This is a genomic window from Limnohabitans sp. MMS-10A-178, assembly GCF_003063375.1.
GTDB lineage: Bacteria > Pseudomonadota > Gammaproteobacteria > Burkholderiales > Burkholderiaceae_C > Limnohabitans_A.
This window is the reverse complement of record NZ_NERY01000004.1, coordinates 1-55354: the sequence shown is the minus strand read 5'-3', so window position 1 is coordinate 55354 and position 55354 is coordinate 1. Positions and strand designations below refer to the sequence as shown.

Genomic DNA, 55354 nt, shown 5'->3' with positions numbered 1-55354 from the left:
CGCACATAAGCCAATCCTTCAATTTGAATGTGGCAGGATCTTATGCTTCTTATAATGAAATTAGTTTAAATTTTATTCACTTAAATGAATTTAAATTTCATAAATTATTAAATTTGAATTATTATTTCTTTAATCTAATTTATTTGAAATTAATCGCATCACCATGACCAGTCCATCTCCAATTTCAGCTGACTATCTAGACGCCACCGACCTCAAGTTGCTGGCCCTTTTGCAAGCCGATGCCAGCCTCAACAACGTAGCCTTGGCCGAAAAGTTGCACATTTCCGCGCCCACCTGCCTGCGCAGAACCAAGCGCTTGCAACAAGAAGGCTGGATTGAAAAGCAAGTGGCCATTTTGTCGGCCAACAAATTGGGACAGTACTTGGGCCACGGCCTCTCCGCTTTGATTGAAGTCAGCCTCGACAAACAGGGCGAAGAATGGCTACAAGCATTCGAAACACGTGCTGTGCAAGAGCCCGCGGTTCAGCAATGCTGGCGTGTCTCACCCGGGCCCGACTTTGTGCTGGTGGTGCAAACGGCAGACATGCCGGCCTATTTGGCGCTCACCCAAAAATTGCTCACACAAGATGCCAATGTGCGAAACGTCAAAGCATTCTTCAGCCTCAAGCGCGCCAAGTTTGGCACTGAACTCAGCTTGCCAAGTGCTTGAAGTTCAATGGCCAGCTGTTATTTGGCCTTAGGAGTTTTTTGGGGCCTTTGCCAATTGGCAATGCTGGTTTGCCTGCCGCGCGCCACACTCAATGCGCCAGGCTCGGTGCTTTTTGAAATGGCCGAGCCCCCGCCCACTGTGCCGCCCGCACCAATGGTGACAGGGGCAATGAGCACGCAGTTGCTGCCAATGTGCACATCGTTTTCAATCACGGTGCGGTGTTTGTTGGCACCGTCGTAGTTGGCCGTGATGCTGCCGGCGCCGTAGTTCACGCGCTCGCCCACCGTGGCATCGCCCAAGTAAGCCAAATGATTGGCTTTGGCGCCTTTGGCCATGGTGGAATTTTTAACTTCCACAAAATTGCCAATGTGCACTTCAGCGGCCAAATCTGCACCGGGCCTCAGCCGCGCAAAGGGACCAATCAAAGAGCCCTCGCCCACCATGACACCTAGCTTTTCACCATCGATGTGCGTGAAGGCGTGAATCACGGCACCCGCGGCTATGCGCGCATTGGCAATGACGCAGTTGGGGCCAATGCGCACACCTTCGCCCAAATGAACTTGGCCTTCAAACACACAGTTCACATCAATTTCGACATCGGCTTCGCAGTGCAATTCACCGCGCACATCCAAGCGCGCTGGGTCGGCAAGGCGCACGCCTTGCAGCATCAATTCGTTGGCATTTTTGAGCTGATAAGCGCGCTCTAACTGAGCCAGTTGTTGGGGGCTGTTAACGCCCGTCACTTGCAATTCGTCTTGAATGCGATGCGCCACCACCTTCACGCCATCGGCCACAGCCCACTTAACCACATCGGTGAGGTAGTACTCACCTTGGGCATTGTTGTTGTCTAGTTTGGCCAGCCAGGTTTTGAGTTGCTTGGCGGGCACGGCCATGATGCCGCTGTACACCTCTCGAATTTGGAGTTGCTCTGGGCTGGCATCTTTTTGCTCCACGATGGCCAGCACGTGATCGCCTTGCGCATTGCGCACAATGCGGCCATAGCCTGTGGGGTTGGGCATGTCGAGGGTGAGCAAAGCCAAACGATCGGTAGTCGCTGCGCCTTCGCGCACGCACGCGATCAAAGCCTTGAGCGTGTCGGTTTGGGTAAGGGGCACATCGCCAGACAACACCACCACCAAACCGTCGTCGACCAGTTCAGGCACCGTTTGTTGCACGGCGTGGCCAGTGCCCAATTGGGGTTCTTGCCGCACAAATTTGATGGCCAAATCACCCGATGTTTTGGCTACGGCAGCTTCAACTTCTGCTGCGCCGTGGCCCGTGATCACCACCGCAGAACGGGCTTTCAGTTGGGCCGCTGTGCCCAGCACATGGCCTAACAAAGGTTTTCCTGCCAAACGTTGCAAAACCTTGGGCAGGCGGCTTTTCATTCGAGTACCCTTACCAGCGGCCATGACAACCACGTCCAGCGGCCGTTCGAGCGAAAATGTGGATTGATTAACTGAGGTTTCCTGCATGTCGAAATTATCCTATGGGTACCGAATTATCGCGGCTTCTGTGGTGGCCGTGTCGATGAGCGTCATTTTCACGGGATGCAGTGCCGTTCGCTTAGGCTACAACAAGCTACCCGATATCGCCTCTTGGTGGTTAGACAGTTACATTGACTTCAGCGATGCCCAAGGCCCCCAAGCCAAGGCTGCGCTCAACAAACTTCAGGCTTGGCACCGCAAAGAAGAGTTGCCGGCCATTGCCGAATTGCTGGTGCAAGCCCAAGCACTGGCAACTCAAAACATCACTCCTGAACAAGCCTGCAAAATTTGGGAGGGCGCTCAAGTTCGCATTGAAGCGGTCGTTCAGGAAGGCAGTCGTTTGGCAGCACCCGTGGTGTCCCAATTGAGCGCCAAGCAGTTCAAGCATTTAGAAAAAGAGTGGGCCTCTCGCAACGAGGACTGGAAAAAGAAGTGGCTTCAAGGCACGCCCGATGCGCGATTGAAAAAGCGAGTCGATATGGCAGCAGACCGCTTTAGCTCGTTTTATGGCGATTTGAATTCAGAGCAAAGACAAGTTTTGCGGCAACAATTTTCACAGTCCGCTTGGACCCCAGAGTGGGGCTTTCAGCAGCGACTTAAGCGCCAGCAAGATCAGTTGAATGCGCTGCAAGCAATGTCGTCCGAAATGACCAAACCGGCCATGTCAATAGCGCAAGTCGAGACCGCTTTGCAGACACTGATTTTGCAATCGGTCAGGCCCAAAGATGGCACTGAGTTGTCTAAGCAGCTTCAGTTAGAGCAGCAAGCTTGTCAAAATTTAGCGCAACTCCACAACACCATGACCCCAGCCCAACGCTTGAAAGCGCAGCGCAAACTCAAAGACTACGAAACCGATGTGCGCGAACTCATGAAACTTTAATTGGGGGGAAACAAATGGGGTCAGATCAACATTAATTTGGTCAATCAGTGAGAGCTAAAGGCAAGGGGGGCTGAACGATTTCTGGTACTCCAGTATGAGGAAGCCCCCCTTGCCTTTAGCTCTCACTGATTGGAAATTAATGTTGATCTGACCCCATTTGTTTTCAGTCCTGGAGGGCTTTCCACATGTCGATGTCGCGCTCTGCGGTCCAGATGCGGGGGTTTTTGATGCCGGAGGCTTCGTCGTAAGCGCGGGTCACATCAAAGGGCAAGCAGTGTTCGTAGATGAACACATGACCAAACACAGGGTCCATGCTTTTGCGGGTGTGGGCCATGGCGGCTTTCAAATCCATCTTGCCCGCAACAGCTTCTTTGCCTGCATTGAACAATGTTTCCACCCAGCGCTTGGTGTAGTCCAAGGCCTTGTTCACATTGGCTTGGCCCTTCATGGCCTCACCACGGCCTGGCACGATGGCTTCGGCTTTTAAGGCGCGTAAGGCCTCTAAGGTGGCTGGCCACTCTTCGAGTTGCGCATCGCCGGTGTACACACCCGCTTCGTATTCCACCAAATCGCCGGAGAACAAAACTTTTTCTTCTTCCACCCAAGCAATGGTGTCACCGCGCGTGTGGCCATAACCTGGGCTCCAGATTTGGACTTTCACGCCGCCTAAATCGATTACCAATTTGCCAGGCACTTCACCCTTGGTGGCATCACCGCCGCCAATCACCATGGTGGGCCATGTGAGGCCAGGCACTTCTTCAGCACCGCGGAACAAACGAGGAAAGCGCTCCATTTCGCTCTTCATGTCTTGCGCGCCGCGCTCCACGATGAGCTCGTAGGTGCCTTGGCTGGCAATCACTTCTGTGGCGCCCTCAGCCGCATAAGCACTGGCACCCAGAACGCGCACAGCGTGATAGTGCGTGAGCAACACATACTTGATGGGCTTGTCGCTAATGGTTCGAATTTGCTTGATCAAATCACGCGCCATGCTGGGTGTGGCCGTGGCATCGCTCACCATGATGAACTTGTCACCAATGATCACGCCCGAGTTGGGATCACCCTCAGCCGTGTAAGCCCAGCAGTGCTTGCTAAGCTGCTCAAACTTGATGACCTTGTCTGCTAGGTCGGCTTGCGATGCAAATGCTTTGGTAGGTTGGTTCATGTTTCTTCTCCGGTGATAAATTAATTTAATTGGGGTCAGATCAAGATTAATTTGATTGATCAAATTAATCTTGATCTGACCCCAATTAAATTAATTCAAACCCTTCTCCAGAAGGGCAATGACTTCATCCGCGAAGGCCACATACGAGATGGGGCCGCCGGGGCGAAGCCAGGTAAAGGTCCAGTTGATCATACCGAACAACATCATGGTGATGGCGGTTTGATTAGAGGCGTTCAAGCGATTGGGATAGGCACGGCGCAAAGCACGTGTGACGGCGGCCACCACATCGCGTTGGCGATTCAAAATGAGTTCGCGCGGCGAAATTGCGGGCGAACCCAAATGTTCATCGGGTACATCACTCAAAAATTGCGTGTCGTTGAGCAAGGCCACATGGCGCGTGGCCGAACTTTCGTACTCCTGCAAAAACGCGCGAATGAGCTCATGCAATGCAGCACGGTCGTCCAAATTGCGACGCTGGGCAGTAGCGTCGGTTAAGGCAATCAGGGACAACAAACGCTGCGTGTAACGATCCATGAGGTCAAACAAAATGGCCTCTTTGCTATCGTAATAGTGATACAGCCGCGCCTTGGACGTGCCACACGCCGTGGCAATTTCATTCATGCTGGCAGCGGGGTAGCTGCGATCGGCAAAGCACTGCGCCGCAATGTCCAAAATGGCATCGCGCTTGATGTCGTGCGTGGCGGATTTCGGTCTTGCCATAAAACTACTTTAAAAGACGTTAGCCCACGGGCCAAACCGCACCATTGTCATTCAAGATGGCATCTAGCGGCACGTCGTGGGGCTCGGGTTCAAAATCGTCTACATAGGCGTTGGTAAAACCCAGCCCCACTGTGAAGGGCTTGGGCTGCAAAGAGGCCAAAGTGCGATCGTAAAAACCACCGCCATAACCCAAGCGATACCCCCCTGCGGTGTAACCCACGCAAGGTACAAACAACAAAGTAGGCACAATGACTTCGGTGTCCTTGGGTTTGGGAATGCCATATGCATCCTCTTCCATGGGACACCCGGGGTACCACGCATGGAAGGTGAGGGTTTTGTTCACTTTGTCCACCACGGGCAAGCCAATGCGGCGCAATTGCGCCTCCCCTGTGAGCTCGCCATCTTCTTTCCAACGGTGCAGCGCGGGCAAAGGATCAAACTCGCCTTTGATGGGCCAATACGCACCAATGACCAGCTCGGGGCGGCCAAACAACCAAATGCGCATCACGCGCTGAAGGGCATCAATCCGTTGTTGGCGATCTGCCATATTGAGGCGGGCGTTCAACAAGTCTTGGCGAATTTGTTTTTTGGCTTCTGATTTGTCCATAATCGACCTATGCAATTCACACAGATTTTGACATCGCTTGGGGCTTCCGTCCTCATTTTGTCCCTCATGAGCCCTGCCGTGGGCCAAACAAATGCCACAAACAAGGCAGATGAGGTCATTTTGGACATGAATCAGGCCTTTAAAAAGAACGACAAAGGCCAACTGACAAGGCTCCTGCCCAGAGCCAAAGGCCACACCTTAGAACCCTGGGCCGCTTATTGGGAGCTCAGGGTGAGGCTAGACCAAGCCAGTGACTCAGAAATTCAACAATTTTTGTCGCAATACGCTGGCACCTATGCCGAAGACCGTTTGCGCAACGACTGGTTGTTGCAGTTGGGCCGGCAAGGCGAGTGGTCCACCTTCGCACAAGAGTACCCCCGTTTTCGCATGAACGACGATCGAGAGGTGCGCTGCTACGCTTTAGCCAACGAGCCGCTCCTTTCCAAGCCAGAAACACCCGCCGAACTCAAGCGACTTTGGTATGCCTTCAGAGACACCGAAGATGGCTGCACTTACACGGCAGACAAACTGCACGACCTGAAAAGAATTGACTCCTTGGATGTCTGGCGCAAAGCCCGCTTGGCCATGGACAGCAACCGTCCCCGTGTAGCCCAACTGGCCCTCAACATTGAATCGAGTGAGATGGGCAAACAGGCCATCTTGATTCATGCCGAACCCCAAAAATATTTGGACAAGCACATTTTGGCCATTACCAAAAGGCGCAAAGAACTCGCGGTCTTGGCCCTCATTCGCGTGGCCAATGCCGACCCCGACAAGGCCGCACAGCTGATCGAAAAAAAATGGGGTCTGATGCTCACCAAAGAAGAGCACAACTGGGTTTGGGCAGTCATTGGCAAACAAGCTGCGCAAAAACTCCAAGACAACGCACACAGCTACTTCAACAAAGTTTCACGCAACCAAGACTTGAACGACGACTTGCTCATTTGGAAAACGCGTGCTGCTTTGAGAAACGGTGATTGGAAAGCGGTGATCTCTGCCGTCGATGCCATGGACAACGCCAAGCAAGACCCTACCTGGATTTATTGGAAAGCCAGAGGTCAGTTGGCTGCCAGCGCGGGCACCACGTCCGCCGCCACAGACCCAGTGCGCACAGAAGCCACCGCAGCGCTTCAAAGCATTGCGGGCGTCAAAGGCTTCTACGAACAACTGGCCATGGAAGAACTTGGCCAAGCCATTACAGTACCCGCCAAACCAGCAGCTCTAACGCAGCCAGAAAAGACAGCGGCCGCCCAAAACGCAGGCCTTCAACGCGCCCTAACGGCTTTGAGCTTAGGCCTCAGATCAGAAGGCAACAGGGAGTGGAACTACACCACCAACCTGCACACCCCGGGCGGCATGAGTGAGCGCGAGTTGTTGGCCGCTGCAGACTTCGCTTGCAGCAAGCAAGTGTGGGACCGCTGCATCAACACCAGCGACCGCACCAAAACACAAATTGATTTTGACCAACGGTTTCCCATGCCCCTCAAAGAAACCGTGCTTCGAAAATCAAAGGATGTGCAACTCGATCCTGCTTATGTTTACGGTTTGATCAGGCAAGAAAGCCGCTTCATCATGGACGCCAGATCGGTGGTGGGCGCATCAGGCTTGATGCAGGTCATGCCAGCCACCGCCAAATGGACAGCCAAGAAAATTGGCCTGACAAATTTCCAGCCCCAACAAATCAACGATCAAGAAATTAATGTGGCCATCGGCACCGGCTACCTCAAGTTGGTTCTCGATGAGTTTGACGGCTCGATGCCCTTGGCCGCAGCCGCCTACAACGCTGGCCCCAGCCGATCACGCAACTGGCGCAAAGGACCCGTTTTGGAAGCCGCTATTTGGGCCGAAAACATTCCCTTCACCGAAACCCGCGACTACGTGAAAAAGGTTTTGTCCAACACCACCAATTACGCCGCCATCATCACTGGGCAGCCTCAATCTTTGAAGGCCAGACTAGGCACTGTAGGACCTCGCAATGCGCAGGCCCGTGAGGAAAATACAGATCTTCCTTAAAAAATAAATGGGGTCAAATAAATGGGGTCAGATCAACATTAATTTACTTAGCGCATAGGCCTCTTTGAGTCACAGAAAATTAATGTTGATCTGACCCCATTTATTTGACCCCATTTATTTTTTCAAGCCAACAGTTTGTCTAAATTGCCAGTGATTTTTTCTTCGATTTTGTCTTTGAAAGACGCCATCAAAAAACCGAGCTCGAGCTTCATGGTAAGTTGAGTCGCAGTCACTTCTAAATAGCCCGAAGCGCCAGCGCGTTCGAAGTTCAGGCGGTCTTGCAACTCACCCTGTTCATTGGTTTCGTTGGCCACATACGTGCAGTCCATGCCCCAATCGTCTTGCGCTTCTTGTTGCCACTTTGCGGCAATGGTTCGGGCTTTTTCCATGCCCAAGGTGTGCGCGCGTTGAATCAAAATTTCGGCCATTTTGTTTAAGCTTTCTGGAGGAGTGCCACTTCAACTTGGCAATCGTAAAACACAGGTGCTCGACCTAAATCGGTGAGCAACTGACTGGTGACTTCATTCACGTTGGTGCCATTCAAGCCCATTTTGCGCCACCAAATGCCCAGGCCATTGACCACGCCGGGTCTGGCGCGCACACTCACATCGGCTTTGCAGTGGTATTCGCCGCGGTCGTTGAACACCTTGACGGTATCTCCCGTAGAAATTCCACGCGCTGCAGCATCTATCAAACTGATTTCCACCAAAGGCTCTTTTTCGATGGCGCGCAAACTTTCCACATTGACAAAAGTGGAGTTCAAAAAATTTCGCGCAGGCGGCGAAATCATGGCCAAGGGATAGCGATCGCCTGCAGCTGGCACTTCATAATTTGGAATGTGATTTGGCAAGGGGTCTAGGCCCTGCGCTGCCAAACGCTCGCTCACAAATTCGCAACGACCCGACGGCGTCGGAAAGGCGCCTTGCGCAAAGGGTGCATCGGGCACATTCAAAGCCACAAAACCATGTGCCAACAACGCTTCAAAATCAATTTCTGAGCCTACGGCTGTGCGGCACAGGCTTAGGTCGTCTTCACTGAAACAAGGCTCGTTAAAACCCATGGCCTTGGCCAGCAGTCTAAAAATTTCGCTGTTCGATTTGGCCTCGCCCACGGGCTCAATGGCGGGTCGGTTGAGCAACACATCGGTGTGGCCATAACTGCCCTGCACATCCCAGTGTTCCATCTGTGTGGTGGCTGGCAACACGTAGTCGGCATAGTCGGCCGTATCGGTTTGAAAATGCTCCATGACCACCGTGAACAAGTCTTCGCGCGCAAAACCTTTTGCCACCATGCTCGACTGCGGCGCCACGGCCAATGGGTTGCTGTTGTAGACCAACAGAGCCTTCACTTGCGGGCCCCAAGTTGCGTTGCCCGGGTTGTTCAAGTCATTGCCAATGGTCGACATGTTCAACATGCGAGGACGGCGCGCGCCCAATAAATCGGGGCGATGCAAATCTTGTTTGTTCACTTTGAAATTGCTCGAACTGCTGAGCAACAAGCCGCCGGCTCGGTCGCGCCAAGCACCGGTTAAAGCGGGCAAGCACGCAATGGCGCGCACGGCATTGGCGCCGCCTTTCACACGTTGCATGCCATAGTTCAAACGAATGGCGGCTTTAGGCGTGGTGCCCCAGTCTTTGGCCAAGGCGCGAATTTGTTCTGCCTCAATGCCACACACTTCTGCGGCCCGCTCCAAGGTCCAGGTCATGGCACGTTCGCGCAATGCATCCCAGCCCAATGTGTATTGCTCAATGTAGTCGGCATCGAGCCAATTGTTGACCACCAACTCGCGCATGATGGCCAGGGCCAAGGCAGCATCGGTGCCCGGTTTGATGGGCAGGTGCACATGGCATTTTTCAGCGGTTTCGCTGTGGCGGGGGTCGATGCAAATCAGCTTGGCGCCCTGGCGCTTGGCTTCTTGGGCACGCCGCCAAAAGTGCACATTGCTGGAAATCGAGTTGCTGCCCCAAATCACAATCAAATTGGACTCCGAGAAGAACTCAGTCTGCATGCCAAACTTGCCGCCCAGCGTGTAAACCAGGCCCTCACCTCCGGCAGACGCACAAATGGTGCGGTCTAGCAAAGAGGCGCCCAGTTTGTGGAAAAACCGCGATGCCATGGCCTCCCCCTGAACCCAGCCCATGGTGCCAGCATAGCTGTAGGGCAAGATGGCCTCGGCTTGGTCGGCCGCCACCACTTTGAGTTTGGCTGCAATGTCGGCAATGGCCTCTTCCCAAGTTACGCGCACAAATTGCCCTGAGCCCTTGGGGCCGGAGCGTTTCAAGGGAAACATAAGGCGCTCGGGGCTGTAAGTTCGCTCGGTGTAGCGCGACACTTTGGTGCACAACACCCCTTGGGTGTGCTTGTGATCGGGGTTGCCCTGCACCTTCACGGCGCGGCCGTTTTCCACCGTGGTGAGCAAGGCACAGGTATCGGGGCAGTCGTGCGGACACAAACCACGCACCACGGCATTTTTTTCAAACACAGTATTTGTCATGGCTTCATTCTAAGAGGGACAATTTAAGAGGGACATTTTTGGGGATAACCCTAAAGCCAAATGTCCCCCAAGTGCAAAAGGGGTGTAGCGCAATGGCACGAGTCTCGCTAGACTGTTGTTATGAAAATCATCGACTCCATCCTCACAGACGCGGCCAGCATTGCGGCCATTCGCAAAGACATCCATGCGCACCCCGAGCTGTGCTTCAAAGAAGTTCGCACCGCCGATGTGGTGGCCAAGCAGCTCACAGACTGGGGCATCCCCATTCACCGCGGCATGGGCACCACCGGTGTCGTTGGCATTGTGCACGGCCGAGATGGCGGCGCATGCGGCCGAGGAATAGGCCTCAGAGCCGATATTGACGCCTTGCCCATGCAAGAGTTCAACACCTTTGCGCATGCCAGCAAGCACGCCGGCAAGATGCACGCTTGCGGCCACGATGGCCACACCGCCATGCTTTTGGCGGCTGCCAAGCACTTCTCCAAAAACCGCGACTTCGATGGCACCGTGTACCTCATTTTCCAACCTGCCGAAGAAGGCGGTGGTGGTGCGCGTGAAATGATCAAAGACGGCATGTTTGAAAAATTCCCCATGCAGGCCGTGTTTGGCATGCACAACTGGCCAGGCGCCCAGGTGGGCACCTTTGCTGTCAGCCCTGGCCCTGTTATGGCGTCCAGCAACGAATTTAAAATTACCATTCGCGGCAAAGGCAGCCATGCAGCGCTGCCCCACAATGGCGTCGACCCTGTGCCCGTGGCTTGCCAACTGGTTCAGGCTTTCCAAACCATCATCACCCGCAACAAAAAACCAGTCGATGCTGGCGTTATTTCGGTCACCATGATCAACGCAGGCGAAGCCACCAACGTGGTGCCCGACTTCTGCGTCATTCAAGGCACTGTGCGCACGTTCAGCATTGAAGTGCTCGACCTCATTGAGTCGCGCATGAAGCAAATTACAGAAAACCTGTGTGCGGCTTTCGATGCCAAGCCCGAGTTCCATTTCAACCGCAACTACCCACCTACCATCAACAGCGCAGCCGAGGCCAACTTTGCCCGCAAAGTGATGGAAGGCATTGTGGGCAAAGACAATGTGATGACGCAAGAGCCCACCATGGGCGCTGAAGACTTCTCGTTCATGTTGCAAGCCAAACCCGGCGCTTATTGCTTCATTGCCAATGGCGATGGCTCGCACCGCGAAATGGGTCATGGCGCAGGCCCTTGCATGTTGCACAACCCCAGCTACGACTTCAACGACGACCTCATTCCCTTGGGCGGCACCTATTGGGTTGAGTTGGCCACACAATGGCTGGCCAACCCCACGCAAATATAATTTTGCAGCGCGCAGTTTTGTAGCCGTATGAAGCCCTTTGGGGCTTTATTCGGCGCGATGGCGATGCTCAAGTTTTAGCCATTCAAGGATTGTCATGACTCTTTCAACAAAACGCGTATTGATTCTGGGCGGCACTGGTTTTGTGGGCCGGCATGTGTGTGAAAAGCTTCACCGTATCGGCTGCAACATCACTGTCATCACGCGGCGCGCCAAGCAAGCCAGCGCCATCCAAAGTTTGCCGCATGTTACGGTGCTTGAGGGCGATGTGTACAACCCATCATTCCTCACCCATCAGATGGCGCAACATGATGTGGTGATTAACCTCATTGCCATTTTGCATGGCTCTGAAGCGGCCTTTGAAATGGCCCATGTGCAGTTGGCGCAAATCATCGCCAAAGCCTGTCAGGCCAGTGGTGCACGCCGTCTCATTCACATCAGTGCTTTGGGCGCCAGCCTCAACGGGCCATCGCACTACCAACGCAGCAAAGCGCGCGGCGAGGAGGTTCTCAAGCAAGCAGGGCTTGAACTCACTGTGCTTCAGCCCAGCGTCATTTTTGGAACCGAAGACAAATTTTTAAACCTGTTTGCCAAGCTGCAACAACTGACCCCCGTGGTGCCTTTGGCGGGCGCCAGCACACGCTTCCAAGCGGTGTGGGTGGAGGATGTGGCCAGCGCCGTTGCGCATTGTGTGTTGCATGCAGACACCGCTGGCAAAACCTATGAGCTTTGTGGGCCAGAAGTTTTCACGCTGCAGCAATTGGTTCAAAAGTCTGGCCAGTGGGCTGGCATCAGACAAGGCAAAGGCCGTTGGGTATTTGGCATTCCGCGCACCCTTGCTTGGGTTCAAGCATTTCTCATGGAGTTGGCGCCAGGTCAGCCCCTCATGAGCCGCGACAATCTCGACTCCATGAAGGTAGATAACGTGGCCTCGGGTCAAGCGCTGGGCTTGCAAGACTTGGGTATTCAAGCGGCAGCGGTGAGCAGCATTGCGCCCACCTACTTGGGGCAACAAGATCCTTGTACTAAACTGAACGCATTGCGCGCCAAAGGACGTTGATGAAGCTCTACATTGCCAACAAAAATTATTCTTCTTGGTCAATGCGCCCTTGGGTCATGCTCAAGCAAGCGGGCATTGATTTTGAAGAAGTCATGGTGCGCTTTGATGGGTTTGATGCGCAGTCTAGGTTCAAGCAAACCTTGAAAGACATCAACCCTGTGGGCAAAGTGCCCGTGTTGGTTGATGGCGACCTGGCCGTCTGGGACACACTGTCTATTGCTGAGTACGCTGCCGAAAAATTTCCCGACAAACAACTCTGGCCTGCCAAAGTGGCCGACCGCGCCAGAGCCCGCAGCATCTGCGCCGAAATGCACAGCGGCTTTGCCGGCATTCGAAGCGCTTGCCCCATGAACATTGATGCCTATCTCCCTGAGATTGGTGCACTTGCGCTGCGCGACAAAGAGGCCGTGCGCCAAGATTTAAAGCGCATCGACAGTTTGTTTTCTTCGCTGCTTCAAGCCCACAAGGGCCCCATGCTCTTTGGCGAGTTCAGCATTCCCGATGCTTACTTTGCGCCCGTGGTCATGCGCATCAAAACCTATGCCTTGCCCGTCTCCAAAGAGACGCAGGCCTACATCGATCGTTTGTGCGCCATGCCTGGTGTCAAGGCTTGGATTGACGACGCTTTGGCAGAAAATGACTTCATTGATTTTGAAGAACCCTTTCGCACTAAGCCTTGAATGCCTAGCTTGCAAATCTTCAGCGTTGGCGGTGCCATACGCGACGCCCTTTTAAACCAATCGGTCAAAGACAAAGACTGGGTGGTGGTTGGGGGCACGCCAGAAGAAATGTCCAAGCGGGGCTACACCACAGTAGGCAAAGACTTTCCCGTTTTTTTGCATCCCTCATCGCGCGAAGAATATGCGCTGGCCCGCACCGAACGCAAAACTGCGCCAGGCTACAAAGGCTTTACGGTGCATGCCTCGCCCGAAGTGACTCTTGAAGAAGACTTGGCAAGGCGTGACCTCACCATCAACGCCATGGCCTTGCCAGAACAGTACACCCAGGCATTCTTTGAAGCCTCTGAAGCAGAGATTGGCCAGCTCTTTGAACATCACGCCATCGACCCCTATCAAGGTCTGCAAGATCTGAAAAACAAAACACTGCGGCACGTTACAAGCGCCTTTCGCGAAGACCCTGTGCGCATCTTGCGCGTGGCTCGCTTTGCGGCTCGTTTTCCAGATTTTCAAGTGGCCCCAGAAACCATGCAGCTCATGCAAGACATGGTGCAAGCAGGCGAAGTTGAACACTTGGTGCCCGAGCGTGTTTGGCAAGAATTGGCCAAAGGTCTCATGACACCCAAGCCCTCGCGCATGTTTGAAGTGCTCAAAGAGTGTGGCGCTTTGAAGGTTTTATTGCCAGAAGTTCAGCGACTTTGGGGCGTGCCACAACGCGCTGAATACCATCCAGAAATAGACACGGGTATTCACCTCATGATGGTGCTAGACATGAGCGCCAAGCTCAATGCCTCGCTGCCCGTGCGCGTAGCTTGCCTCATGCACGACTTGGGCAAAGGCACCACAACCAAAGAGGAGTGGCCGCGGCACATTGCCCACGAACAACGCAGTGTCAAATTGCTTCTGCAAGTGTGTGAGCGACTTCGCATTCCCGTTGAATGCAAAGAGTTGTCTGAGGTGGTGGCGCGTGAACATGGCAACATTCACCGCAGCCAAGATTTGAATCCTGCAGCCCTCTTGCGCTTGTTGGAAAGGTGCGACGCCATTCGAAAACCTGAGCGCATGACCGACATTTTGCTGGCTTGTGAGTGCGATGCAAGGGGTCGAAAGGGATTTGAGAATCAGGCCTATGAGCCAAGCACCAAGTTGCAAGAAGTTCTGAAGGCAGCTTTGTCTGTGGCCACTGCTGGCATTGCCGAGCAGGCGCAAAAACAGGGCCTCTCGGGCCCTGCTGTTGGCGAAAAAATACATGAAGCCAGAGTGGCGGCCATTGCCTTGATGAAGACCTAAAGCCTAGGGACTAGGGACTAGGGCTTAGTTTAGGGCTTAGGCGCACCACAGTGCGGCACCTACCCTTAACGTGAAGGGGTGCGAGGCGTGCGAGGCGCTGCCGGTGGGCGGCCTGCCAAGTGACGGAAGCTGATACGGCCTTTGGTGAGGTCGTAGGGTGACAACTCAAGGGTGACGCGGTCGCCCGCCAAAATGCGAATGTGATTCTTGCGCATCTTGCCTGCTGAGTAAGCGATCAACTGGTGCCCGTTGTCCAAGGTCACACGAAAACGTGTGTCAGGTAAAACCTCGTTCACAACGCCCATCTGTTCGATCAAATCTTCTTTCGCCATTTTTTCCTTTCAAGTTCTCAGGGTGGCTTAGTGGGCCTGCGTGGTTGAACGCACCCAATCTAAACCTTGTGCCAGCGCGAAGCTGGCTGCAGCATCGCGGGTGGCGAAGTCGTTGGTAAAACACATCACCCTGTCGGTACTGGCACTGCCACGCCCGCTGGCCACCGACACCTGCGCCGCAAAGCGGCCACAGGGCAATGCACGCGGACAAGCGGCAATGCGGTATTTTCCCACGGTGACGGGGTTATTTTCAAAAGTAATCGTATGAATCATCTAATAAGCTAAAAAATTGGTGTGTACAGAGCAACACATTGGATACGAGCCAGCGCTGGTGCGCGCTTGCAATTGGATCCAAATGGCCAGGTTCTGAACACTGAAAAAGGGGGAAGCGTGAAATCAAACCCACCCGTATTTGGGGGTGCGCCGCTCTTCTGTAAGGGAATAAATTTGAAAATTTAGGAAAAATTCTCAAAAATTCAGACAACTTGCAGGAACTGCGCTTGTTGTGACCGCCCATAATTTAGTTTAAGCGTTTGGTCACAAGCCCGAACTGTAACACAAATGTTTTAAAAGAAGCCTTTTATTTACAACAACTTGGTCAACAGGCTCAACACAAAACTCAGCAACAAGGTGCTGGTGAAGGGGATGTACCACTCTCTGCCAAAAAGTTTGAAGTGAAAGTCGCCAGGCAATTTACCCAAGCCCATTTTTTCCATCCACGGCCTCACCCAGCTGATCAACAACAGCGCCAAAAAAACCACAATGAGCCAGCGCATCATAAACAAAGGCCTTAAAGCTTGTGGCTGCGGTCGCCCGCGGCAAAACCTTGGGCTTGCCAAAGCGTGGGCGTGGGCATGGCCGTTTGCGTGTACATGTGCGTAGCAAATCCAATCACCTTGAACAGCTCACCCATTTCGTGCTCGCTGATGAGTTTCATGGCCTGCGCCCGCTCGGCCAAGGGAGAATCGGCCATTCTTTCGGCCAAACCCAAGTTCAATAAAAAGCGGGATTGGCTGGTGTAGCCCAAAACCTGCAAGCCTGCGTCTTGGCCGGCCAGAGCAATGCCCGTGAAATTCACATGCGCGGTAATGTCCTTCAAGCCCACGGCCTCTAGCGGGTTGGGGTCGGCCTTGTGCGCCTGATGGCACATCACGGTGCCCATGTGCCGCTCTGGATGAAAATACTCCGACTCTGGAAAGCCGTAATCCAGAAAGAACGCTGCGCCGCCCTTCTCGCTGGCCAACATGCGCTCTGCCAAGCTGGCGACAAAGGCCTCTGCTTGCGGCTGAATTTCGGTCAAATAATCGTGTTCACCTGCTGGCTCCATAGGGGGGCGAAGCGCGGTCGGTCGATCTTGCCAAGCCAAACCTGCTGCGTTGTCAGAATGCACCACACCCCTTTCGTGCCACTGGCCTTGAATGCGGTGGAGCAACTTCACAGGCATGGCATCGAGCACTTCATTGCCCACCACCACGCCCTGCAAGCTGTCGGGCCATTGGTTCAACCACTGAACTAGATGCCCCCATTCGGCCAATTTGGCTTGCTGCCTGGCCTTCAAGGTGCTGGACAAGTCCATGATGTTGTAGCGCTTCAGGGGGCACCCCAAGCGCTTGAGTTCACTCAGCAACTGGTGCGCCAAAGCACCACTGCCTGCGCCAAATTCCCACACTTCGTCGGTGCCGGTGGCACTCAAAGCTTCTGCCACTTGCTGGGCCAAGGTGGCCCCAAACAAGGCCGACAACTCGGGTGCCGTCACAAAATCGCTGCCCGACTGGGGCATGCTGCCAAACTTGGGCTGCTGATTGGCGTAATAGCCCAAACCGGGTTCATACAGGGCCAGCGCCATGAACTGATCAAACGGCAACCAGCCTTCGGCCGCCAAAATGGCCTTGTGCACCCGCGCCAACATGGCGGTCGTTAAACTATGTGGTTCTGTCATCACCCCCAGATTGTCTCCGAATGTCGGCTCCTCTTTCTTCTGCCCCCCGCACGGCCCTGGTCACAGGTGCCGGCAAGCGCTTGGGCCGTGAAATTGCTTTGGGCTTGGCCAAAGCGGGATGGCGTGTAGCGGTGCACTACCGAAGCTCTGAATCGGAGGCGCTTCAAACGGCCCAAGATTGTTTGGCACTGAATGCAGCCAATCAATCAATAGACCCGCATCACTTTATTTTTCAAGCCGATTTGGCCGATGAAGTGGCCACGCGCCAACTGTTGCCGCGCGTGGTGCAGCAATTGGGTCAAGTCGATGCGGTGGTCAACAGCGCCGCTTTGTTTGAACACGACGATGTGCAAACCTTTAGCTACGCCAACATGGCCGCGCATTGGGCCAGCAACACAGGTGCGGCCATTGTGTTGGCGCAGGCACTGCATCAACATTGCCAGGCCAGTGGTGCGCAATCCGCCGAATCGGTGGTGATCAACATGCTCGATCAAAAGTTGTGGAACCCCAACCCCGATTTTTTGAGTTACACATTGTCCAAAGCCGCTTTGGAGTCAGCCAATACATTGCTGGCTCAAGCATTGGCCCCCTTGGTTCGGGTGGTGGGCGTCGCGCCTGGCCTCACTCTCACTAGCCACATGTTGGACGACGACAAATTTAAACAACTCCACAAGCTCAGCCCCTTGGGCCGCTCCTCATCGGTTGAGGATGTGGTGAGCACTGTGGTGTTTGCCATGCACAACCGCGCCATCACAGGCACCACTTTGTTGGTCGATGGCGGACAGCACTTGATGAAATTCGAGCGCGATTTTTCTTTGATGTGAGAGCCATGACCGCCACGCCTAATCCCACAGCGGCCACCTCTGGCATGCAAACACTCACGCTCACTGGCTTGCGCTTTGATGCCAACTTAGGCATTTTGGAGCACGAGAAAACTGCGCCGCAACCCATTCAAGTGGATGCCGAACTCAATTTGGGCCCACAACCTTTGCTGCCTCGCGATGACGACATCAGCAATGTGCTTGACTATCGCAAGGTGCGCAAAATCATCATCGATGAATGCACTGCCGAGCACGTCAATTTGCTCGAAAGCCTCATTGGCAAACTGTCTCACCGCCTCATGCAACTGCATGGCGTCAAAGGTGTTCGCGTGAAGATTGCCAAGTTAGAAATTTTTGAAGACTGCGAAGTTGCCATTCGCATGGAAACAGGACAATGGTGAAACCATGAATGCACCCACCCACAATGCTTGGTTAGAAAGCGTGGCCGATGAAGCCGAAGATCAGGCCGCCCAGAAAGCCAAGGCCGTCAAAATTGAACGTGAAGTGCACAAGTTAGAAAAGCGCTTGTGCCGCCAGGTGGGTCAGGCCATCAGCGAATTCAATATGATTGAAGAAGGCGACCGCATCATGGTCTGCATGTCGGGTGGCAAAGACAGTTACGGCATGCTCGACATTTTGCTCAAAATGAAACAGCGTGCGCCTGTTGATTTCGAGTTAATCGCGGTCAACTTGGACCAAAAGCAGCCGGGCTTTCCTGCCGAAATTTTGCCCACCTATTTGAAAAACATGGGCATCCCGTTTCACATTGAAACACAAGACACCTACTCCATCGTGAAGGACAAAATTCCCGAAGGCAAAACCATGTGCAGTTTGTGCAGTCGTTTGCGCCGAGGTATTTTGTACAAAGTGGCGGGCCAACTCAAATGCAACAAATTGGCGCTGGGTCATCACCGCGATGACATGCTGCAAACGTTTTTCCTGAATATGTTTTTTGGTGGCAAGCTCAAAGGCATGCCGCCCAAACTCTTAAGCGACAACGGCGAATTCATGGTCATTCGACCCTTGGCCCATGTGGCCGAAGCCGACCTGTCGCGCTGGGCCGAGCACCGCCAGTTCCCCATCATTCCATGCACTTTGTGCGGCAGCCAACAAAACCTGCAGCGCGTGCAAATTGGCAACATGATTCGCGAATGGCAAAAGAAATTTCCAGGCCGCATTGAAAACATGTTTTCAGCTTTGCAAAATGTGGTGCCCTCGCATTTAATGGATGCCAACTTGCACGATTTTAAAAATCTCAAAATCACAGGTTTGCCAAGCGATGAAGGCGACAAAGCATTTGACGAAGAGAGTTTTGAAGCGCCCAATGTGATGGCCAGCTTGCAAGGTGTGCAAGTGGTCCAACTTTAATTCTGACCATAGCCTTTTTGTTCAACCTCAAAATGAAAGTGCAAACCATGTCACGTCATTTCAAGTTATGGACGCTCTGCCTTGCCACATTGTGCGTGGCATTTCTCTCTGGCTGCAGCACAGTTCGCGTCATAGAAAGTCAGGTTCAAACCAATGCGCAGTGGCTACCGCAAAATCCTGCGCCCGCCAAAGCTCAATTTAGACTGGAGCGACTGCCCGCCGACGTCAACAACATGCAAGCCGGATGGGCCGAAAATGAACTTGTGACTGCGCTAGCCCCCTTGGGTTGGACCCGCAACGACGTTGATGCGCAGTACAGCGTTTGGATTGGTGTGCGCACTGCCGAATTCATCACTGACACTTGGGGTCGTCCTGTGCGGGGGCCATGGATCAATCATGTGTACATTCGCGGAGGCACCGGTTATCGCCCGCGAGGTGTTAGTACTGGTGTTGGTTGGTCTTTGATGACACCGGTCTACCCTGGCATGCGGCATGGCTTTCCGCCTACTGTGAGCTATGCCCAAGAAGTGAGCATCATCATTCGCGATCTCTCCACCAGCCAAGTGGTGTACCAAACCAAGGCCACACACGATGGACCTTGGTCCGATCATGCCAATATTTTGCGCACCATGATTTCTGCAGCGCTGCAGGGATTCCCCAGTCCCAGCACCGTCAAAAGGCGCGTTGACATTCCCATTTCTAGATAAATGCAAGCAACCCGTATTCTGGCCATTCGACATGGCGAAACCGCTTGGAACGTAGACACTCGCATTCAAGGCCACCTCGACATCCCCCTCAACGCCAAAGGAATGTGGCAAGCCGAACAACTGGCCAAAACCTTGGCTGCGCAAGATCCCTTGCATGCGGTGTACTCCAGCGACCTTCAGCGAGCACACCAAACAGCCACAGCGGTGGCAGTTCAGCAAGGCCTTGAAGCCATCAGCCACCCTGGTCTGCGCGAGCGCTGCTTTGGCGCGTTTGAAGGCAAAACCTTTGCCGAAATTGAACAAGACTTGCCTGAAGATTCTATGAAGTGGCGCAAACGCGATCCGCATTGGGCACCGCCCAATGGCGGTGAATCGTTGGTCATGCTTGAACAACGCATTCGTCAAACATTGAACGAGTTGGCAGCCAAGCACATGGGCCAGCACATTGCATTGTTTGCACACGGCGGCGTAATGGACATCTTGTACCGCATTGCCACGCAGCAAGATTTGCAAGCGCCGCGTACATGGTCACTCACCAACACCGCCATCAACCGTTTGTTGTGGACACCCGAGAGCGTCACCTTGGTGGGCTGGGCAGACACGTCGCATTTGGGCGAAGAGTCTCGCGACGAATACTGAAGCGCTGCGGTTCAGCTTGGTTATTCGTGTGTCAAAGTTTTAGGCGGTGTGACGCCCAAATGACGATAAGCTGCCAAGGTTGCGGTTCTACCGCGGGGCGTGCGTTGCAAGAAACCCTGCTGAATAAGGTAAGGCTCAATCACATCTTCAATGGTGTCGCGCTCTTCGCCTATGCTGGCCGCAATGTTGTCTAGCCCCACTGGGCCACCATCAAAACGGTGAATGACAGCTTCCAATAATTTGCGGTCCATCAGGTCAAAGCCTTCGGGGTCGACATCAAGCATGGCCAACGCGCGTTTGGCAATGTCGTGCGTGATGTGGCCCACGCCTTTGACGTCGGCGTAGTCGCGTACACGTCTGAGCAATCGGTTGGCAATGCGCGGTGTACCGCGTGAGCGCTTGGCAATTTCTTGGCCGCCCTCTGCATCCATGGGCGCTTTGAGCAAGCTGGCACTGCGCGTGACGATGCGCGCCAATTCTTCAGGGGTGTAAAACTCTAAGCGCGACACAATGCCAAAGCGGTCGCGCAGTGGGTTAGTGAGCATGCCCGCGCGCGTGGTGGCGCCCACCAAAGTGAAGGGCTGCAAATCGAGCTTGATGCTGCGCGCCGCGGGGCCTTCACCAATCATGATGTCAATTTGGTAGTCCTCTAATGCGGGGTACAAAATTTCTTCCACCACGGGCGACAAGCGGTGAATTTCGTCGATGAACAAAACATCGTTCTTTTCCAAATTGGTAAGCAGTGCTGCCAAGTCCTTGGGTTTTTCAAGCACGGGGCCACTGGTTTGACGCAGGTTGACGCCCAGCTCTGCCGCAATGATGTGGCTCAAGGTTGTCTTGCCCAAACCCGGTGGGCCAAACAGCAGCACGTGGTCTAAAGGTTCACCGCGCATTTTGGCCGCGCCAATGAAAATTTCGAGTTGCTCGCGCACCTTGGCTTGGCCCACATAGTCGTCTAGCAACTTGGGGCGCAAGGCGCGCTCAATGGCCTCTTCCTGAGGTGTCTCGGGTTTGGCATCCACCATGCGCGCGGGTGGTGGGGTTCCAAAGTCGTCGGTTTGAATGCTCATGTTGTCAGTTTATTTGGCCAAGGCCTTGAGTGCCATTTTGATGCCATCGCTTACGCCCACATCGGGGGGCAAAGATTTCAAGGCCAAAGCGGCTTCCTTGTCACTGTAGCCCAAAGCCACCAGCGCTTGCAAAATATCGTTGGCGTGATCGTGCGATGCACTGCCCGTGATCACCAAATCTGCGCCCAACTTGCCCTTGAGCTCCAGCAGCAAACGCTCGGCAGTTTTTTTGCCAATGCCCGGCACCTTGACCAAACGGCCGGCTTCTTGTTGGGTAATGGCCTGCGCCAAATCGGCCACGCCCATGCCCGACAGCACACTCAAAGCGGTGCGTGGGCCCACGCCAGAAATTTTGATCAATTGCCTGAAGGCAGCGCGCTCTTCTGCCGTGGCAAAGCCATACAGCAGCTGCGCGTCTTCTCGAACCACAAAATGCGTGAGCAGTTTCACTTTTTCGCCCAAGGCGGGCAGGTTGTAAAAGGTGCTCATGGGCACACTCACCTCATAGCCCACGCCATGACAATCCACCAGCACTTCGGGTGGGTTTTTGTCGATCAAAGTGCCTGTTAATTGACCAATCATGGCGTGCCGTTCTTCTTCATCAGATAAGTGCCTATCATTAGGGGGTACGAGGAGATTATCAGCTTGATTGTCAGACACAACTTCACGCCGCACAACAATACCCGCATGACGCATCTTTGCGGCCCTATGGACGCCCATTTGCGCACCATTGAGGCGGGGCTGCAGGTCAAAATTGCCCATCGGCACGAACAGTTCAAAATTGACGGCCCCAAGGCACGGGCTAATCAAGCCCTGGAATTGCTGCAGGCGCTGTATGAAATGGCCGACCGGCCCATCAAAGAAGATTCCCTGCAGCTCATGATGACCGGCGACCCCGAAGTAGCAAACAATCCCGACGCCGCCACTCTTTTAACGCGCCGTGCCGATCTGAAAGCACGCACCCCCGTACAGACCTTGTACATCGACAACATGGCCACGCACGACATTACCTTTGGCATTGGGCCCGCTGGTACGGGCAAAACTTATTTGGCGGTGGCCAGTGCGGTGGATGCTTTGGAGCGCGCTAGCGTGCAGCGCATTGTTTTAACCCGTCCTGCGGTAGAAGCTGGCGAGCGATTGGGCTTTTTGCCGGGCGATTTGTCGCAAAAGGTCGACCCCTATTTGCGTCCTCTGTACGACGCACTTTACGACCTCATGGGCTATGACAAAGTGCAAAAAGCCTTTGAGCGCAACGCCATTGAAATTGCGCCTTTGGCTTTCATGCGCGGACGTACTTTGAACAACGCCTTTGTCATTTTGGACGAAGCCCAAAACACCACGCCAGAGCAAATGAAAATGTTCCTCACGCGCATTGGCTTTGGCGCCAAGGCGGTGGTCACGGGGGATGTGAGTCAAATCGATTTGCCCAAAGGGCAGCTCAGTGGTTTGATTGATGCTGAGAGGGTGTTAAGGCGCGTGAAGGGCATTGCTATGACGCGCTTTAGCAGTGCAGACGTGGTGCGCCATCCTTTGGTAGCGCGCATTGTGGATGCTTATGATGCGCAACGGACTACGGTGCGCAGTCGATCGATTGATGCTTGAGATTCACGCATAAATCTTATGGCACTTCCTACGCTTAACCTGTCTTTGCAATTTGGACATATTGCGCAAGCTGCGCGCCATCGCACCGCCTTGCCTCGTCACAAAGTAGCCCGTTGGATTCGACACAGCTTGGCCGCTGATGGCGAAATCACGGTGCGCATTGTGGACGCCGAAGAAGGCCAACGTTTGAATCGTGAGTTTCGCAAGAAAGATTACGCCACCAACGTGCTCACGTTTGATTACATGCAATCGCCTGTGGTAATGGCTGACTTGGTGTTGTGTGCACCGGTGGTGGCGCAAGAGGCGCGTGACCAGGGCAAAACTCTGCAGGCGCACTATGCGCATTTGCTGGTGCATGGCACGTTGCATGCGCAAGGCTGGGATCATGAAACCAGTGAGGCCGATGCCGAGGCCATGGAGGCGCATGAAATTGAGATCATGCAAAGGCTTGGGTTTAAGAACCCGTATTGATTTGAGGCTTCAATGCATTTGCTGGCTTGAACATCTCCAAGCTAGCGCTTATTCGTTTTCAATACCAGATGCATCTTCAAGCAATCGCACCTTGACAGACTTGCCCTTGACCTTACCACGCGAAAGCTTAGCTACAGCTTCACGCGCAATGTCGCGCGCTACGGCCACATAAGTAGAGTATTCATTCACATTGATCTTGCCCACTTGCTCACGCGTGTAACCAGCATCGCCCGTGAGTGCGCCCAACACATCACCCGCACGAATTTTTTCTTTTCGGCCACCCACAATTTGCAAGGTGGCCATGGCGGGCACCAGCATGTCTTTGCCTGCAGGCGTCAAAGTGCTCAGCTCTTGCCAGCTCGACTCACGCCCTTGTAACACTTCAATCTTGCCCACATAACCCATCTCATCCATGCTGGCCAAACTCACGGCCAAACCTTCAGCATCGGCGCGGCCTGTGCGGCCAATGCGGTGTATGTGCACCTCAGCATCGGGCGTGACATCGACGTTGATCACCGCCTCAAGTTGCGCCACATCCAAACCGCGCGCCGCCACATCCGTGGCCACCAACACGGAGCAACTTCTGTTGGCAAATTGAATGAGCACTTGATCGCGTTCGCGTTGCTCTAACTCTCCATACAGCGCCAGCGCGCTAAAACCTTGCGCTTGCAATACCGCTACCAAATCGCGGCACTGCACTTTGGTATTGCAAAAGGCCAGCGTAGAAGTGGGCCTGAAATGATTGAGCACCATCGACACTGCATGCAGTCTCTCAGACTCTTTCACCTGCACAAAAATCTGTTTAATCTTGTTAGCGCTGTGCTGTGTTTCCACTTTCACAGTTTGCGGATCCTTCATGAACTGCGTGGCCAACTTGGCAATGCCTTCAGGATAGGTAGCCGAGAACAACAAGGTTTGTCTGTTGGGCGGGCACTGTCTGGCTACGGTGGCAATGTCGTCAAAGAAGCCCATGTCGAGCATGCGATCGGCTTCGTCAAGCACCAAAGTTTTAAGGCCTTTGAGTTTCAAAGAACCACGCTCTAAATGATCCATGATGCGACCCGGTGTGCCCACAACCACATGGGCGCCATGTTCCAAACTGAGCACTTGGCCGCGAAGCGCTACACCGCCACAAAGCGTGACCACTTTGACATTGCCCACAGCGCGCGCCAGGCGCCGAATCTCTTGACTCACTTGATCAGCCAACTCGCGAGTGGGGCACAAAATCATGGCCTGCACCGCAAAGTCTGCGGGCAGAATTTTTTCCACAAGCGGAATACCAAACGCAGCCGTCTTACCACTGCCCGTACTGGCCTGCGCAATCAAGTCTTTGCCCGCCAAAGTGACTGGCAAACTGGCCGCCTGAATGGCAGTCATTTGCAAATAGCCCAACTGCGCCAAATTGCCCAACATCGAAGCCGACAAACTCAGCTTCGAAAAATCATTTTTGTTTTCGTTCATGCGTCGATTATGCGTGTGTGTGAGTTTTGGGAAAAAACAATTGGGGTCAAACAATTGGGGTCAGATCAACATTAATTTGGTCTTTGACCAAATTAATGTTGATCTGACCCCAATTGTTTTGCTCTCTCCGGAGAGAGAAAAAACCTGACCCAATTACATTTGAATTGGAATGGTCACAGGGCCATCGTTGATCAAGTGCACCTTCATATCGGCGGCAAACTGGCCGGTTTGCACAATGGGGTGGGCCTCGCGGGCTTGGGCTACGAAGTAGTCGTAAAGGCGTTGGCCATCTGCGGGCGATGCGGCGCGGGTAAAGCTGGGGCGATTGCCGCCGCTTACATCGGCGGCCAAAGTGAACTGGCTCACCACCAACAAACCACCTTGCAAACCTTGGCCATCCAAATCTTGCAATGAGCGATTCATCTTGCCGTTTTCGTCACTGAAAATGCGCAACTTCAAAAGCTTGCTCAGCATCTTGTCAGCATTGGCCACCGTGTCGCCTTGTTCTGCACACAAGAGCAACAACAAACCCTTTTGTATTTGTCCAATCACTTGGCCATCTACTACCACTCGTGCTTCAAGCACACGTTGCGCTACACCAATCACAGCAAATCTCTTTCAGAATCAAAGTGAGCTTCTACGTCAGAAGGCAACAACTGGATGGAAGCACGCAAACCAGGCACCGCACTCATGAGGGCCTGCTCCACACTGGTTCGCAGCGCCGCCGCGCGGCCCAAGGTCCATGAAGCGGGCATGTGCATGTGCAAATCGACAAACAGACGTTGCCCCGCTTGGCGTGTATTGATGTGGTCAAAGCGAATGATCGACACCTCATCGCGCTGATATGCAAACCCCGCCAATGTTTCATTGATTTTGGCAATGGTCTCTGGCTCTACGGCCTCGTCCATCAATCCTTGTGACGAACGCCAAATGAGGTGCACGCCTTCTTTCAAAATATTCAGCGCCACCGCAATGGCCACCACCGCGTCTAACCACAACCACCCAGTGAGGCTGACCAAGCCAATGCCAATGACCACCCCCACCGAGGTCCACACATCGGTCACCAAATGCTTGGCATCGGCCTCCAAAGCAATAGAGCGGTGCGCCTTGGCCGCACCAAACATCACCCAAGCCAACACGCCATTCAAAACAGAACTGATGACCGACAAAGCCAAACCCAAGCCCACTTGCTCGATGGGCTGCGGATCAAAAATACGATGGCTGGCCGCCCAGATAATGCCAACGGCCGCCACAATGATCAAAATGCCTTCAAAGCCAGACGAAAAATATTCTGCTTTGTGATGACCGTAAGGGTGTTCTGCATCGGCCGGCTGCGCGGCCACCGTGACCATCACCAAGCCAAAAACCGCACTGGCCAAATTGACCAAAGACTCCATGGCGTCTGACAACAAACCCACAGAATCTGTGATCCACCAAGCCAAAGTTTTGAGGGTAATGGTCAAAATGGCCACCACCACCGACGCCCACATGAGGGTGCGCGGAGACCAAGCGGGTAATTTTGAAATCATGGCTTCAGGTTAACGCACAAGCACCACTTTGGCCACGCGCCAAGTCAAATGAACAGCGTTAAGCCGCCAAATGCACACGCGCAAATTTGCGCTTGCCCACCTGAACCACATACGTGCCGGCTTCCAATTTCAGGCCCTTGTCGCTCACCACCGACGAGTCGACACGCACACCGCCGCCATCAATCAATCGATTGGCTTCAGAACCCGAAGGCGCCAGCCCGGCCATTTTGAGTAAGTTGCCAATGCCCAAAGGTGCACCGCTCAAACTCACTTCAGGAATTTCATCGGGCACTCCGCCCTTGCTGCGGTTGATAAAGTCTTGCTCAGCAGCCTCTGCAGCGGCAGCGCCATGGAAGCGCGAGGTAATTTCCTTGGCCAACGCCACTTTGGCCTCTTTAGGATTCAAACCGTCAGAAACCTGTTTCTTCAAAGCCTCAATGTCGGCCATCGACTTGAAAGACAACAAGGTGTACCAACGCCACATGAGCACATCAGAGATAGACAGCACCTTGGCAAACATGGTGTTGGGCTCTTCACTGATACCGATGTAATTGTTTTTTGACTTGGACATTTTGTCCACGCCATCTAGGCCTTCCAACAAAGGCATGGTCAAAATACATTGCGGCTCTTGGCCATATTCGGCCTGCAAATGGCGGCCCATGAGCAAGTTGAATTTTTGATCGGTGCCGCCCAACTCCAGGTCGGACTTCAAAGCCACCGAGTCGTAGCCCTGCATGAGCGGGTACAAAAACTCGTGCACGCTAATCGGTGTGCCCGCCTTAAAGCGATCGTGAAAATCGTTGCGCTCCATCATGCGTGCCACGGTGTACTTGGCCGCCAACTGAATCATGCCCATGGCACCCAGCGGCAAACTCCACTCGCTGTTGTACCTGATTTCGGTTTTGGCGGGGTCGAGCACCAAGCTGGCTTGGCGGTAATAGGTTTCGGCATTGGCCTTGATTTGTTCCGGCGTTAAGGGCGGGCGTGTGGAGTTGCGGCCCGAAGGATCGCCAATGAGGCTGGTGAAGTCGCCAATCAAAAAGATCACTTGGTGACCCAGGTTTTGCAACTGGCGCATTTTGTTCAACACCACCGTATGGCCCACATGGATGTCGGGGGCGGTGGGGTCCAAGCCCAATTTGATGCGCAAAGGCACGCCCGTGGCTTCCGATTTGGCCAGTTTTTTCACCCAATCTTCCTGCGGAATCAGCTCTTCACAGCCACGCAAAGTGACTGCCAATGCTTCTTTGACAGCATCTGTCACGGGATATTGGGTGGAAACGGGTGAATTCATAAGGGTTTTCCAGTGTACGCCAGCTCTCTAAGGCGTTAGAATGGCGGTAATTGTTTGCCCCATTTTAAGGGCTTACCTTGCTATTGTTTTTTTTCGGACTGCATGAATTTCATCAACCAGTTTTTGACACGCGCCAAACCCCACAGCCTCGCGCTGTTGGCCATGGCCAAAGTCCACAGCCAAACGCTGCGGGATTTTGTTGCGCGTCATCCCAAACACGTTACCACCGTCTTGGCAGCTGTGCTGCTGGGCGGCGGCGGTGGCGCGTTTGCGGTTGCCAATCTGGGACCCGATGCCTCCAATCTGCCAGTTAGCACCTTGGTTGAACCCCTGCAAACGCCCAACCTTGAAGCCCAAGTGGCCGCCTTAGAGCAGCAAACACTCAAACTCTATCGCAACGACATCACACGCGGCTCCGATACAGCCGAGAGCTTGCTCAGGCGTTTAGGCTTGGTCGACTCTGCTGCGGCCAACTACATTCGGAAAACACCCGAAGTACGTCAAGCTTTGCTCAACCGCTCTGGCCGCAATGTGTCGGTCGAAGCCAACGAACAGCAACAACTGCTCACCCTCACCACGCGTTGGCTCAAAAGCGACAGCGACAGCCAGTTTCAGCGCATGGTGATCACGCGCAATGCCAACAACCAGTTTAGCGTTCGCACCGACACCGCACCTCTCACAGCCAGCGTTCGCATGGCGGGTGGCACTGTGGCCTCTTCCTTGTATGCGGCGTCCGACGAAGCCCGCCTGCCCGACACCGTCACACGCCAATTGGCCGATGTGTTCTCAGGCCAAATTGACTTCCACCGTGCCTTGCGCAAAGGCGCTGTGTTCTCTGTGGTTTACGAAACGCTAGAAGCCGAAGGCGAACCCCTGCGCACAGGCCGCTTGCTCAGCGCTGAAATTACCAACGACAAAAAAACCTATGACGCTGTGTGGTTCCAAGAGCCCGGACAAAAAGGCGCTTACTACACCATGGGTGGCGATAGCCTGCGCCGCGCCTTCTTGGCCTCTCCAGTGCCTTACTCTAGGCGCACCAGCGGTTTTGGCATGCGCTTGCACCCCATTTTGCACACCCAACGCGCGCACACCGGTGTTGACTACGCGGCCCCCACTGGCACCCCAGTGATGTCCGTAGCCGATGGCGTGGTTACAGAAAGCAGCTACCAAGGCGCCTATGGCAACATGGTTGTAATTCAACACAATGCCAGCCAAAGCACCGTGTATGCACACCTTAGCCGCATGAATGTGCGCAAAGGACAAACCATCAAGCAAGGCGACAACATTGGCGCTGTGGGCTCAACAGGCATGTCTACTGGCCCTCACTTGCACTTCGAGTTTCGCATCAATGGCCGCCACGTCGATCCGCTCACCTTGGCGCAGCAAGGCTCTGCCGAGCCCATTTCTGAAGCCAAGCGCCCACAGTTCAACCAACGCGCTCAATACGCTCGTTCACAGTTAATGGCTGCGGCGCAAATGCGCCAAGGCAACGTCCAATAATTTTCAGCGTTGGCAGGGGCCAGGTTGACCTCCTCCTCTGCGCCCAACTCCCCACCGCTCACACCGGCGACTAAAGCTCACTTGCAATACTTCATTGGCTTGATGTCTGGCACCTCGCTCGATGGTGTAGATGGTGTTTTGCTTCAAAACTCGTCTCCTTCTTTGTTGTCCAACACGCGCCAACTGAAAGTGTTGCAACATGTCTTTCAACCATTTGACCCTGAATTTCGCGCAGAACTTCTGAGTTTGAATACACCTGGCAACAACGAGTTGCATCGCGCCGCATTGGCTGGCAATCACTTGGCAAGAAGCTACGCGCAAGTGGTTCATGCCTTGCTCAAAGCCAGTGGCATGCAAGCCAATGACATTCAAGCCATTGGCGCACATGGCCAAACTGTGCGTCATCGCCCGCTTGAGTTTGATGCCGACCCTGCCACAGGCCAATCCGCAGTAGGCTACACCCTGCAACTCAACAACCCTGCTTTGTTGGCTGAGCTCACTGGCATTGATGTGGTGGCCGAATTTCGCACACGCGATTTGGCGGCAGGTGGACAAGGCGCACCCTTGGTGCCGGCCTTCCATGCAGAAATTTTTGGCAAGCCTGCGCACACCGTGGCCGTAGTCAACATTGGCGGCATTTCCAACATCAGTATTTTGCGAAATGCCTTAACTCCAAACGCAGAAATCATTGGCTTCGATTGCGGCCCTGGCAATGCGCTCATGGACCACTGGATTCATGTGCATCAAGGCAAAGATTACGATGCCAACGGCGATTGGGCTGCGCAAGGCCAAGTCATTCCTTCGCTCTTGCAAAGCTTGTTGACCGAAGCATTCCTTCATCAATCGCCGCCCAAAAGCACAGGCCGCGATTTGTTCAACCCCACTTGGTTGCAACAACATTTGCGCTCTAGCTTTCAAGCTGTCGATCTGCAAGCTGTCGATATACAAGCCACGCTGTGCGAGTTCACTGCTATGGCCATTGCTCAAGATTTAAAACGCCATGCGCCTGAAGCAACTCAATTGTGGGTGTGTGGAGGTGGTGCACTCAACGCGCAACTCATGTCGCGCTTGCAAGCGCATGCGCCAGGTGTGCAAGTGGCTTCTACTGATGCACACGGCTTGCCGCCTTTGCAAGTAGAAGCAGCAGCCTTTGCATGGCTTGCCGCCAAAGCCATGAAGCGAGAAACGGGCAGCCTAGAAAGCGTAACGGGCGCTCGAGGCGCCCGTGTGTTGGGGGCTATCTATCCCAGATAGCCCAGCTTCAATCTGAATGGATCAGGCTGAAAAAGATGAGCCGCAGCCACAAGTGCTGGTGGCGTTGGGGTTCTTGATCACAAACTGCGCGCCTTGCAGGTCTTCTTTGTAATCAATTTCGGCGCCAATGAGGTACTGGTAGCTCATGGCATCGATGAGCAATGACACGCCATGTTTGGTCATGGTGGTGTCGTCTTCGTTCACGATTTCGTCAAACGTGAAGCCGTACTGGAAGCCTGAGCAACCACCACCTTGCACAAACACGCGCAGTTTCAAATCTGGGTTGCCTTCTTCGGCAATGAGGTCGGCCACTTTGGCGGCGGCACTGTCGGTGAAGACAATGGGTTCGGGCATTTCTGTTTGGACTGTTTCGGCTAAGGCGCTCATGATTTTCTCCGTCTGCTAGGTGAGTAGTATAGTGGATCAGTCAAGAATTAAGTTTGAATAACTGCCTTGATAAAAGGGGCTTACGGGCACAGACGAAAAAAAACCGCCCTGAACAAACAGTGCGGTTTTCTTGTAACAGTCTGAATGCGATTAACGCTTAGAGAACTGCTTACGGCGACGAGCAGAGTGCAAGCCAACCTTTTTACGTTCAACTTCGCGGGCGTCACGAGTGACAAAACCAGCTTGGCTGAGCACGGGCTTCAAAGAAGCATCATAGTCAATCAGGGCACGAGTAATGCCGTGACGGGCTGCACCAGCTTGACCAGATTCGCCGCCACCGTGCACATTGATTTGAATGTCGAAAGTCTCGACATTGTTTGTCAAAAACAGGGGTTGCTTAGCGATCATGATCGAAGTTTCGCGGCCGAAGTAGGCTTGGATGTCCTTGCCATTGACCGTGATCTTGCCAGAGCCTTTTTTCAGAAACACGCGGGCGACGCTAGATTTGCGACGGCCGGTGCCATTGTTCCATTCACCAATCATTCTCAAGGCTCCTTAAATTTCCAGCACTTTAGGCTGTTGGGCGGTGTGGGGGTGCTCAGCGCCACCGTACACCTTGAGTTTTTTGATCATGGCGTAGCCCAGAGGACCTTTGGGCAACATGCCCTTAACGGCCTTCTCGAGCGCGCGTCCAGGGTGCTTGGACTGCATGTCGCGGAAGTTAGTGGCTGTGATGCCGCCTGGGTAACCAGAATGGCGGTAGTACACCTTGTCCAAAGACTTGGTGCCAGTCACTTTGAGTTGTGCTGCGTTGACGACGACAATGAAGTCGCCAGTATCGACGTGAGGCGTATAAATGGCCTTGTGTTTGCCGCGCAAACGGAGAGCAACTTCGCTGGCTACTCGTCCGAGGACCTTGTCGGTCGCGTCAATCACAAACCACTCGTGCGTCACGTCAGCGGGTTTTGCGCTGAACGTTTTGGTCATGAGTTTTCTCTTTAAAAGAAGGTTTGTTGGATCCTTTTCCACGGTCGGTGTTCCTCTTTTGGGAACCTCTTAGGTGGGGTTGGCATGTTGCCCTCCGCCGCGGGATCACTAATGCGCTGCGAAGCCCTCGATTCTAAACGACAAAATTGTTGTTTTGCAAGGGTTTTTTGGCAATAAACGGGGCTCAGGCGTTACCATCTAGCCATGTTCAGTTACAGACACGCCTTCCACGCCGGCAACCACGCCGATGTCATCAAGCACCTCACCTTGATTGCCACCTTGCAGCACCTGCAGCAAAAAGAGGGCGGTATCACCATCATCGACACCCATGCGGGTGCGGGTCTTTACAGGTTGGATGGCGACTATTCCGAAACCGGCGGCGAAGCGCAAGACGGCATTTTCAAACTGCTCAGCCAACTTGACGAAGCCGCTTCGAAAAAAGACGCCAAGCCTATTCCGGAGGCTCTTCAGGCTTATCTGGACATGATTGCCAGCTTCAACCCCAACGGCCAAGCCAAGTTCTACCCTGGCTCGCCATTCATCCTTCACGCCATGCTGCGCAAAGACGCGCGCGACAAATTGCGGCTGTTTGAATTGCATCCCACCGACAGCAAAGCCTTGGCATCCAACGTGGCGCAACTCGACGCAGGTCGCAGCATCATGATTGCCCGTGAAGATGGTTTTGAGTCGCTCAAAAAGATGTTGCCCCCGCCGCCTTCGGCCACAGGCTCCAAGCGCGCCATGGTGCTCATGGATCCAAGCTATGAAATTAAAAGCGATTACGGGAAAGTGGCCGCTAACATACAAGACTGCCTGAAGCGTTTTGCCACGGGCACTTACTTGGTTTGGTACCCCATCATTCCTAGGCCCGAGGCACACGATTTGCCCAAACGCTTGCGTACTTTGAGCAATCAATCCCAAAAACCTTGGATCAACCTCACCTTGTCCATTGGCCGCAATACCGACGGCAGCTCGGCCGGCTTGTCAGCCAGCGGTATGTTTGTGGTCAATGCGCCTTTTACCCTCAAGGACAAATTGCGCGAGGCGATGGAAGTGGTGGGGCCGGCATTGGCCAGAGGCACGGGGCACAGTTGGGCGGTTGAGCACAGTTGAAGCATTTTCAGCATTGCTAGCAAAACCCCTAAAACTTTGAAGATCAATTAACCGACCGACCGGTCGGGTAATTGATATACTCCGCTTCAAACACGCTTAAAAAGCGAGGAGAAGCCCATGTACACGCAATCCTTCAATGTGCCGGATGCACCCGACACAAACAACTCGGCCAATACAGCTGCACTCAAATCGGTGCCCAAAGCTTTGTCAGAAGCGGATGTGGCTTTGCAAACGCAGTTCGATGCGCGCATCGATGCCGATGGCAAAGTGGAGCCACGCGATTGGATGCCCGATGCTTATCGCAAAACATTGGTGCGCCAAATTAGCCAACACGCACACAGCGAAATTGTGGGCATGTTGCCCGAAGGCAATTGGATCAGCCGTGCGCCTAGCCTCAAGCGCAAAGCCATTTTGATTGCCAAGGTGCAAGACGAAGCCGGCCATGGTTTGTATTTGTACAGCGCAGCCGAAACGCTGGGCACCAGCCGCGATCAAATGCTCGATGCATTGCACACCGGCAAAGCCAAGTACAGCTCTATCTTCAACTACCCCACACTCACTTGGGCCGATGTGGGCGTCATTGGCTGGCTGGTCGATGGCGCGGCCATCATGAATCAAATTCCTTTGTGCCGTTGCTCTTATGGCCCTTATGCACGCGCCATGATTCGCGTTTGCAAAGAAGAAAGTTTCCATCAGCGCCAAGGCTTCGAAGCATTGCTGGTCATGATGCAAGGCACTGCCGAACAAAAAGCCATGGTGCAAGACGCAGTCAATCGTTGGTGGTGGAAATGCTTGGCCATGTTTGGACCACCCGATGCCGATAGCCCTAACAGCGTGCAAGGCATGCGCTGGGGCATCAAGCGCATTAGCAACGATGACCTGCGCCAAAAGTTTGTGGACGCCACCGTACCGCAAGCCAAAATTTTGGGAGTCACTTTGCCCGACCCCGATTTGAAGTGGAACGAAGAACGCCAACACCACGATTACGGCCAAATTGATTGGGACGAATTTTGGGCCACGGTCAATGGCAACGGTCCTTGCAACAAAGAACGTTTGGGCGCTCGCGTCAAAGCTTGGAACGATGGTCAATGGGTGCGCGATGCTGCTTTGGCGCACGCCAAAAAACAAGCTGAGAAACAAGCTCAAAAGAATTTGAAGGAGGCTGCATGAGCGCAGATCAAAAACCTACTGCATCGAATGCTGCAGCCAACTCCTCCTCACCCGCACTCAAAGAGTGGCCCTTGTGGGAAGTGTTTGTGCGCAGTAAGCAAGGCCTTGAGCACAAGCACTGCGGCAGTTTGCACGCATCCGATTCACAACACGCTTTGCAAATGGCACGCGATGTTTACACGCGTCGCCAAGAAGGCGTGAGCATTTGGGTGGTGCAATCTTCTTCCATTGCGGCCAGTGAGCCCAACGACAAATCGGAGTTCTTCGAGCCTTCCAGCGACAAGGTTTATCGCCATCCCACCTTCTACGAAATTCCTAATGAAGTGGGGCACATGTAATGTCAGCCGCGCAAGCAACAGTGAATCACACATTGCCAATAGACTATCTGCTTCACTTGGCCGACAACGCTTTGGTGTTGGGCCAACGCAATGCCGAATGGTCTGGCCATGGCCCTATTTTGGAAGAAGACATTGCGCTGTCTAACAACAGCTTGGACTTGGTGGGTCAAGCACGTTTGCTGTACCAAGAAGCGGCTGCACAAATTGGCAACGGCGCCACAGAAGACACACTGGCTTTTTTCCGCGATGTGCCTGACTTTAAAAACTACACACTGCTAGAGTTGCCAAACCATCCTCCGCTTGCTGGCACATCGGCCAGCGACAGAGACTTTGCCACCACCTTGGTTCGCAACTTTTTGTACAGCTCGCTCATGGTGTTGGTGTGGGACAAACTGCAGCATGCACCGCACGCACAACTGGCTGCCATTGCTGCCAAGTCGCTCAAAGAAGTTCGTTACCACTTGCGCCATTCACGCGATTGGTTGTTGCGCATGGGCGATGGCACTGCAGAATCGCATGCACGTGCACAAGCGGCGGTTAATCATCTCATGCCTTATACGCAAGAGTTTTGGACCCACAGCGCATACGAAGCAGAAGCTGCGCGCATCACAAAGCTCGACATGGCCAGTTTGCAAAACGACTGGAATCAAATTGTGAACGATGCATTGTTAGAAGCCACTCTCAAGCGTCCAGCAGATGGCGGCTTTGTGCCCACAGGCAAACACAGTGTTCACTCCGAGCATTTGGGTTTTATGTTGGCCGAAATGCAAAGCTTGCCGCGTGCGCATCCCAACGCCACTTGGTAAATCAAATGCAAGTGCTATCCGCAGTTGATCAGGCGTGGCAATTATTAGAGTCGCTAACCGACCCCGAAATTCCTGTGGTCACACTGCGCGAATTGGGTATCTTGCGCGATGTGCGCAGTGTGCTTGCGCAAGATGGCAGTGAACAATTGGAAGTGGTCATCACGCCCACCTACAGCGGCTGCCCTGCCATGGGTCAAATTGAAGATGATGTGCGCAACTTGCTGTATGAATACGGATTGCACGGCCGCGTGGTGACTCAACTGGCACCCGCGTGGACTACCGATTGGATGACGCAAGAGGCCAAAGACAAACTTCGCGCTTATGGCATTGCGCCACCGCACAGCGGGGCAGATCACGATTGCTTAACGCAAGGCAACACCAGCATCGTGCAATTTGCAGCGCGCAGCGCCAGCAATCCTGGCGGTCACGAATTGCTGGCCGTGGCCTGCCCACAATGCGGCTCAGACAACACCACCGAAACATCTCACTTTGGCTCCACCGCCTGCAAAGCGCTTTACCGCTGCCTCGATTGCATGGAGCCGTTTGATTACTTCAAACCTTATTGAAGCAGCGTTGCAAACTGCAAAGAACAACGCACCCAATTAAAAATTTCGCACCATGATCGCTTTCAAATTTCACGACCTTCAAGTTGCCGACATTACCCCTGAAGCAGCTGGTGCAGTGGCTATCACCTTGCAAGTGCCCACCGAATTGCAAAGTGGTTTCAATTTCAAAGCCGGTCAGTTTTTAACTTTGCGCGCCACCATTGATGGCAACGATGTGCGCCGCAGTTATTCCATCAGCTCTTCAGAAAATTCATTCAAAAAAACTGGCACCCTAGAAGTAGGCATTCGTCCCGTACAAGGCGGTGTATTTTCTAATTGGGCCGCAACCAAACTCAAAGTAGGCGACGTCATGCGCGTCATGCCCGCCGATGGTCGCTTCACCGTTCAACGTCCACGCGCCATTCACCGTGTAGGTTTTGCAGCAGGCTCAGGCATCACTCCCATCTTGTCCATATTGGCCACCACCTTAGAGCAGCAACCAAAATCCAAATTCACCTTGGTCTACGGCAACCGCCGCATGGACAGCGTGATGTTCAACGAAGCGTTACAAGATCTCAAAGATCGCTACCCCAACAGACTCACACTCATTCATGTGTTGTCGCGCCAAGCGCAAGAAGTGCCTTTGCTTGAAGGCCGCATTGATGCTGCCAAAGTCAAAGAAATTGTGAGCAGTCTTTTGCCTGCGGCCAGTATGGACGAGGTCTTCATTTGCGGCCCAGATGCCATGATTGAAGCCACAGAAAAAGCATTGATAGAAGTAGGCGTACCTGCGCGCAATATTCGCACTGAGCGATTCACATCGCCCACCCTAGAAGCTTTGCCTGCCAATGAACGCAAACAAGTCGTATTGGGTAACGCGCCAGAATCTAAAGGCGAAGTAGCACTCACCATTTTGCTCGATGGCAAGAAGCATCAAATGCAGATGTCGGTCACTGACAAAATTTTGGATGTAGCGTTGGCTGCAGGCTTGGACTTGCCCTACTCATGCAAAGGCGGCGTGTGCTGTACCTGCCGCGCCAAAGTCATGCAAGGCAGTGTCGAAATGGAAAAGAACTTCACCTTAGAAAAGTGGGAAGCCGAGCAAGGCTTTGTACTCAGCTGCCAAGCCAAGCCCACCAGCAAAGAGGTGGTGATGAGTTTTGATGAGCGCTGATTAAGCCAATCGCTTCAACAACTCCAAAGTGGTCGCACTCTGGTTCATCGTATAAAAGTGCAACGCTGGCACACCCGCATTGCGCAGCTGATCGCACAAATCGGCCACCACATCTAAGCCAAACGCCTTGATAGACGCGGTGTCATCACCATAGCCCTGCAAACGCAAACGAATCCAGCGTGGAATTTCTGCGCCGCATGCATCTGAAAAACGAAGCAGCTGTGTAGAGCTGCCAATAGGCATAATGCCCGGCACCACCGGCACATCGGCACCCAACTTGTGCGCATCGTCCACAAAGCGGAAGTACGCGTCGGAATTGTAAAAATACTGGGTAATGGCCGAGTTGGCGCCAGCCTTCACTTTGGAAACATAGGCCTGCAAATCGGACTCTGCAGACTTGGCCTGCGGATGAATTTCTGGGTATGCCGCCACTTCAATGTGGAAATAGTCGCCTGTTTCTTTGCGAATAAAGGCCACCAAATCGGATGCGTAATGAAACGCGCCGCCCATGCCGTAGCCGCTGGGCAAATCGCCGCGCAAAGCTACCAAGCGCTTCACGCCCATGGCCTTCAATGTGGCCAATTCATTGCGCACAGATTCTTCACTGGCACCAATGCAAGAGAAGTGCGAAGCAGCGTCAACGCCTTCTTTCAAAATCTCGCCCACAGTACCAAAGGTGCCTTCTTGCGTAGAGCCGCCGGCACCATAAGTCACTGAACAAAACTCTGGTGCTTGGGTGTAAAGCTGTTGACGCACAACGCGCAGCTTCTCAGCACCTTCAGGCGTTTTTGGTGGAAAAAATTCAAAGCTAACTGGTAATTTTTTCATCGCTCTCAATGAGCCCGCTTATTCAGCCAACTCAATCAATTTGTTCTGTTTTTTCAGTCTTCTGGAGGCTTCACCGCCTGCACAAAAAACTCACGATTGCCATCGCCACCTTCAATGGCGCTGTCGTACCAACCGGTCACTTTCAAGCCCAACTCTTTGAGTGAAGTGCGAATGCGTTTTTCAATCACGGGGTACATGGCGGGGTCTTTCACCAAACCATTTTTGCCAATGTTCTCGGGCTGCAATTCAAACTGCGGCTTCACCAACATCAACAACACGCCACCCGGCTTCAAGAACGGCACCACCCCATGCAACACCAGCGTCAGTGAGATAAACGACACATCGCCCACCATCACATCAAAGCCAGCTTCAGCATCGGGAATGCGCTCGTCATCGGGCATGAGTTCGCGCGCATTCACACCTTCAATGCAAATCACGCGCGCATCTTCACGCACCCTCGGATGCACTTGGCCATGGCCTACATCAATGCCCACCACTTCGGCGGCACCATTCAAAAGCAAGCACTCGGTAAAACCACCGGTACTCTGCCCCACATCCATACAACGAAGGCCTGAAACCGAAACGCCACTGTCACGCAGTGCACCTTCCAGTTTCAAACCACCTCGCGATACATACTTAGACTCAGAGTCGTCCAGCAACACAATTTCTGCATCGCTGGGCACCTCGTCTTTGTTTTTACCAATCTTGCGCCATTCCACGGAAGACTTCACAGCCTCTAGCACGGCAGTTGGCAAAGCGCCCGGTGGCGTACGCCACTGAACACCTGCCGCAATCAGCCGTTGGGCCTGCGAACGAGACGCGGCCAGGCCGCGCTCTACTAACAATTGGTCAATGCGCAAAATATTGGATCAATAACGGTATGTGTCGAGCTTGTAAGGGCCGTTTTTGTTCACGCCAATGTAAGCCGCTTGCATGTCTGACAACTCAGTCAACATGGCGCCAACCTTCATGAGGTGCAAACGTGCAACCTTCTCGTCCAAGTGCTTGGGCAACACATAGACCTTGCCGTTTTCGTACGCATCGGGGCGTGTGAACAATTCAATTTGCGCAATGGTTTGATTGGCAAAAGAAGTGCTCATCACAAAGCTAGGGTGGCCAGTGCCGCAACCCAAGTTCACCAAGCGGCCTTTGGCCAACATGATAATTTTCTTGCCATCGGGGAACACAATGTGGTCCACCTGGGGCTTGATTTCTTCCCATGTGTACTTCTCAACGGAAGCAATGTCGATCTCGTTGTCGAAGTGACCGATGTTGCAAACGATGGCTTCGTCTTTCATGGCCACCATGTGGTCATGCGTAATAACGTGCTTGTTACCAGTGGCCGTTACAAAAATGTCGGCCTTGTCTGCAGCGTAATCCATGGTCACAATTTTGTAACCTTCCATGGCGGCTTGCAAAGCGTTGATCGGGTCAATTTCTGTTACCCAAACTTGGGCACTCAAAGCGCGCAATGCTTGTGCACTGCCCTTGCCCACGTCACCGTAACCGGCAACCACAGCCACTTTGCCTGCAATCATCACATCGGTAGCGCGCTTGATGCCGTCTACCAAAGACTCGCGGCAGCCGTACAAGTTGTCAAACTTAGACTTGGTCACAGAATCGTTCACGTTGATGGCGCGGAACATCAATTCGCCCTTGGCGCTCATCTCGTTCAAGCGGTGCACGCCAGTGGTGGTTTCTTCGGTCACGCCAATGATTTGGGCGCCCTTGCGGCTGTACCAAGTGCTGTCTTCGGCCAGCTTGGCTTTGATGGCGGCAAACAAGCAAGTCTCTTCCTCAGAGCCTGGGTTTTCCAACAAAGAAGGATCTGTTTCTGCGCGCTTGCCCAAGTGCATCAGAAGCGTTGCGTCGCCGCCGTCGTCCAAAATCATGTTGGGGCCTTCGCCTTCAGTGCCCTTGGCACCGAAGTCAAAAATGCGGTGGGTGTAGTCCCAGTACTCAGTGAGGTTCTCGCCCTTCACCGCAAACACAGGCGTGCCGTTGGCCGCAATGGCTGCCGCAGCGTGGTCTTGTGTAGAGTAAATGTTGCAAGAAGCCCAGCGCACTTGGGCGCCCAAAGCTTGCAGGGTTTCAATCAGCACGGCTGTTTGAATGGTCATGTGCAAAGAGCCAGTTACGCGGGCACCTTTGAGGGGCTGAGCGGCGGCAAATTCTTTGCGGATGGCCATCAAACCGGGCATTTCTGTCTCGGCAATTTTGATTTCTTTGCGACCCCAATCGGCCAGGCCGATATCGGCAATGGCGCAATCGGCGTTAACGGCGGTGTTTAAGCGTGCATTCATGGTGAGCTCCAAATTAAAGTTTGAAACCACATCTCAGAGGGAAAAACTGATAAAAATCAATAGAGCTCAATGAAAAAATAGAGCTCATCCCGCAGAAAAGTGGATGAGCGTCGTTGCAAAGTAGGGTTCCGAGCCTCACGTCCTCGCCACTGAAAGACTCTTGTTGAATCTAGTGGGGGCCGCTGCAACGCTCCTCGGAATTGCGCAAATTATACTAGCGGCTTATCTGGATTCCAACCCAGACACCCAAATTCCCCCTGGAGCCACATTGACTTACGCCCAAGAAACCCGGCGCCGCCGGACGTTTGCCATCATTTCTCACCCTGACGCGGGCAAAACCACGCTCACCGAGAAGCTCTTGCTGTTCTCGGGCGCCATTCAAATTGCCGGCTCCGTCAAGGCCCGCAAAGCCTCGCGCCACGCCACCTCCGACTGGATGGAAATTGAAAAGCAGCGCGGCATTTCGGTGGCCTCCTCCGTCATGCAAATGCTGTACCGCGACCATGTCATCAACCTGCTCGACACCCCCGGCCACAAAGACTTTAGCGAAGACACCTATCGCGTTTTAACAGCCGTAGACTCCGCCCTCATGGTGATTGACGCCGCCAACGGTGTGGAAGCCCAAACCCGCAGGCTCATTGAAGTTTGCCGCCAGCGCGATACACCCATCATCACCTTCGTGAACAAAATGGACCGCGAAGTTCGCGACCCATTGGATATTCTTGACGAAGTAGAACGCGAGCTGGGCATGCCCTGCGTGCCCATGACCTGGCCCGTAGGCCAAGGCAAATTGTTTGGCGGCATCATCAACTTGCGCACCCAAGCCATGACCGTGTTTGAGTCGGGCAGCGAGCGCTTGCCGCAAGACTTCGAAGCCATGCCCCTGTCTGAAGAAGCTGCACTGCACACACGCTTTGGCGCTGAATTTGCTACTGCATTAGAAAGCATGGAACTGGCCACAGGCGCATCACCCTCATTCGACAAAGAAGCCTTCTTAGCAGGCAAACAAACCCCCGTGTTCTTCGGCTCCGGTGTCAACAATTTCGGTGTGATGGAAGTGCTCGACGCATTGGTCGACTTGGCCCCCTCGCCCAAGCCCCGCACCAGCTCACTCATTGTGAACAAGCAGCCGGTGATCAAAGAAGTGCAGCCAGAAGACGCCGCCTTTGCCGGTGTGGTGTTCAAAGTACAAGCCAACATGGACCCCTCGCACCGCGACCGAATAGCGTTTGTGCGCATGGCCTCGGGCAAGTACACCCCCGGCATGAAACTCAAAGTGCAACGCACAGGCAAAGAACTGCGCCCCACCAGCGTGGTGACTTTCTTGAGCCAAAGACGCGAAGCCGTAGACGAAGCCTATGCAGGCGACATCATTGGCTTCACCACCCATGGCGGCGTACAGTTGGGCGACACCATTACCGACGGCGCCAACTTGCTGTTCACCGGCCTGCCCTTCTTTGCGCCCGAGCTGTTCATGACCGTGATCTTGAAGAACCCGCTCAGAACCAAACAACTCCAAGCCGGCCTAGACCAGCTGGGCGAAGAAGGTGCCATTCAGGTGTTCAAACCCGAAGTGGGCGGCCCTATGTTGCTTGGCGCCGTGGGCCAGTTGCAGTTTGAAGTGGTGCAGCACCGCTTGAAGGCTGAATACGATTGCGATGTCAGGCTAGAAGGCTGCCAGTACACTGGCGCGCGTTGGATTACAGCCGATACGCCTGCAGAACTCAGAGAGTTCTTAAACGCGTATCCACAGCGCATGGCTCTGGATGCCGCAGATACATTGGCATACCTTTGCACTTCGCCATATGACGTGCGTTTAGCGCAAGAACGCTTTCCAAAGATTCACTTCCATCCGCTGCGCGAGCATGCGGGATTGGCGTTGGGGTCGGCTGGCTGATAACTCACGTCTACTTGCAAGTTTGAAGTTTGGGTTGACCAATAGCGTATATGTTCATAACATACACACATGCTCAACCTCGATCTCATCGTCGGGTTTGAGTGGGACCATGGCAATGCAGAAAAAAGCGATCAAAAACATGATGTGCTTCCCTCCGAATCAGAGGAAATTTTCTTCAACGACCCGCTCCTACTCAACCACGATGCCAAACACAGCCAATCTGAACCCAGATTCTTGGCTTTAGGCATTACCCATGAAAGGCGCTTGTTGACTGTTGTCTTCACATTGCGTGAAAACAATACCCTCATTCGAATCATTTCTGCCAGAGATCAACATCGAAAAGAAAGGCTTGTTTATGCCAAAGCAAACTAAGCTTCAAAGCAGTATCAAATCCAGCTTGAAGGCTATTCCTAAATTTAAAAGTGAAGCCGCTGAAAGAAAGTTTTGGGAAGATGCGGCCAATGACGCCACTGAGTATTTCGATGCATCAAAAATGCAAGTCGCGAAATTCACCAACCTCAAGCCATCCACCACCAGTATTTCTTTGCGCTTGTCTGACAGCTTATTAGATGGCATCCGACGTCAGGCCAATAAATTGGACGTCCCTTATCAATCCCTCATGAAAGTTTGGCTTACAGAAAAACTAGGCGAAGCCTCCAAGAGAACATAAATTGCAGCCTTTAAGCACTTGGCCCAGCACTGCACGCCAAAAAATCAGAGGCGTCTTCACCGACATTGACGACACCCTCACCACCGAAGGCGCCATCACGCCTGATGCGCTCCAAGCTCTGCACCAGTTAAAAACTGCAGGCCTCATGGTCATCCCCATTACCGGAAGGCCCGTAGGTTGGAGCATGCCATTTGCATCGACTTGGCCAGTCGATGCTCTAGTTGCAGAAAACGGCGCAGTGGCCTTGGTGCACAACGCACAAAACAACCAAGTTAGCAAAATCTACCAACAAGAACAAGCCACACGCACTCACAACTTTGAGCAAATGCAACGCATTGCCCAAAAAGTGCTGCAAGAAATACCGGGCACCGTGATGGCTCAAGACTCAGCAGGACGAGAAACTGACATTGCGTTTGACCACAGCGAGTTTCATCACCTGTCACCTGAAAAAATACAACAAGTGGTAGCGTTGCTAAATCAAGAAGGCATGACCGCCACAGTCAGCAGCATCCACATCAACGCTTGGTTTGGTGATCACAACAAATGGCATGGCGCAAAGTGGATTCTTAAAGAGCTAACAGGAAGAGAATTAGCTCAAGAACTAGATCAATGGGTCTATGTGGGCGACTCAACCAACGACCAAGTGATGTTTGAACATTTCACGCACAGTGTGGGCGTGGCCAATATCAGGCGCTTCGAACACGAGTTAAAACATTTGCCCAAATACATTACCTACCAAGAGCGCGGCGCAGGATTTGCTGAGCTTGCAGATGCTTTGCTATGAATTAAAAAATCACTCCCCCACATCCCCCCCCAAACTCCTCAACACCCCCGCCCACAACGCAGCCCTATAGTGATAAGGCCGCATATCCTGCTGCCCACTGGGTTTGAAGTTGGCCGAGGTTTGCACAATCACAATTTGATTGGCCGGTTGAATTAACATGCTTTGCCCATGAATGCCTTGCAATGCAAAGGTGCGTGTCTTGTTGGGCTGCAGCCAAGTCTGATAGCCATAACCAAAATACGGCGTGGCCACGCGCGGTTTAAAACCTGGGGGCTGCTTAGACACATCGGTGCCATCCAACACATAGTCGCGCGGAATAATTTCTACGCCATCACGCATGCCATCGTTGGCCAGCAACATGCCAAAGCGTCCATAGTCGCGCAAAGACGCATTGAAGCTACCTGCCACACCCTCAGCACCATCGGTGGTAGAGGCATGCCAATGCGCACGGTCTTGCGCGCCCATGGGTTGCCACAACCACTCTTCCGTGAGGGCAGTCACAGACTTACCAGTAGAGCGGCTAAGCACTCTGCCCAAAATTTCTGTTTCGATAGAGGCATAGTGAAAGCGTTGCCCCTGCTCTATATCGCGCGTTGTCTTGCCATTCAAATACTCGCTAATGCGTTGAGGCGCATTGGTATTGCTGGGGTGGTACAGCACTTGCCCCCACACCCAGTTGTCGTCGTCTGGCGTCCAGGTGTACAGCTCTCTAAAAGGCACACCCGACGACATGCGCAGCAAATTGCGAATGGTGGTTTGGCCATACGCCGAGTTGGCAATTTCGGGCCAATAGTCGGAGGCTTTGTCATCCAATGAACGAATATGTCCCTTGCCATGCGCTATGCCCACCAACATGGCCGTGAATGTTTTGGCCATGGAAAACGAACGCATGGGCATGCCGGGTTTGCGGTCGTATTGGTAGCGCTCGGCCACCACTTTGCCTTTGTGAATGATCAGCAAACCTGTGGTTTGCGTGGCATCCATAAAATCGTCTAAGTTTTTAGAAAACAGGCCCCAGCGCCAAGTAATGGGCGGCGGTGCTTCATGATCGGGCAAAGCCCATGGATTTGCCGAAGGCTTCACTGCATACTTAGAGTAAGCAGAAACCGAGGCCGACCAAGCACCCACGCGGCACTCGGGCTTGAGCAACGCTTGTATACAAGGCTTGTACCCTTGCTCTTTGCCCAGAGCCTCAGCATCGGGGCCATCGGCACGCATTTTTAAAACGGGCGATTGAACTTGAAAAGCCGACTGCGCTTGAACTTGTCCAGCTGCATTCAGCAACATGAACCCACTCAAAAGTAAAGGAAGCGAACGCCTCCAAAAAATAAAAGTTTGAATCATTCGGTTTCCACTCCAAAGTAAGGCACAAACTGATTGCTGTCATAGCTTAGTAACTTCATCAACTTTGGATGAATAAATAGCTTTTCTTTACCCGCTGGCTGCTCAACCAGCACACCCAATGCCACCATGTCTTTGAGGTACTTGGAGGCTGCCTGTCGTTTTGCCACACCCTTATTCACCAAGTTTGAAATGCGGCAATATGGCTGCTCAAAAATAACATCCACCAACTCTCGGGTGTAAATTTTTGGCACGCTAAGACGAACAAATTCGGTGGTGTGCTCCGACAAATTTCGAATGGCAGCAATCTTCTGAGTGGTCCAGCGGGAGGTCTCTTCCACCGCTTTCAGCATGAACAAAATCCATGGCTCCCAGGCGCCATCACGCGTGACGTTCAAAAGGAGTTTGTAATAGTCTGACTTGTTGGCAATGATGTGACGGCTAAGGTACAAAATTGGAAGCTGCAATAAATCTTGTTGAATCAAATACAAAATATTGATCACACGGCCGGTACGGCCATTGCCATCCTCAAAAGGATGGATCGCCTCAAATTGGTAATGCCCCACAGCCATTCTCACCAGTGGGTCTACATCATCCTCGTTGTGAATAAAGCGCTCCCAGTTGGCCAACATTTCCCGCAGATTGCTTTCACCCTCTGGTGGCGTGTAAATGACCTCACCTGTTGTGTCGTTGATCAGCTGCGTACCTGGCGTTTTGCGAATATCCAGGTCTACCCCTTTCAGCGTTCGACAAATTTCAACGGCAGTGACCGTACAAAGTGGACGATCCTTCAACGATTGAAAACCTTTGTAAAGTGCAGAGCGATATCGAAGCGCTTCTTTGGTCGCTGGGTCTGCTTGGTGTTCCCACTGCGCATGCTGAAACAGCCTGTCTGTTGTGGTCACAATGTTTTCAATTTCAGAACTGTCTTTTGCCTCCAGCAAAGGTATCGTATTTATCAGCATGGTCTGGTTGGGAATTAAATCTGCAGACTGCTTTAGCTCAGCCAACGCTGCGCGAGCGGTAATGCATGCCTTCAATACTGCTCGAGTTTCGAAGTCAGACGCAGCTGGCAGAAGTGGCAAGGGTGGCAGGCTGTTGTAAGGCTTTTCGGCCTGCCAGGCATCTTGGAAGTGGCTCATGGTTGAATAATTCTCTTTTATCGACACGTTATGATGATATGTCGATTGCGACGACATGTCCACACCACATGTCGATCATTTCAACTTTCATCGACACATCAAGGGCTTTTGTGAAATGACCAAAAAACCATCAGCCGCGCCAGCACCAACCCCACCAATACCCCCACCCCATCCGCCAGCGCATCTTGCCAATCGCCAAACCGATAACCCGTGAAGTACTGCAACACCTCAATCAACACCCCATGCGCAATTAGCAACAAGCCTATGCGCACCTTAGAAACACCAGGATAAGCCAGCACCGCCAACACCGCCAAAGTACCAAACGCAATGGCATGCTGCGCCTTGTCCCACCAGTCAAATACTGGCGGCAAATAAGGCGCAGGGCTTAAAGCCAGCGTATTCACTGCCACGAAGCACAGCCAGAACATGCCCTTGAGCACAGTTGAGAAATTAAACATTCATCCTTACCAGTCAGATTTACAACAATTGAACCACTCCGTCCATTCTGCAACTTTGCTCAAAACCAACTTGATATGATTAGACCCAACATTCATATCAATTTTTGATGCGATTAGACACCCAAAAATGACCCCAAAAATCCTAACCTGTGGCAGGTAGCCATCTTGCGCTACTTCAACCCCGTGGGCGCGCACATTAGCGGCACCATAGGCGAGCACCCCAATGGTATTCCCAACAACCTCATGCCCTTCATCACGCAAGTGGCCGTGGGCAAGCGCGAGTTTTTAAGCATTTTTGGCAACAACTACCCCACGCCCGACGGCACTGGCGTGCGCGACTACATTCATGTGGTGGATTTGGCCCAAGGCCACTTGGCAGCGCTTAACTATCTGAAAACCAAACAGCAAAGCATTACCGTTAATTTAGGCACCGGCAAAGGAGTGAGCGTGAAAGAAATGGCAGACACCTTTGCCAAGGTTAACCACATTCACCTGCCCTACAAGTTTGTAGCCAGACGCGCAGGCGATGTGCCCGAATACTTTGCCGACACCCAACTGGCCGAACAAGAACTAGGCTGGAAAGCCAAGCTAGACGTAGCCAGAATGTGCCAAGACTCTTGGCGCTGGCAATCACAAAACCCCAACGGCTACTAAACCAAGAAAAGAGAAAAAAGCCTAGCAGCAGCCAAAGCTTTTTCTCAGTTACCCCTGTTCAAAGGCAAAGCCGCCGGCATGTAGCTGGTCTCGCGCTGGCTGCGCGGGCTGGTAGCACCAAACAGCGTAAAGTCTCGGTTTAGCTTAGCACCACCATCGCGCGTGAGGGGGTTGTAAAACAAGTTGGCCACATTGCCGCTGCGTGAGGTGGTCATTACGTCAAAAGGTATGCGCAGGTAAAAGCCTTTGTCAAAGCTGCCCTCGCCAAACCTTTGGGCCGATACATTGGTCTTGGTAGCCCAAGCCCCCACCGATACACCGTTGGCAAATGTTTTGCCCACATCCAAGGTTACGCCCAAATCGCCCGCCAAATAGCGGCCAGCGCTTAGTTTGAGGTGGGTGTTTTGCCAGCCAGTGTCTATGTAAGCTGTGGCATGCCCTGTGGTTACACGGTAGCCTGTTTGTTCGCCCGCGTTGCTAAAGCCAAAGAATTGGTTAAAGCTGCGCTGCTGCAAACGGTTAATGTCTACCCCAAAGGCAAAGGGGCTGTGCCACTTGCGGTACATCCACTCGCCCCCCACACCCGCATACATGCTTTCCAAGTAGCCTGCATACACGCTGTAATAGTGGTTGGGAGCCAAATCAGAAAAGTGGGTAATTTGTAAGTTGGGCACATTGAACTTAGACGCCGTCATGTACTCCCGCAAATACGTGCGCACCCTGGGCATGTCACTGGGGGCGGTATATTTAAACTTGCCAAAGTTGTCATACAAATTCAGGCCTAGCGAGCCTGTAATGGCAACGTTGTTGCTAATTCTGAGCTGCATGGGCACCGAAAGGCCCACTCTAAACAACAAGAAACCATCGGGGCCCCCAATGTTTTGTTGCCAACTTGGCACCACACCAAAGCCAAACAAAGCAGGCGTTCGCTCCCACTCAGGCGTGTTGGGTTTATCTTGCTTAAGCTTAAGGCCGGTTCTATTTGAAACAGTTTGATAAGTTTGAACAGGCGGCTCTACAGCCACAATAGCGGGCACCACTTCAGCAGGCGGCACCAGTTGCGTGTTTTGCTTTACCCAAGCTTCGCGGTTAACCACTCGCTGTGTAAGCGGCACACCTTGGTCGTTCAAATTGAGCTCAAAGGTTTGGATATTGGCCGGTGCATCGCGGTGCAGAATGGTCAAAATTCGGTGCAGCCGTTCATTCCAATGAGCGCCCGACAATGCCTCAATGTCTACTTGCATCACGCTGCCATGGAGGGCAATTTTTTGAACCACCCAGCTGCTCATGTACGTAACATCGGCCACCGTGCTCACCCAATCTGGCGCTTGCTGTGGGCGTGTGGTGGCAATTTTGGGCGTGGGGGGGTCAGATACTTTGGGCACGCTAAGGTTGGGCAAAGAAGTGCGCAAAGTAAAGCCCACCATAATGGTGTTGCCACGCTCCAAGCCCAAAGACAAATCTACAGACGGGTTGGGCCTGTACACCACACCAAAGTTAAAGGGAGACGTTTGATTGCGGTTGTTGGCTTGTGGCTCGTTTTGATAGTTGTTGCCATCGTATTCAGCCTTCAGCACCCAGTTGCGCCAAGGGGTGTGGTACTGCACGCCACCAAACAGAGCAGCCGGGCCTCGGAAGAATGATTTGAAAGCGGGGGTGCCGCCCATGCCAAAGTCTGCACTGCGAGTGTTAAAGCTTGAATTAAGTTTAGCCAAGGGGTTGGGCACATTGCCACTAGACCCTAAGTAACCCCAGCCCATGCCCAAGCTGGCATCTAGGTTGCCAAAGCGCTTGTTGGCCACCACATATTCGCTAGAAAACAATCCGGTGCCACCAAAGTCAATCATGCCCAAGGCCACTTGCGGCATGTAGGCCGACTCTTCTAGCAAGCGAAGTTTGAAGTCGATGCTTTTGTCCTTTAATGCCTGCGTGCCCGACAGCTCAAATGGACCATACAAGAGGTTGCTAATGTTTGAATACCTAAAGCCAGCTTCAAGCCAATCGAAGGGCTGAACAAATACATTGGTTCGCTCATACGGGTACACACGACTCATACTGAGTCGTGCATCACCCGCTGGCGACATGCGTGCGCTGGGTGTTTGAAGCAGCCCTACAAAGCCCCAATCGCTGGCAGTGATGGGCAAACTGCGAGAGGTTGCAGTAGAGGTAGAAGTAAAAGAAGCATTTGCAGCTAAAGGCGCGCCAGAATAAGGGGCCAAACCACTGCCTACATTAGCCACCAAACTCTCATAACTTTGAGTGGCTAAAAATTGTGCCAACTGCAAAGACAACTCATTAGAAATTCCACTATTCCGTGAAGGCGCCCACACCAAGGCCCCAGGCGCTATGCCAGCTTGAGCTTCTTGGTTCCACATAGCAATGCCATAGTTAGCCACAGCACCATCTGGTTGAACAACGTACGCGCGATCTGTGCTTTCTAGTTGTGAAGGCACGCATGCTTGAAGATAGTTTCTAACTTGAGCGCCAGCCACATGCGGCACCGTGCACAGCCCACCACTTTGCATGACCACACTCACTGAAGTGGGCCTGTTTGGCATTGCTACTTTGTGGTCAGATTTTAAAACTGGGTCTTGGCTAGGGTGTGCCTGAAGCCAACGCGCATCGGGCTGGGTTAAGCGCACACGGCCAGTTACTGGCAAGGCTTCTACCCATTTGCCTAAGTTGGCCTTGTCTGTTGAAGAAGCCATTGGTATTGCGTTGAGTGCGTCAAGCACTTTGCGCTTGAGCTTAGCTTGTGCTTCGCGCTCACTGGGCACTTGCCACTGCAAGCCTGGTGTGTACAACAAAGCACCAGAAGGTTGGCGAAGCATCCAATCACTCAAGCGCTCGCCATCTGTGTGCGCAAGCTGCAATGTTTGCGCAGTCACGCCATTGCAAGTTAAAAGGCCACACAAGAAAACAGCTAAGAGCACACCAGCTTTATGAGCAAGCAACCTGGTAGCAAATTTATTGAACATTATTTTTAACTATCCAATAAAAATTTACTTAGCCACAGGCCAAGTTTGCCAAGAAAAGCAAAGTTCACTTGAAAAACACTGCTCACCATAAACCACAAAGGTTTGGCCATTCTTGGTACTTAAGCCATAACGCGCAGAAGGCAAGCCATGTGCAGTGCCTTTCACTTTTTCTTCCACCCACTTAAGTTGGTTTGCAGGCAAGCCTACCAAGTTGGCATTGGTAGGTGTGCGCACACCATACAGCTGCACAGTTTCAGAAATACCAAACTGATAGGCGGGCATTTGATCGTAAGTGCGTTTAAATTCAAATGAAGTTGCACTCAAGTTCAAAGCATTCAATTCTGTCCAATTTGGAAAAGGCACGTCATTCACGTTGCGCCAATCAATTTCAAATCCGTTGGTAGACACCACGCGCCCGTTCAAAAGCTTAAGCACCTCACCCTGGCTGCTGTACCAAGTTTCCATAGTGCCTTTGGGAGAATTTTCTGAATAGCCCAACACCATCAGCACAGCACGCTCGCGCAGCGTTACTCTTAAATACTTTAAATTGGGGTTGAGTTTGATGGCGTCAATGTTGCCGCTCTTGCCTTTGCCAAAGGCTTCAGCCATGGTCTGCGTTACGGGTGTTTGAATGCAGCCAGTCAATAAAGCCAACATGCCAATTACTGAACCCACCAATTTAACTAAAAACCAATTCACAAGCAGCCTAATTTTTGCAAAAAAAAACTCGGAGGACAAACCCCCGAGCTAATTAAAGTCTAGCGTTGGTTAAACGCTAAGAGTTGGATTAAATGGTGCCAGTAGTACCTGTGGTACCTGTAGTACCTGTAGTACCTGTAGTACCAGTAGAACCAGTGATGGTTGTACCAGTGGTACCAAAAGCAGTAGCAAGGGCTTGGTAGTTGGTAATGCTTGCGTTAGCTGCAGTTTGTGCAGCAACAGCGGCAGTTTGTGCAGTAGTAAGCGACGCAACGGCACTGGCCACAGAAGCTGAAGGATTGACACTCACAATTTGATCACGAAGTGCCAAAGCCAAGGTAATAGCTTTGAATGAAGCATCGGCAGCAGCCACAGCAGTTTGGGCGGCTTTCAAGCTCAAGGCCAAAAGTTCTGCTTTGGTACAAGAGGTAGCAGCAGCGCAAATGGTACGGCCGCCATTCACAACGCCCACCACGTTTACTTTAGAAGCAACATCAAGGTCAGAGGCTGCTTGAGCTGCTGCTGCTTGAGCAGTGGCGGCGGCGGCGGCGGCTGTGTTGGCAGCGTTGTAGGCAGCCGTAATGGAAGCGGGTGGGCTAGAACCAGCAGCAGCCAACAAAGAAGTAAGCGCAGAAGAAACAGCTGTGTTGGCTGCTGCAGCTTGTGTGGCGGCTGCAGTAGCTGTTGCGGCTGAATTGCCTGCCGCTGGAGGGGGTGTTACACCAGCTGGAGGGGTAACAACAGAAGCAGCACCACTGCTACCGCTGCTGGCAGCTGCAATAAAAGCCACGGCAGCTGTGGCAAAAAACACATTTGAATTAATGCTACCCACAGCAGAGCTGGTAGCAGCGCTAGCACCAGTTTGGGCATGAGCAGACATTTGTGTGGCTGCCAAAATAGATGCTACAAAAATAGCTGAAAGTTTGTTGCTAGACATGGAAACTCCGAGAGGGAATGTTACAAAGATAAAAATTAAAACACAAAAAGCCTAGTTTGAAATGACTTTTTTGTGAATTGTTGGGGTTTTTCATAGCATTTAGAAGTGCATTGCACCCTTAAAGCCAATTTCTAGCGTTTTGTTTTTGGGCTCGTACAGTGGGGTTAGGCCCCCGACCTCAGATTGGTCTAGGTTCCAGTAGGTCAAAGTAGGGCCTAAAGACCATGTTTCAAAGCGCCTAAGCAAGCTAAAACGCATACCATATCCACTTTTCTGGTCCATGCTGACGTTCTGAATGAGTTGAACTTTTTGCACCCCAGACAACAAATGCGTGTACTCCATTGTGGTGTGCAATTGTGAGTTGTCTACCAGCTTCATTTTATGGGTAATACCAATAGGCATGGTGGTGTAGTTGCTAGTACGCTCGTAACCTAAATCACTGAACAGATGCCTATAACCTACGCCTATGAAAGGGGACAAGACATAAGAGCCCATATCGATGTCTTTGCCGGCCAAAAGACGGGCCTCATAAAACATATTGGGCGTATCTCTTAAAATACCACTTATCGGGCTTGTGTAGTCGGCTTTGCCGTTTGAATAAGCTAACTCTGCCTTGTAAAACCAAGCATTTGCCGCATTGGGCCATTTGGTGCCAGGCGCATATGTGGCTGAATAGTTCAGGCCCACTCTATTTGCCTTAAGAGTCATATAGCCAGGCTCGTCGTATTTGTAATTGAAAGCTGATAAACCTAGGGTGCTTTCTGTCGTTGTAGCTAGGTTGAGGTTTTGAGCAACGGTATCCAAATAGGACAAAGCAAAAGCATATGCCAAAACACCTCTGACTAAGCTTGGTATAAATTTTTCAGTAATGCTCGACATATAGTTCCTTTGAGGTATCGACAGACTTTAGGCTGTTTATTTGCAATCATTCTAAATTTTATATTGCAACTTTAAAAGTGGTGCGCTGATTGAAAAATTTCACCTTCAATTTTCAAAGCTTAGCTGTCAATATCTTTTTGGCTCACGTCCATTTGCACAACATGGTCTTGTCAAGTCCTCACCGCTGGCTCAGTGCACTTTCAAGTTGCAGCAAAGCTTGCTCGCACCAAATGCCCCCAGCATAACCCGTTATTTTAGCTTGTCCACCCAACACAAGATGGCCAGAAGTGAAGATGCGGAAAGGGTTGCAGCCAATGGCTGATGCTAATTGGCCGTGTCTGCAAGTTTGACACATGGGAATGCTCATCAAAAGTTGCCATACGGCGTGTTGAAATTCGGTGCCAGCCGACAAGTCCAAAGGCAGGGATTGGAGACTATTACGTGATGCGCGCCCCTGGGGGCATTGGCCTTGGAAATAAGCTTTCAGCTAAGTTTCAGCTATTAGAAAGAGGGGTTGCTGGGTTCGAACATCCAAGCCTCTTTTTGGGGGCATGTTTTTGCCCCTCAAACCAAATGCCTTACAAACCTTTGGGGCTGACCGCCTAGGTGAGTTTGGCCCATAGGCACTCTAAGTATTTGTAAGAAATGTGGGTGTGCAAATTCATGTGTGAACCGTATTCGATTTCAATTGGCCCCACTTACAATATTATTGTTATAATTTTGATATTTGCGACGACTTAAGCCTGTTCACGAACCTTCCCAAGCTCTATTGCGATCATATTTTATGCAAGTCACAGCCCACATTTTCAAAGCCTACGACATTCGAGGTACCTACCCACGAACTTTGAGTGAAGCTTTGGCCGAAGGTCTGGGTCGCGCGTTTGGCACCTTAGCATTAAAAGAGGGCCGTTGTACAGTGGCCGTTGGACGCGATGGCCGCCTGAGTGGCCCTGCATTGTCCGATGCGCTAATGCGCGGTTTGATTTCTGTGGGCATTAAAGTGATTGACGTTGGCTTTACCACCACCCCTCAGCTTTACTTTGCTGCCAACACGGTGTGTGACAGCGGCATTCAAGTGACGGGCAGTCACAACCCCAAAGACGACAACGGTTTCAAAATGGTCATGGGTGGCCGTGCAATTTACGGTGACGAAATTCAAGCTCTAAGAAGCATCATTGAGCAAGAGTCTTGGGTCTTGCGTTCAGACGGCACCACGCGCATAGTGGACATCTTGCCTGCGTATATTGAACGAATTGTGTCGGGCATCCAAGTCAAGCGCCCCATGAAAATCGTGGTCGACTCTGGCAATGGTATTGCAGGCGCCAGTGCCCCCGCTATTTTCCGCGCGCTGGGTTGTGAGGTCATTGAGTTGTTCAGCGAAGTCGATGGCAATTTTCCCAACCATCACCCCGATCCCAGCAAGCCAGAAAACTTGAAGGATCTGATCACCACATTAAAAAACACAGGTGCAGAACTGGGCTTGGCTTTTGATGGCGACGGCGATCGTTTGGGCATTGTGACCAACGATGGTGAAACCATTTACCCCGATCGTCAGATGCAAATGTTTGCAGAAGATGTTTTAAGCCGCGTGCCCAATGGCACCATTTTGTTTGACGTGAAATGCTCACAACGTTTGGCACCAGCCATTCGTGCGGCCGGCGGTCAGCCCTTGATGTTCAAAACGGGCCACTCGCTAATCAAAGCCAAAATGAAGCAAATTGAAGCCGAAGGCGGGCAAGCGCCTTTGGGCGGCGAAATGAGCGGCCACATCTTTTTCAAAGAGCGTTGGTATGGCTTTGACGACGGCACCTATGCCGGTTGCCGTTTGTTAGAGATTGTCAGCCGCAGCGCCGATGCCAACGTGGTGCTCAAAGCATTGCCCAGCAGCTTCAGCACGCCCGAACTCAATGTCTCGTGCAAGGAGGGCGAGCCACACGTGTTGACGGCCCAATTGTTGAAAGTTGCGGCGCAACATTTTGCGGCACCTGCAGAAATTTCTGACATTGATGGTCTGCGTGTTGACTGGCCCGATGGCTTTGGTCTCATTCGTGCGTCCAATACGACACCCGTGTTGGTGTTGCGTTTTGAAGGTCACACAGAAGCTGCCTTGCACCGCATTGAGCACGACATGCTGGCCTTGCTCAAAACGGTCAAGCCCGATGCGGCTTTACAAAGCGCGGCGCACTGAGCGACGTTTTAATTTCAATCCTTGGAACCCTCAGAGTGAAAGCTACATTTCTCTATGGGTCTATGGTTTGTTGACAAGTTTGGCCAAGCCACTGCTTCGTCGCAAACTACATCGCTGAGCCAAGTCTGAGCCTCTTTACAATCTGTTCATCATAGAGTGTTTTGGGCATTACGACCCAGATCAACTCGGAAGTGTTAGCGCATCTTCAAATCACGCTCAATGGATTTGGGTACATGCTGTGTCCCAGGGTGAAACTCGCACCGTGGGTATTTTGATCAAACAACTGCGTGCTTCCATCATTGTGCAGGGCAATCAGCGCACAGAAGTACCCGCGATACCAACCTAAGCCGTCAATACCAATGGCGCGAGCGATATGTTTGCAGGTGCATTCTTATTCGGTGTAACCCACATTTAAACACTTGCGTAATCGGCAGCACTAGCTAACAAAGCGGCCGCGGCCGTCGTCAGTGAGCAAGGCAAGCGAATAACAACAGCTCAAATGCAAATTGTTAAAAAATAGTTATAATTTTAACTATTGCCGAGTTATCAGAACTACTTGCAGGGCGATTCATAAATTCTGCTAAAGCGTTCGCCGAGGCCCCAAAGCATCTGGCAGCGCAAATCAACATGCATGCCAAACTTACAGGAGAACCCTCATGGCGAATGACTTTCTTTTCACTTCAGAATCCGTGTCCGAAGGCCA

Annotated in this window: 59 protein-coding genes, 1 pseudogene and 1 riboswitch (1 of these 61 cut by a window edge); of the genes and pseudogenes, 29 read left to right on the top strand and 31 right to left on the bottom strand. The window is 52.7% G+C overall.

The window, feature by feature from the left end; genetic code table 11:
* On the bottom strand, positions 1–7 hold the beginning of the coding sequence (gene glmS / locus B9Z32_RS13455) for a glutamine--fructose-6-phosphate transaminase (isomerizing) (protein WP_108421957.1). It extends 1904 nt beyond the left edge of the window; only the first 7 of its 1911 coding nucleotides appear in the window; it begins with the start codon at positions 5–7; its stop codon lies beyond the left edge, outside the window.
* A 156-nt stretch (positions 8–163) separates the two neighbouring features.
* Between glmS and B9Z32_RS13450 the strand changes: the two genes are divergently transcribed.
* Positions 164–670, top strand: a complete 507-nt coding sequence (locus B9Z32_RS13450; protein ID WP_108421956.1) for an Lrp/AsnC family transcriptional regulator — start codon at positions 164–166, stop codon at positions 668–670.
* A 17-nt stretch (positions 671–687) separates the two neighbouring features.
* Here B9Z32_RS13450 and glmU read toward each other — a convergent pair whose 3' ends face one another.
* The gene (gene glmU, locus B9Z32_RS13445) at positions 688–2145 is read right to left on the bottom strand and encodes a bifunctional UDP-N-acetylglucosamine diphosphorylase/glucosamine-1-phosphate N-acetyltransferase GlmU (protein WP_233248325.1); all 1458 of its coding nucleotides are present in this window, start codon (positions 2143–2145) and stop codon (positions 688–690) included.
* On the opposite strand from glmU, the gene B9Z32_RS13440 reads away from it, so the two are divergent.
* Positions 2144–3037, top strand: coding sequence for a DUF6279 family lipoprotein (locus B9Z32_RS13440; protein WP_108421955.1), 894 nt, complete (start codon positions 2144–2146; stop codon positions 3035–3037). The genes glmU and B9Z32_RS13440 overlap by 2 nt on opposite strands.
* Before the next feature lie 163 nt (positions 3038–3200).
* On the opposite strand, the gene B9Z32_RS13435 is transcribed toward B9Z32_RS13440, so the two are convergent.
* The 3 genes from B9Z32_RS13435 to B9Z32_RS13425 all read right to left on the bottom strand — a co-directional run bounded on the left by B9Z32_RS13435 (position 3201) and on the right by B9Z32_RS13425 (position 5526).
* A complete protein-coding gene (locus tag B9Z32_RS13435; protein ID WP_108421954.1) occupies positions 3201–4199 on the bottom strand; it encodes an MBL fold metallo-hydrolase in 999 nt (332 codons plus the stop codon).
* A 90-nt stretch (positions 4200–4289) separates the two neighbouring features.
* On the bottom strand, positions 4290–4919 hold the full coding sequence (locus B9Z32_RS13430; RefSeq protein ID WP_108421953.1) for a TetR/AcrR family transcriptional regulator: 630 nt from the start codon (positions 4917–4919) through the stop codon (positions 4290–4292).
* Between the two features lie 19 nt (positions 4920–4938).
* Positions 4939–5526, bottom strand: coding sequence for a 5-formyltetrahydrofolate cyclo-ligase (locus tag B9Z32_RS13425; RefSeq protein ID WP_108421952.1), 588 nt, complete (start codon positions 5524–5526; stop codon positions 4939–4941).
* Between the two features lie 9 nt (positions 5527–5535).
* Between B9Z32_RS13425 and B9Z32_RS13420 the strand changes: the two genes are divergently transcribed.
* Entirely contained in the window at positions 5536–7539 is a 2004-nt protein-coding gene (locus B9Z32_RS13420; RefSeq protein WP_108421951.1) for a lytic transglycosylase domain-containing protein, read from the top strand.
* Between the two features lie 122 nt (positions 7540–7661).
* On the opposite strand, the gene B9Z32_RS13415 is transcribed toward B9Z32_RS13420, so the two are convergent.
* Entirely contained in the window at positions 7662–7967 is a 306-nt protein-coding gene (locus B9Z32_RS13415; RefSeq protein WP_108421950.1) for a polyhydroxyalkanoic acid system family protein, read from the bottom strand.
* Between the two features lie 5 nt (positions 7968–7972).
* On the bottom strand, positions 7973–10033 hold the full coding sequence (locus tag B9Z32_RS13410) for a molybdopterin-dependent oxidoreductase (RefSeq protein WP_108421949.1): 2061 nt from the start codon (positions 10031–10033) through the stop codon (positions 7973–7975).
* A gap of 120 nt (positions 10034–10153) precedes the next feature.
* On the opposite strand from B9Z32_RS13410, the gene B9Z32_RS13405 reads away from it, so the two are divergent.
* The 4 genes from B9Z32_RS13405 (at position 10154) to B9Z32_RS13390 (ending at position 14386) form a co-directional block, all read left to right on the top strand.
* Positions 10154–11362 carry a M20 aminoacylase family protein gene (locus B9Z32_RS13405; protein ID WP_108421948.1) on the top strand — a complete coding sequence of 403 codons (1209 nt, stop codon included), beginning with the start codon at positions 10154–10156 and terminating at the stop codon, positions 11360–11362.
* 94 nt (positions 11363–11456) lie between these two features.
* Positions 11457–12419 (top strand): complex I NDUFA9 subunit family protein, encoded by a 963-nt coding sequence (locus tag B9Z32_RS13400; RefSeq protein ID WP_108421947.1) that lies wholly within the window; start codon positions 11457–11459, stop codon positions 12417–12419.
* Positions 12416–13099: a glutathione S-transferase family protein gene (locus B9Z32_RS13395; protein ID WP_108421946.1), complete on the top strand. Its 684-nt coding sequence runs from the start codon at positions 12416–12418 to the stop codon at positions 13097–13099. Before B9Z32_RS13400 ends, B9Z32_RS13395 begins: the two co-directional genes overlap by 4 nt.
* Positions 13100–13108: 9 nt before the next feature.
* A complete protein-coding gene (locus B9Z32_RS13390; protein ID WP_108422068.1) occupies positions 13109–14386 on the top strand; it encodes a multifunctional CCA addition/repair protein in 1278 nt (425 codons plus the stop codon).
* 65 nt (positions 14387–14451) lie between these two features.
* Here B9Z32_RS13390 and infA read toward each other — a convergent pair whose 3' ends face one another.
* The 4 genes from infA to B9Z32_RS13370 all read right to left on the bottom strand — a co-directional run bounded on the left by infA (position 14452) and on the right by B9Z32_RS13370 (position 16657).
* Positions 14452–14718 (bottom strand): translation initiation factor IF-1, encoded by a 267-nt coding sequence (gene infA, locus B9Z32_RS13385; RefSeq protein WP_055361682.1) that lies wholly within the window; start codon positions 14716–14718, stop codon positions 14452–14454.
* Positions 14719–14745: 27 nt separating this feature from the next.
* Entirely contained in the window at positions 14746–14991 is a 246-nt protein-coding gene (locus tag B9Z32_RS13380) for a hypothetical protein (RefSeq protein ID WP_108421945.1), read from the bottom strand.
* Between the two features lie 311 nt (positions 14992–15302).
* The gene (locus B9Z32_RS13375; protein WP_108421944.1) at positions 15303–15497 is read right to left on the bottom strand and encodes a DUF2905 domain-containing protein; all 195 of its coding nucleotides are present in this window, start codon (positions 15495–15497) and stop codon (positions 15303–15305) included.
* Between the two features lie 11 nt (positions 15498–15508).
* A complete protein-coding gene (locus B9Z32_RS13370; protein WP_199220007.1) occupies positions 15509–16657 on the bottom strand; it encodes a class I SAM-dependent methyltransferase in 1149 nt (382 codons plus the stop codon).
* 20 nt (positions 16658–16677) lie between these two features.
* Between B9Z32_RS13370 and B9Z32_RS13365 the strand changes: the two genes are divergently transcribed.
* Genes B9Z32_RS13365 through B9Z32_RS13345 form a run of 5 tightly spaced genes read left to right on the top strand, consistent with a single transcriptional unit; the run spans position 16678 to position 20192 of the window.
* Positions 16678–17481 (top strand): SDR family oxidoreductase, encoded by an 804-nt coding sequence (locus tag B9Z32_RS13365; protein ID WP_108421942.1) that lies wholly within the window; start codon positions 16678–16680, stop codon positions 17479–17481.
* A 5-nt stretch (positions 17482–17486) separates the two neighbouring features.
* Positions 17487–17879 carry a dihydroneopterin aldolase gene (locus tag B9Z32_RS13360; protein ID WP_108421941.1) on the top strand — a complete coding sequence of 131 codons (393 nt, stop codon included), beginning with the start codon at positions 17487–17489 and terminating at the stop codon, positions 17877–17879.
* A 4-nt stretch (positions 17880–17883) separates the two neighbouring features.
* On the top strand, positions 17884–18846 hold the full coding sequence (gene ttcA / locus B9Z32_RS13355; RefSeq protein WP_108422067.1) for a tRNA 2-thiocytidine(32) synthetase TtcA: 963 nt from the start codon (positions 17884–17886) through the stop codon (positions 18844–18846).
* A gap of 47 nt (positions 18847–18893) precedes the next feature.
* A complete protein-coding gene (locus tag B9Z32_RS13350) occupies positions 18894–19553 on the top strand; it encodes a DUF4136 domain-containing protein (protein WP_146179499.1) in 660 nt (219 codons plus the stop codon).
* Positions 19554–20192, top strand: a complete 639-nt coding sequence (locus B9Z32_RS13345; protein ID WP_108421939.1) for a histidine phosphatase family protein — start codon at positions 19554–19556, stop codon at positions 20190–20192.
* Positions 20193–20212: 20 nt separating this feature from the next.
* On the opposite strand, the gene ruvB is transcribed toward B9Z32_RS13345, so the two are convergent.
* The gene (gene ruvB / locus B9Z32_RS13340; RefSeq protein ID WP_108421938.1) at positions 20213–21262 is read right to left on the bottom strand and encodes a Holliday junction branch migration DNA helicase RuvB; all 1050 of its coding nucleotides are present in this window, start codon (positions 21260–21262) and stop codon (positions 20213–20215) included.
* A gap of 9 nt (positions 21263–21271) precedes the next feature.
* Entirely contained in the window at positions 21272–21844 is a 573-nt protein-coding gene (ruvA, locus tag B9Z32_RS13335) for a Holliday junction branch migration protein RuvA (protein ID WP_108421937.1), read from the bottom strand.
* A 63-nt stretch (positions 21845–21907) separates the two neighbouring features.
* Here ruvA and B9Z32_RS13330 point away from each other — a divergent pair, with 63 nt between their 5' ends.
* Positions 21908–22864 carry a PhoH family protein gene (locus B9Z32_RS13330; RefSeq protein ID WP_108422066.1) on the top strand — a complete coding sequence of 319 codons (957 nt, stop codon included), beginning with the start codon at positions 21908–21910 and terminating at the stop codon, positions 22862–22864.
* Between the two features lie 18 nt (positions 22865–22882).
* Positions 22883–23335 (top strand): rRNA maturation RNase YbeY, encoded by a 453-nt coding sequence (gene ybeY, locus B9Z32_RS13325; RefSeq protein ID WP_108421936.1) that lies wholly within the window; start codon positions 22883–22885, stop codon positions 23333–23335.
* Positions 23336–23383: 48 nt separating this feature from the next.
* Here ybeY and dbpA read toward each other — a convergent pair whose 3' ends face one another.
* The 4 genes from dbpA to tyrS form a co-directional block, all read right to left on the bottom strand.
* On the bottom strand, positions 23384–24796 hold the full coding sequence (dbpA, locus tag B9Z32_RS13320; protein ID WP_108421935.1) for an ATP-dependent RNA helicase DbpA: 1413 nt from the start codon (positions 24794–24796) through the stop codon (positions 23384–23386).
* Positions 24797–24949: 153 nt separating this feature from the next.
* On the bottom strand, positions 24950–25402 hold the full coding sequence (gene dtd / locus B9Z32_RS13315; protein WP_108421934.1) for a D-aminoacyl-tRNA deacylase: 453 nt from the start codon (positions 25400–25402) through the stop codon (positions 24950–24952).
* Positions 25399–26325, bottom strand: a complete 927-nt coding sequence (locus B9Z32_RS13310; protein WP_108421933.1) for a cation diffusion facilitator family transporter — start codon at positions 26323–26325, stop codon at positions 25399–25401. Before B9Z32_RS13310 ends, dtd begins: the two co-directional genes overlap by 4 nt.
* 58 nt (positions 26326–26383) lie before the next feature.
* Complete coding sequence (gene tyrS, locus B9Z32_RS13305) at positions 26384–27619, bottom strand: tyrosine--tRNA ligase (protein ID WP_108421932.1); 1236 nt, start codon at positions 27617–27619, stop codon at positions 26384–26386.
* A 102-nt stretch (positions 27620–27721) separates the two neighbouring features.
* On the opposite strand from tyrS, the gene B9Z32_RS13300 reads away from it, so the two are divergent.
* Complete coding sequence (locus tag B9Z32_RS13300; RefSeq protein WP_233248324.1) at positions 27722–29119, top strand: M23 family metallopeptidase; 1398 nt, start codon at positions 27722–27724, stop codon at positions 29117–29119.
* Between the two features lie 81 nt (positions 29120–29200).
* A complete protein-coding gene (locus B9Z32_RS13295) occupies positions 29201–30373 on the top strand; it encodes an anhydro-N-acetylmuramic acid kinase (RefSeq protein WP_255416660.1) in 1173 nt (390 codons plus the stop codon).
* Positions 30374–30394: 21 nt separating this feature from the next.
* Here the strand turns inward: B9Z32_RS13295 and erpA are convergent, their stop codons facing one another.
* The 3 genes from erpA to rplM all read right to left on the bottom strand — a co-directional run bounded on the left by erpA (position 30395) and on the right by rplM (position 31747).
* Complete coding sequence (gene erpA / locus B9Z32_RS13290) at positions 30395–30760, bottom strand: iron-sulfur cluster insertion protein ErpA (RefSeq protein WP_108421931.1); 366 nt, start codon at positions 30758–30760, stop codon at positions 30395–30397.
* A 150-nt stretch (positions 30761–30910) separates the two neighbouring features.
* Positions 30911–31303: a 30S ribosomal protein S9 gene (gene rpsI, locus B9Z32_RS13285; RefSeq protein ID WP_108421930.1), complete on the bottom strand. Its 393-nt coding sequence runs from the start codon at positions 31301–31303 to the stop codon at positions 30911–30913.
* A 12-nt stretch (positions 31304–31315) separates the two neighbouring features.
* Entirely contained in the window at positions 31316–31747 is a 432-nt protein-coding gene (rplM, locus tag B9Z32_RS13280) for a 50S ribosomal protein L13 (RefSeq protein WP_108421929.1), read from the bottom strand.
* A gap of 204 nt (positions 31748–31951) precedes the next feature.
* Here rplM and B9Z32_RS13275 point away from each other — a divergent pair, with 204 nt between their 5' ends.
* The 6 genes from B9Z32_RS13275 to paaE all read left to right on the top strand — a co-directional run bounded on the left by B9Z32_RS13275 (position 31952) and on the right by paaE (position 36893).
* Positions 31952–32860, top strand: coding sequence for a 23S rRNA (adenine(2030)-N(6))-methyltransferase RlmJ (locus B9Z32_RS13275; protein WP_108421928.1), 909 nt, complete (start codon positions 31952–31954; stop codon positions 32858–32860).
* A gap of 117 nt (positions 32861–32977) precedes the next feature.
* A complete protein-coding gene (paaA, locus tag B9Z32_RS13270; protein ID WP_108421927.1) occupies positions 32978–34030 on the top strand; it encodes a 1,2-phenylacetyl-CoA epoxidase subunit PaaA in 1053 nt (350 codons plus the stop codon).
* The gene (paaB, locus tag B9Z32_RS13265; RefSeq protein ID WP_108421926.1) at positions 34027–34368 is read left to right on the top strand and encodes a 1,2-phenylacetyl-CoA epoxidase subunit PaaB; all 342 of its coding nucleotides are present in this window, start codon (positions 34027–34029) and stop codon (positions 34366–34368) included. The genes paaA and paaB overlap by 4 nt, the downstream gene beginning before the upstream one ends.
* A complete protein-coding gene (gene paaC, locus B9Z32_RS13260) occupies positions 34368–35174 on the top strand; it encodes a 1,2-phenylacetyl-CoA epoxidase subunit PaaC (RefSeq protein WP_108421925.1) in 807 nt (268 codons plus the stop codon). Before paaB ends, paaC begins: the two co-directional genes overlap by 1 nt.
* 5 nt (positions 35175–35179) lie before the next feature.
* Positions 35180–35740 carry a 1,2-phenylacetyl-CoA epoxidase subunit PaaD gene (paaD, locus tag B9Z32_RS13255; RefSeq protein WP_199220006.1) on the top strand — a complete coding sequence of 187 codons (561 nt, stop codon included), beginning with the start codon at positions 35180–35182 and terminating at the stop codon, positions 35738–35740.
* 52 nt (positions 35741–35792) lie between these two features.
* Positions 35793–36893 (top strand): 1,2-phenylacetyl-CoA epoxidase subunit PaaE, encoded by a 1101-nt coding sequence (gene paaE, locus B9Z32_RS13250; RefSeq protein WP_108421924.1) that lies wholly within the window; start codon positions 35793–35795, stop codon positions 36891–36893.
* Here the strand turns inward: paaE and metF are convergent, their stop codons facing one another.
* From metF to ahcY, 3 genes are read right to left on the bottom strand one after another with little or no spacing between them, the layout of a single operon-like run.
* Positions 36894–37721 carry a methylenetetrahydrofolate reductase [NAD(P)H] gene (metF, locus tag B9Z32_RS13245; RefSeq protein WP_108421923.1) on the bottom strand — a complete coding sequence of 276 codons (828 nt, stop codon included), beginning with the start codon at positions 37719–37721 and terminating at the stop codon, positions 36894–36896.
* A gap of 53 nt (positions 37722–37774) precedes the next feature.
* Positions 37775–38581 carry a TlyA family RNA methyltransferase gene (locus B9Z32_RS13240; RefSeq protein ID WP_108421922.1) on the bottom strand — a complete coding sequence of 269 codons (807 nt, stop codon included), beginning with the start codon at positions 38579–38581 and terminating at the stop codon, positions 37775–37777.
* A 9-nt stretch (positions 38582–38590) separates the two neighbouring features.
* Positions 38591–40024 carry an adenosylhomocysteinase gene (ahcY, locus tag B9Z32_RS13235; protein ID WP_108422062.1) on the bottom strand — a complete coding sequence of 478 codons (1434 nt, stop codon included), beginning with the start codon at positions 40022–40024 and terminating at the stop codon, positions 38591–38593.
* 98 nt (positions 40025–40122) lie between these two features.
* A riboswitch (S-adenosyl-L-homocysteine riboswitch) is annotated at positions 40123–40226 on the bottom strand.
* Positions 40227–40292: 66 nt separating this feature from the next.
* Between ahcY and B9Z32_RS13230 the strand changes: the two genes are divergently transcribed.
* The 4 genes from B9Z32_RS13230 (at position 40293) to B9Z32_RS13215 (ending at position 43375) form a co-directional block, all read left to right on the top strand.
* Complete coding sequence (locus B9Z32_RS13230) at positions 40293–41921, top strand: peptide chain release factor 3 (RefSeq protein ID WP_108422061.1); 1629 nt, start codon at positions 40293–40295, stop codon at positions 41919–41921.
* A gap of 69 nt (positions 41922–41990) precedes the next feature.
* Positions 41991–42293 carry a BrnT family toxin gene (locus B9Z32_RS13225; protein WP_108421921.1) on the top strand — a complete coding sequence of 101 codons (303 nt, stop codon included), beginning with the start codon at positions 41991–41993 and terminating at the stop codon, positions 42291–42293.
* Positions 42277–42591 (top strand): BrnA antitoxin family protein, encoded by a 315-nt coding sequence (locus B9Z32_RS13220; RefSeq protein WP_108421920.1) that lies wholly within the window; start codon positions 42277–42279, stop codon positions 42589–42591. The genes B9Z32_RS13225 and B9Z32_RS13220 overlap by 17 nt, the downstream gene beginning before the upstream one ends.
* A 1-nt stretch (position 42592) precedes the next feature.
* Positions 42593–43375: an HAD family hydrolase gene (locus B9Z32_RS13215; RefSeq protein ID WP_108421919.1), complete on the top strand. Its 783-nt coding sequence runs from the start codon at positions 42593–42595 to the stop codon at positions 43373–43375.
* Positions 43376–43384: 9 nt separating this feature from the next.
* On the opposite strand, the gene B9Z32_RS13210 is transcribed toward B9Z32_RS13215, so the two are convergent.
* The 3 genes from B9Z32_RS13210 to B9Z32_RS13200 form a co-directional block, all read right to left on the bottom strand.
* On the bottom strand, positions 43385–44662 hold the full coding sequence (locus tag B9Z32_RS13210; protein WP_158268228.1) for a serine hydrolase: 1278 nt from the start codon (positions 44660–44662) through the stop codon (positions 43385–43387).
* A 53-nt stretch (positions 44663–44715) separates the two neighbouring features.
* Positions 44716–45858 (bottom strand): protein adenylyltransferase Fic, encoded by a 1143-nt coding sequence (gene fic / locus B9Z32_RS13205; protein WP_108421917.1) that lies wholly within the window; start codon positions 45856–45858, stop codon positions 44716–44718.
* Between the two features lie 98 nt (positions 45859–45956).
* On the bottom strand, positions 45957–46316 hold the full coding sequence (locus tag B9Z32_RS13200) for a VanZ family protein (protein WP_199220005.1): 360 nt from the start codon (positions 46314–46316) through the stop codon (positions 45957–45959).
* A gap of 150 nt (positions 46317–46466) precedes the next feature.
* Here B9Z32_RS13200 and B9Z32_RS13195 point away from each other — a divergent pair.
* A pseudogene (locus B9Z32_RS13195) lies at positions 46467–46970 on the top strand (GDP-mannose 4,6-dehydratase); the annotation flags it as partial.
* Between the two features lie 44 nt (positions 46971–47014).
* On the opposite strand, the gene B9Z32_RS13190 reads toward B9Z32_RS13195, so the two are convergent.
* The 5 genes from B9Z32_RS13190 to B9Z32_RS14315 all read right to left on the bottom strand — a co-directional run bounded on the left by B9Z32_RS13190 (position 47015) and on the right by B9Z32_RS14315 (position 52875).
* Entirely contained in the window at positions 47015–49903 is a 2889-nt protein-coding gene (locus B9Z32_RS13190) for a YjbH domain-containing protein (protein ID WP_158268227.1), read from the bottom strand.
* Between the two features lie 69 nt (positions 49904–49972).
* Positions 49973–50605, bottom strand: a complete 633-nt coding sequence (locus B9Z32_RS13185; protein ID WP_146179498.1) for a YjbF family lipoprotein — start codon at positions 50603–50605, stop codon at positions 49973–49975.
* A gap of 130 nt (positions 50606–50735) precedes the next feature.
* Complete coding sequence (locus B9Z32_RS14150) at positions 50736–51584, bottom strand: hypothetical protein (RefSeq protein WP_158268226.1); 849 nt, start codon at positions 51582–51584, stop codon at positions 50736–50738.
* Between the two features lie 99 nt (positions 51585–51683).
* Entirely contained in the window at positions 51684–52463 is a 780-nt protein-coding gene (locus B9Z32_RS13170; RefSeq protein ID WP_146179497.1) for a hypothetical protein, read from the bottom strand.
* 178 nt (positions 52464–52641) lie between these two features.
* Entirely contained in the window at positions 52642–52875 is a 234-nt protein-coding gene (locus B9Z32_RS14315; RefSeq protein WP_108421910.1) for an MGMT family protein, read from the bottom strand.
* 372 nt (positions 52876–53247) lie between these two features.
* Here B9Z32_RS14315 and B9Z32_RS13160 point away from each other — a divergent pair, with 372 nt between their 5' ends.
* Together B9Z32_RS13160 and B9Z32_RS14265 are read left to right on the top strand one after the other, a co-directional pair.
* A complete protein-coding gene (locus tag B9Z32_RS13160) occupies positions 53248–54651 on the top strand; it encodes a phosphomannomutase/phosphoglucomutase (protein ID WP_108421909.1) in 1404 nt (467 codons plus the stop codon).
* Positions 54652–54793: 142 nt separating this feature from the next.
* A complete protein-coding gene (locus B9Z32_RS14265) occupies positions 54794–54997 on the top strand; it encodes a glycosyltransferase N-terminal domain-containing protein (protein WP_108421908.1) in 204 nt (67 codons plus the stop codon).
* Positions 54998–55354 lie beyond the last annotated feature (357 nt).

Excerpts from the sequence above, each read along its gene's own strand:
- B9Z32_RS13450 (WP_108421956.1), top strand. The coding sequence starts at position 164 with ATGACCAGTCCATCTCCAATTTCAGCTGACTATCTAGACGCCACCGAC.
- B9Z32_RS13440 (WP_108421955.1), top strand. The coding sequence starts at position 2,144 with ATGTCGAAATTATCCTATGGGTACCGAATTATCGCGGCTTCTGTGGTG.
- glmU (WP_233248325.1), bottom strand. The coding sequence starts at position 2,145 with ATGCAGGAAACCTCAGTTAATCAATCCACATTTTCGCTCGAACGGCCG.
- B9Z32_RS13435 (WP_108421954.1), bottom strand. The coding sequence starts at position 4,199 with ATGAACCAACCTACCAAAGCATTTGCATCGCAAGCCGACCTAGCAGAC.
- B9Z32_RS13430 (WP_108421953.1), bottom strand. The coding sequence starts at position 4,919 with ATGGCAAGACCGAAATCCGCCACGCACGACATCAAGCGCGATGCCATT.
- B9Z32_RS13425 (WP_108421952.1), bottom strand. The coding sequence starts at position 5,526 with ATGGACAAATCAGAAGCCAAAAAACAAATTCGCCAAGACTTGTTGAAC.
- B9Z32_RS13420 (WP_108421951.1), top strand. The coding sequence starts at position 5,536 with ATGCAATTCACACAGATTTTGACATCGCTTGGGGCTTCCGTCCTCATT.
- B9Z32_RS13415 (WP_108421950.1), bottom strand. The coding sequence starts at position 7,967 with ATGGCCGAAATTTTGATTCAACGCGCGCACACCTTGGGCATGGAAAAA.
- B9Z32_RS13410 (WP_108421949.1), bottom strand. The coding sequence starts at position 10,033 with ATGACAAATACTGTGTTTGAAAAAAATGCCGTGGTGCGTGGTTTGTGT.
- B9Z32_RS13405 (WP_108421948.1), top strand. The coding sequence starts at position 10,154 with ATGAAAATCATCGACTCCATCCTCACAGACGCGGCCAGCATTGCGGCC.
- B9Z32_RS13400 (WP_108421947.1), top strand. The coding sequence starts at position 11,457 with ATGACTCTTTCAACAAAACGCGTATTGATTCTGGGCGGCACTGGTTTT.
- infA (WP_055361682.1), bottom strand. The coding sequence starts at position 14,718 with ATGGCGAAAGAAGATTTGATCGAACAGATGGGCGTTGTGAACGAGGTT.
- B9Z32_RS13380 (WP_108421945.1), bottom strand. The coding sequence starts at position 14,991 with ATGATTCATACGATTACTTTTGAAAATAACCCCGTCACCGTGGGAAAA.
- B9Z32_RS13375 (WP_108421944.1), bottom strand. The coding sequence starts at position 15,497 with ATGATGCGCTGGCTCATTGTGGTTTTTTTGGCGCTGTTGTTGATCAGC.
- B9Z32_RS13370 (WP_199220007.1), bottom strand. The coding sequence starts at position 16,657 with ATGACAGAACCACATAGTTTAACGACCGCCATGTTGGCGCGGGTGCAC.
- B9Z32_RS13365 (WP_108421942.1), top strand. The coding sequence starts at position 16,678 with ATGTCGGCTCCTCTTTCTTCTGCCCCCCGCACGGCCCTGGTCACAGGT.
- B9Z32_RS13360 (WP_108421941.1), top strand. The coding sequence starts at position 17,487 with ATGACCGCCACGCCTAATCCCACAGCGGCCACCTCTGGCATGCAAACA.
- ttcA (WP_108422067.1), top strand. The coding sequence starts at position 17,884 with ATGAATGCACCCACCCACAATGCTTGGTTAGAAAGCGTGGCCGATGAA.
- B9Z32_RS13350 (WP_146179499.1), top strand. The coding sequence starts at position 18,894 with ATGTCACGTCATTTCAAGTTATGGACGCTCTGCCTTGCCACATTGTGC.
- B9Z32_RS13345 (WP_108421939.1), top strand. The coding sequence starts at position 19,554 with ATGCAAGCAACCCGTATTCTGGCCATTCGACATGGCGAAACCGCTTGG.
- ruvB (WP_108421938.1), bottom strand. The coding sequence starts at position 21,262 with ATGAGCATTCAAACCGACGACTTTGGAACCCCACCACCCGCGCGCATG.
- ruvA (WP_108421937.1), bottom strand. The coding sequence starts at position 21,844 with ATGATTGGTCAATTAACAGGCACTTTGATCGACAAAAACCCACCCGAA.
- ybeY (WP_108421936.1), top strand. The coding sequence starts at position 22,883 with ATGGCACTTCCTACGCTTAACCTGTCTTTGCAATTTGGACATATTGCG.
- dbpA (WP_108421935.1), bottom strand. The coding sequence starts at position 24,796 with ATGAACGAAAACAAAAATGATTTTTCGAAGCTGAGTTTGTCGGCTTCG.
- B9Z32_RS13310 (WP_108421933.1), bottom strand. The coding sequence starts at position 26,325 with ATGATTTCAAAATTACCCGCTTGGTCTCCGCGCACCCTCATGTGGGCG.
- tyrS (WP_108421932.1), bottom strand. The coding sequence starts at position 27,619 with ATGAATTCACCCGTTTCCACCCAATATCCCGTGACAGATGCTGTCAAA.
- B9Z32_RS13300 (WP_233248324.1), top strand. The coding sequence starts at position 27,722 with ATGAATTTCATCAACCAGTTTTTGACACGCGCCAAACCCCACAGCCTC.
- erpA (WP_108421931.1), bottom strand. The coding sequence starts at position 30,760 with ATGAGCGCCTTAGCCGAAACAGTCCAAACAGAAATGCCCGAACCCATT.
- rpsI (WP_108421930.1), bottom strand. The coding sequence starts at position 31,303 with ATGATTGGTGAATGGAACAATGGCACCGGCCGTCGCAAATCTAGCGTC.
- rplM (WP_108421929.1), bottom strand. The coding sequence starts at position 31,747 with ATGACCAAAACGTTCAGCGCAAAACCCGCTGACGTGACGCACGAGTGG.
- B9Z32_RS13275 (WP_108421928.1), top strand. The coding sequence starts at position 31,952 with ATGTTCAGTTACAGACACGCCTTCCACGCCGGCAACCACGCCGATGTC.
- paaA (WP_108421927.1), top strand. The coding sequence starts at position 32,978 with ATGTACACGCAATCCTTCAATGTGCCGGATGCACCCGACACAAACAAC.
- paaB (WP_108421926.1), top strand. The coding sequence starts at position 34,027 with ATGAGCGCAGATCAAAAACCTACTGCATCGAATGCTGCAGCCAACTCC.
- paaC (WP_108421925.1), top strand. The coding sequence starts at position 34,368 with ATGTCAGCCGCGCAAGCAACAGTGAATCACACATTGCCAATAGACTAT.
- paaD (WP_199220006.1), top strand. The coding sequence starts at position 35,180 with ATGCAAGTGCTATCCGCAGTTGATCAGGCGTGGCAATTATTAGAGTCG.
- paaE (WP_108421924.1), top strand. The coding sequence starts at position 35,793 with ATGATCGCTTTCAAATTTCACGACCTTCAAGTTGCCGACATTACCCCT.
- metF (WP_108421923.1), bottom strand. The coding sequence starts at position 37,721 with ATGAAAAAATTACCAGTTAGCTTTGAATTTTTTCCACCAAAAACGCCT.
- ahcY (WP_108422062.1), bottom strand. The coding sequence starts at position 40,024 with ATGAATGCACGCTTAAACACCGCCGTTAACGCCGATTGCGCCATTGCC.
- B9Z32_RS13225 (WP_108421921.1), top strand. The coding sequence starts at position 41,991 with ATGCTCAACCTCGATCTCATCGTCGGGTTTGAGTGGGACCATGGCAAT.
- B9Z32_RS13220 (WP_108421920.1), top strand. The coding sequence starts at position 42,277 with ATGCCAAAGCAAACTAAGCTTCAAAGCAGTATCAAATCCAGCTTGAAG.
- B9Z32_RS13210 (WP_158268228.1), bottom strand. The coding sequence starts at position 44,662 with ATGTTGCTGAATGCAGCTGGACAAGTTCAAGCGCAGTCGGCTTTTCAA.
- fic (WP_108421917.1), bottom strand. The coding sequence starts at position 45,858 with ATGAGCCACTTCCAAGATGCCTGGCAGGCCGAAAAGCCTTACAACAGC.
- B9Z32_RS13200 (WP_199220005.1), bottom strand. The coding sequence starts at position 46,316 with ATGTTTAATTTCTCAACTGTGCTCAAGGGCATGTTCTGGCTGTGCTTC.
- B9Z32_RS13185 (WP_146179498.1), bottom strand. The coding sequence starts at position 50,605 with ATGTTGGCTTTATTGACTGGCTGCATTCAAACACCCGTAACGCAGACC.
- B9Z32_RS14150 (WP_158268226.1), bottom strand. The coding sequence starts at position 51,584 with ATGTCTAGCAACAAACTTTCAGCTATTTTTGTAGCATCTATTTTGGCA.
- B9Z32_RS13170 (WP_146179497.1), bottom strand. The coding sequence starts at position 52,463 with ATGTCGAGCATTACTGAAAAATTTATACCAAGCTTAGTCAGAGGTGTT.
- B9Z32_RS13160 (WP_108421909.1), top strand. The coding sequence starts at position 53,248 with ATGCAAGTCACAGCCCACATTTTCAAAGCCTACGACATTCGAGGTACC.